This window comes from Pinibacter soli (assembly GCF_029961145.1).
GTDB lineage: Bacteria > Bacteroidota > Bacteroidia > Chitinophagales > Chitinophagaceae > Pinibacter > Pinibacter soli.
Genome location: NZ_JASBRG010000004.1, coordinates 1 through 57,671, shown reverse-complemented (window position 1 = coordinate 57,671; position 57,671 = coordinate 1). Strand labels below are relative to the sequence as shown.

Annotated in this window: 50 protein-coding genes (1 of these 50 running past the window's edge); 28 read left to right on the top strand and 22 right to left on the bottom strand. The window is 40.5% G+C overall.

All coding sequences use genetic code 11. The annotated features are described in order from the left end of the window. From QJ048_RS07125 to QJ048_RS07080, 10 genes are all read left to right on the top strand, one after another. On the top strand, positions 1-2,326 hold the 3' portion of the coding sequence (locus QJ048_RS07125; protein ID WP_282333654.1) for a SusC/RagA family TonB-linked outer membrane protein. It extends 668 nt beyond the left edge of the window; 2,326 of the gene's 2,994 nt are visible here — the last part of the coding sequence; its start codon lies off the left edge, out of view; its stop codon occupies positions 2,324-2,326. 21 nt (positions 2,327-2,347) lie between these two features. Continuing rightward, on the top strand, positions 2,348-3,928 hold the full coding sequence (locus tag QJ048_RS07120; protein ID WP_282333653.1) for a RagB/SusD family nutrient uptake outer membrane protein: 1,581 nt from the start codon (positions 2,348-2,350) through the stop codon (positions 3,926-3,928). A 122-nt stretch (positions 3,929-4,050) separates the two neighbouring features. Then, positions 4,051-5,229 carry a SusE domain-containing protein gene (locus QJ048_RS07115; protein WP_282333652.1) on the top strand — a complete coding sequence of 393 codons (1,179 nt, stop codon included), beginning with the start codon at positions 4,051-4,053 and terminating at the stop codon, positions 5,227-5,229. 204 nt (positions 5,230-5,433) lie between these two features. Further along, positions 5,434-7,296, top strand: a complete 1,863-nt coding sequence (locus QJ048_RS07110; RefSeq protein WP_282333651.1) for a glycoside hydrolase family 13 protein — start codon at positions 5,434-5,436, stop codon at positions 7,294-7,296. A gap of 108 nt (positions 7,297-7,404) precedes the next feature. Continuing rightward, positions 7,405-8,088 (top strand): beta-phosphoglucomutase, encoded by a 684-nt coding sequence (gene pgmB / locus QJ048_RS07105; RefSeq protein WP_282333650.1) that lies wholly within the window; start codon positions 7,405-7,407, stop codon positions 8,086-8,088. A gap of 123 nt (positions 8,089-8,211) precedes the next feature. Further along, positions 8,212-10,545 carry a glycoside hydrolase family 65 protein gene (locus QJ048_RS07100; RefSeq protein WP_282333649.1) on the top strand — a complete coding sequence of 778 codons (2,334 nt, stop codon included), beginning with the start codon at positions 8,212-8,214 and terminating at the stop codon, positions 10,543-10,545. A gap of 105 nt (positions 10,546-10,650) precedes the next feature. Next, positions 10,651-12,444 carry an alpha-amylase family protein gene (locus QJ048_RS07095; RefSeq protein ID WP_282333648.1) on the top strand — a complete coding sequence of 598 codons (1,794 nt, stop codon included), beginning with the start codon at positions 10,651-10,653 and terminating at the stop codon, positions 12,442-12,444. A gap of 126 nt (positions 12,445-12,570) precedes the next feature. Next, positions 12,571-13,947 (top strand): MFS transporter, encoded by a 1,377-nt coding sequence (locus QJ048_RS07090; protein WP_282333647.1) that lies wholly within the window; start codon positions 12,571-12,573, stop codon positions 13,945-13,947. 262 nt (positions 13,948-14,209) lie between these two features. Next, the gene (locus tag QJ048_RS07085; RefSeq protein WP_282333646.1) at positions 14,210-16,804 is read left to right on the top strand and encodes a DUF4961 domain-containing protein; all 2,595 of its coding nucleotides are present in this window, start codon (positions 14,210-14,212) and stop codon (positions 16,802-16,804) included. A 401-nt stretch (positions 16,805-17,205) separates the two neighbouring features. Then, on the top strand, positions 17,206-19,227 hold the full coding sequence (locus QJ048_RS07080) for a T9SS type A sorting domain-containing protein (RefSeq protein WP_282333645.1): 2,022 nt from the start codon (positions 17,206-17,208) through the stop codon (positions 19,225-19,227). Between the two features lie 78 nt (positions 19,228-19,305). Here QJ048_RS07080 and QJ048_RS07075 read toward each other — a convergent pair whose 3' ends face one another. Further along, on the bottom strand, positions 19,306-19,890 hold the full coding sequence (locus tag QJ048_RS07075; protein ID WP_282333644.1) for a DUF1287 domain-containing protein: 585 nt from the start codon (positions 19,888-19,890) through the stop codon (positions 19,306-19,308). Between the two features lie 31 nt (positions 19,891-19,921). After that, positions 19,922-20,686 (bottom strand): M15 family metallopeptidase, encoded by a 765-nt coding sequence (locus QJ048_RS07070; protein ID WP_282333643.1) that lies wholly within the window; start codon positions 20,684-20,686, stop codon positions 19,922-19,924. 117 nt (positions 20,687-20,803) lie between these two features. Here QJ048_RS07070 and QJ048_RS07065 point away from each other — a divergent pair, with 117 nt between their 5' ends. Continuing rightward, on the top strand, positions 20,804-21,355 hold the full coding sequence (locus QJ048_RS07065; RefSeq protein ID WP_282333642.1) for a hypothetical protein: 552 nt from the start codon (positions 20,804-20,806) through the stop codon (positions 21,353-21,355). Between the two features lie 106 nt (positions 21,356-21,461). On the opposite strand, the gene QJ048_RS07060 is transcribed toward QJ048_RS07065, so the two are convergent. From QJ048_RS07060 to QJ048_RS07040, 6 genes are all read right to left on the bottom strand, one after another. Then, positions 21,462-22,043 (bottom strand): HPP family protein, encoded by a 582-nt coding sequence (locus QJ048_RS07060; RefSeq protein ID WP_282333641.1) that lies wholly within the window; start codon positions 22,041-22,043, stop codon positions 21,462-21,464. Positions 22,044-22,166: 123 nt separating this feature from the next. Then, the gene (locus QJ048_RS23440) at positions 22,167-22,289 is read right to left on the bottom strand and encodes a serpin family protein (RefSeq protein ID WP_425607789.1); all 123 of its coding nucleotides are present in this window, start codon (positions 22,287-22,289) and stop codon (positions 22,167-22,169) included. Between the two features lie 17 nt (positions 22,290-22,306). Beyond that, positions 22,307-22,819, bottom strand: coding sequence for a DinB family protein (locus tag QJ048_RS07055; protein WP_282333640.1), 513 nt, complete (start codon positions 22,817-22,819; stop codon positions 22,307-22,309). A gap of 178 nt (positions 22,820-22,997) precedes the next feature. Further along, the gene (locus QJ048_RS07050) at positions 22,998-23,420 is read right to left on the bottom strand and encodes a VOC family protein (protein WP_282333639.1); all 423 of its coding nucleotides are present in this window, start codon (positions 23,418-23,420) and stop codon (positions 22,998-23,000) included. 195 nt (positions 23,421-23,615) lie between these two features. Further along, positions 23,616-24,080: an SRPBCC family protein gene (locus QJ048_RS07045; protein ID WP_282333638.1), complete on the bottom strand. Its 465-nt coding sequence runs from the start codon at positions 24,078-24,080 to the stop codon at positions 23,616-23,618. A gap of 56 nt (positions 24,081-24,136) precedes the next feature. Further along, complete coding sequence (locus tag QJ048_RS07040) at positions 24,137-24,604, bottom strand: SRPBCC family protein (protein ID WP_282333637.1); 468 nt, start codon at positions 24,602-24,604, stop codon at positions 24,137-24,139. Positions 24,605-25,029: 425 nt separating this feature from the next. Here QJ048_RS07040 and QJ048_RS07035 point away from each other — a divergent pair, with 425 nt between their 5' ends. The 6 genes from QJ048_RS07035 to QJ048_RS07010 all read left to right on the top strand — a co-directional run bounded on the left by QJ048_RS07035 (position 25,030) and on the right by QJ048_RS07010 (position 30,835). Then, entirely contained in the window at positions 25,030-26,010 is a 981-nt protein-coding gene (locus tag QJ048_RS07035) for a GlxA family transcriptional regulator (RefSeq protein ID WP_282333636.1), read from the top strand. A 191-nt stretch (positions 26,011-26,201) separates the two neighbouring features. Then, entirely contained in the window at positions 26,202-26,810 is a 609-nt protein-coding gene (locus tag QJ048_RS07030) for a DinB family protein (protein WP_282333635.1), read from the top strand. 164 nt (positions 26,811-26,974) lie between these two features. Further along, a complete protein-coding gene (locus QJ048_RS07025; RefSeq protein WP_282333634.1) occupies positions 26,975-28,126 on the top strand; it encodes an FAD-dependent monooxygenase in 1,152 nt (383 codons plus the stop codon). Between the two features lie 255 nt (positions 28,127-28,381). Continuing rightward, complete coding sequence (locus QJ048_RS07020; protein WP_282333633.1) at positions 28,382-29,053, top strand: ion channel; 672 nt, start codon at positions 28,382-28,384, stop codon at positions 29,051-29,053. A gap of 54 nt (positions 29,054-29,107) precedes the next feature. Next, the gene (cax, locus tag QJ048_RS07015; protein ID WP_282333632.1) at positions 29,108-30,196 is read left to right on the top strand and encodes a calcium/proton exchanger; all 1,089 of its coding nucleotides are present in this window, start codon (positions 29,108-29,110) and stop codon (positions 30,194-30,196) included. A gap of 48 nt (positions 30,197-30,244) precedes the next feature. Then, positions 30,245-30,835: a YdeI/OmpD-associated family protein gene (locus QJ048_RS07010; protein WP_282333631.1), complete on the top strand. Its 591-nt coding sequence runs from the start codon at positions 30,245-30,247 to the stop codon at positions 30,833-30,835. A gap of 43 nt (positions 30,836-30,878) precedes the next feature. Here the strand turns inward: QJ048_RS07010 and QJ048_RS07005 are convergent, their stop codons facing one another. From QJ048_RS07005 to QJ048_RS06995, 3 genes are all read right to left on the bottom strand, one after another. Further along, positions 30,879-31,835 carry a M23 family metallopeptidase gene (locus QJ048_RS07005; protein ID WP_282333630.1) on the bottom strand — a complete coding sequence of 319 codons (957 nt, stop codon included), beginning with the start codon at positions 31,833-31,835 and terminating at the stop codon, positions 30,879-30,881. 282 nt (positions 31,836-32,117) lie between these two features. Further along, on the bottom strand, positions 32,118-32,342 hold the full coding sequence (locus QJ048_RS07000; RefSeq protein ID WP_282333629.1) for a ferredoxin: 225 nt from the start codon (positions 32,340-32,342) through the stop codon (positions 32,118-32,120). 48 nt (positions 32,343-32,390) lie between these two features. Beyond that, positions 32,391-33,629: a peptidase U32 family protein gene (locus QJ048_RS06995; RefSeq protein ID WP_282333628.1), complete on the bottom strand. Its 1,239-nt coding sequence runs from the start codon at positions 33,627-33,629 to the stop codon at positions 32,391-32,393. Positions 33,630-33,938: 309 nt separating this feature from the next. Between QJ048_RS06995 and QJ048_RS06990 the strand changes: the two genes are divergently transcribed. Then, positions 33,939-35,123 (top strand): NAD(P)-dependent malic enzyme, encoded by a 1,185-nt coding sequence (locus QJ048_RS06990; protein WP_282333627.1) that lies wholly within the window; start codon positions 33,939-33,941, stop codon positions 35,121-35,123. Positions 35,124-35,162: 39 nt separating this feature from the next. Here QJ048_RS06990 and QJ048_RS06985 read toward each other — a convergent pair whose 3' ends face one another. Continuing rightward, positions 35,163-35,645 (bottom strand): hypothetical protein, encoded by a 483-nt coding sequence (locus QJ048_RS06985; RefSeq protein WP_282333626.1) that lies wholly within the window; start codon positions 35,643-35,645, stop codon positions 35,163-35,165. A 139-nt stretch (positions 35,646-35,784) separates the two neighbouring features. Between QJ048_RS06985 and QJ048_RS06980 the strand changes: the two genes are divergently transcribed. Next, entirely contained in the window at positions 35,785-36,093 is a 309-nt protein-coding gene (locus QJ048_RS06980; protein WP_282333625.1) for a ribosomal maturation YjgA family protein, read from the top strand. A gap of 103 nt (positions 36,094-36,196) precedes the next feature. Here QJ048_RS06980 and QJ048_RS06975 read toward each other — a convergent pair whose 3' ends face one another. After that, positions 36,197-37,366: a porin gene (locus QJ048_RS06975; protein ID WP_282333623.1), complete on the bottom strand. Its 1,170-nt coding sequence runs from the start codon at positions 37,364-37,366 to the stop codon at positions 36,197-36,199. Between the two features lie 240 nt (positions 37,367-37,606). On the opposite strand from QJ048_RS06975, the gene QJ048_RS06970 reads away from it, so the two are divergent. Further along, positions 37,607-37,987, top strand: coding sequence for a YciI family protein (locus tag QJ048_RS06970; RefSeq protein ID WP_282333622.1), 381 nt, complete (start codon positions 37,607-37,609; stop codon positions 37,985-37,987). A gap of 178 nt (positions 37,988-38,165) precedes the next feature. On the opposite strand, the gene QJ048_RS06965 is transcribed toward QJ048_RS06970, so the two are convergent. From QJ048_RS06965 to QJ048_RS06955, 3 genes are all read right to left on the bottom strand, one after another. Continuing rightward, on the bottom strand, positions 38,166-39,281 hold the full coding sequence (locus QJ048_RS06965) for a TFIIB-type zinc ribbon-containing protein (protein WP_282333621.1): 1,116 nt from the start codon (positions 39,279-39,281) through the stop codon (positions 38,166-38,168). 88 nt (positions 39,282-39,369) lie between these two features. Further along, positions 39,370-40,476: an SPFH domain-containing protein gene (locus tag QJ048_RS06960; protein ID WP_282333620.1), complete on the bottom strand. Its 1,107-nt coding sequence runs from the start codon at positions 40,474-40,476 to the stop codon at positions 39,370-39,372. Between the two features lie 706 nt (positions 40,477-41,182). After that, positions 41,183-41,956 carry a hypothetical protein gene (locus QJ048_RS06955; RefSeq protein ID WP_282333619.1) on the bottom strand — a complete coding sequence of 258 codons (774 nt, stop codon included), beginning with the start codon at positions 41,954-41,956 and terminating at the stop codon, positions 41,183-41,185. A 339-nt stretch (positions 41,957-42,295) separates the two neighbouring features. On the opposite strand from QJ048_RS06955, the gene QJ048_RS06950 reads away from it, so the two are divergent. Further along, positions 42,296-43,519 carry a transglutaminase-like domain-containing protein gene (locus QJ048_RS06950; protein ID WP_282333618.1) on the top strand — a complete coding sequence of 408 codons (1,224 nt, stop codon included), beginning with the start codon at positions 42,296-42,298 and terminating at the stop codon, positions 43,517-43,519. A 187-nt stretch (positions 43,520-43,706) separates the two neighbouring features. On the opposite strand, the gene QJ048_RS06945 is transcribed toward QJ048_RS06950, so the two are convergent. Continuing rightward, positions 43,707-44,021 carry a helix-turn-helix domain-containing protein gene (locus QJ048_RS06945; RefSeq protein WP_282333617.1) on the bottom strand — a complete coding sequence of 105 codons (315 nt, stop codon included), beginning with the start codon at positions 44,019-44,021 and terminating at the stop codon, positions 43,707-43,709. A gap of 644 nt (positions 44,022-44,665) precedes the next feature. Here QJ048_RS06945 and QJ048_RS06935 point away from each other — a divergent pair. After that, a complete protein-coding gene (locus QJ048_RS06935) occupies positions 44,666-44,980 on the top strand; it encodes an XRE family transcriptional regulator (protein ID WP_282333616.1) in 315 nt (104 codons plus the stop codon). A 120-nt stretch (positions 44,981-45,100) separates the two neighbouring features. Here the strand turns inward: QJ048_RS06935 and QJ048_RS06930 are convergent, their stop codons facing one another. From QJ048_RS06930 to dnaE, 5 genes are all read right to left on the bottom strand, one after another. Beyond that, positions 45,101-45,535, bottom strand: a complete 435-nt coding sequence (locus QJ048_RS06930; protein ID WP_282333615.1) for a hypothetical protein — start codon at positions 45,533-45,535, stop codon at positions 45,101-45,103. Between the two features lie 71 nt (positions 45,536-45,606). Then, on the bottom strand, positions 45,607-46,455 hold the full coding sequence (locus tag QJ048_RS06925; protein WP_282333614.1) for a DNA adenine methylase: 849 nt from the start codon (positions 46,453-46,455) through the stop codon (positions 45,607-45,609). 6 nt (positions 46,456-46,461) lie between these two features. Beyond that, entirely contained in the window at positions 46,462-47,832 is a 1,371-nt protein-coding gene (locus QJ048_RS06920) for a hypothetical protein (RefSeq protein ID WP_282333613.1), read from the bottom strand. Positions 47,833-48,114: 282 nt separating this feature from the next. Further along, a complete protein-coding gene (gene trxA, locus QJ048_RS06915; protein ID WP_217792050.1) occupies positions 48,115-48,432 on the bottom strand; it encodes a thioredoxin in 318 nt (105 codons plus the stop codon). A gap of 94 nt (positions 48,433-48,526) precedes the next feature. After that, positions 48,527-52,150 (bottom strand): DNA polymerase III subunit alpha, encoded by a 3,624-nt coding sequence (gene dnaE / locus QJ048_RS06910; protein WP_282333612.1) that lies wholly within the window; start codon positions 52,148-52,150, stop codon positions 48,527-48,529. A gap of 356 nt (positions 52,151-52,506) precedes the next feature. Between dnaE and QJ048_RS06905 the strand changes: the two genes are divergently transcribed. The 6 genes from QJ048_RS06905 (at position 52,507) to QJ048_RS06880 (ending at position 57,504) form a co-directional block, all read left to right on the top strand. Next, complete coding sequence (locus tag QJ048_RS06905) at positions 52,507-53,154, top strand: hypothetical protein (protein WP_282333611.1); 648 nt, start codon at positions 52,507-52,509, stop codon at positions 53,152-53,154. A 3-nt stretch (positions 53,155-53,157) separates the two neighbouring features. Further along, positions 53,158-53,811: a hypothetical protein gene (locus tag QJ048_RS06900; protein ID WP_282333610.1), complete on the top strand. Its 654-nt coding sequence runs from the start codon at positions 53,158-53,160 to the stop codon at positions 53,809-53,811. A 341-nt stretch (positions 53,812-54,152) separates the two neighbouring features. Next, positions 54,153-54,749: a hypothetical protein gene (locus tag QJ048_RS06895; protein WP_282333609.1), complete on the top strand. Its 597-nt coding sequence runs from the start codon at positions 54,153-54,155 to the stop codon at positions 54,747-54,749. Positions 54,750-54,920: 171 nt separating this feature from the next. Then, a complete protein-coding gene (locus QJ048_RS06890; RefSeq protein WP_282333608.1) occupies positions 54,921-55,763 on the top strand; it encodes an ion transporter in 843 nt (280 codons plus the stop codon). Between the two features lie 154 nt (positions 55,764-55,917). Beyond that, positions 55,918-56,718 carry a M90 family metallopeptidase gene (locus tag QJ048_RS06885; RefSeq protein WP_282333607.1) on the top strand — a complete coding sequence of 267 codons (801 nt, stop codon included), beginning with the start codon at positions 55,918-55,920 and terminating at the stop codon, positions 56,716-56,718. 111 nt (positions 56,719-56,829) lie between these two features. Continuing rightward, the gene (locus QJ048_RS06880) at positions 56,830-57,504 is read left to right on the top strand and encodes a C40 family peptidase (RefSeq protein WP_282333606.1); all 675 of its coding nucleotides are present in this window, start codon (positions 56,830-56,832) and stop codon (positions 57,502-57,504) included. Positions 57,505-57,671: the final 167 nt, after the last annotated feature.

The window sequence follows — 57,671 nt, the reverse complement described above, 5'->3', positions numbered from 1 at the left end:
CAACGTACTGAAAGATGCTTCTGCAACTGCTATCTACGGTAACAGAGCGTCGAATGGTGTAATCATCATTACTACCAAAAAAGGTAAAAAAGGTGGTCCGCTTCGTATCAACTTCAATACTGTAAACTCTGTTGCTGTAAAGGTTAAAAACCTGGATGTGTTAACTGCAGATCAGTTCACAAAAGTGGTTAAAGACCAGGCCGCGATTCAAAACAAACCTTACGCGGTAGATTCTTTGGGTAAAGCAAATACTAACTGGCAAAATGAAATATACCATCCTGCTTTCACCACGGATAACAATCTAAGCTTTAGCGGTGGTGTGAAAAATCTTCCCTACCGTTTGTCTTTGGGCTATCTTCATCAGGACGGTATTTTAAAAACAGGTCACCTCGAACGCGGAAGTGCCGCTCTTAATTTGAGCCCTACTTTTTTTGACAATCACCTTCGTGTAGACTTAAACCTGAAAGGCGTAATAAATGGAAACCGCTTTGCCAATACAGGCGCTGTAGGTGATGCTATCAGGATGGATCCAACTAAACCGGTAACCGTGGCAAACTCGCCTTACGGAGGATATTATGAATGGCAGGATGGTGGTGTACCTAACACTCAGTCAACAAGAAATCCTGTAGCTGATTTGTACTTAAAGAATGACAAGGCTACTGTTTATAGAAGCATCGGCAATTTACAATTGGATTATAAATTCCATTTTCTTCCGGATTTGCGTGCTAACTTGAATTTGGGATACGATATCTCAAATAGCGATGGTTTAGTGCGTGACGCTCCAAACTGGGCCGCTGTATACACAGCAGGCGGTAAATATCACGAGTATGAGCAACACACGCGTAACAAACTGTTGGATTTTTATCTGAACTATACTAAGGATCTTAAGAAGATCAAGAGCCGCATAGATGTAATGGCTGGTTATTCTTACCAGGACTTCCTTCGTGGTGCGCCGGGATTCTGGACAACCAGTATAACAAAAAATAACGCCGGTAATCCTCCAACGTATACTAAACCGGATTCAACACAACATACACTTGTTTCTTTTTATGGCAGGTTGAATTATACTTACAACAACAAGTATTTGCTAACTGCGACCATACGTCGTGATGGTTCTTCACGCTTTAGTCCTGACACTCGTTGGGGTAACTTCCCATCCATCGCACTGGCATGGAGAATCAGCGAAGAAGATTTTCTTAAATCTTCCAAAACCATCTCTAACCTGAAACTAAGATTAGGTTACGGTATAACAGGTCAGCAGGATATTACTGCTAGTGACTATCCTTACCTGTCTTCTTACAGTATCAGTACAGGTACAGCAAGGTACCTGTTAGGGGATAGCGCCTACTACACGTATCGCGGTGCTCCCTATGATAAGAATATAAAATGGGAAACAACAACTACATCAAACATCGGATTGGATTTCGGATTGTTTAAAGACAGGATCAGCGGTAGCCTTGACGTGTACTACAAAAAAACAAACAACCTGATTTCTGATATTCCGGTTGCAGCAGGTGCAAATCTTAGTAACCACGTATTAACCAACGTAGGTAACATTGAAAATAAAGGTGTTGAATTTGTAGTGAATGCAATACCTGTTACCAACAAAGATTTTCAATGGAACATGGGATTCAATTTTACATACAACGAAAGTAAAATCACAAAGCTTTCGACAGTTGATGATCCGTCTTCTCCAGGTGTAATTGTAGGTGGCATCTCCGGCGGTACCGGTAACAAAATTCAAATACATTCCGTTGGATACGCGCCGTTCACGTTCTGGGTATATAAACAAGTATATGATCAGACAGGTAAACCAATTGAAGGCGTATATGCCGATGTTAACCAAAAAGGCAGTGGTGATCTTTTCTATCACTACAAATCGCCTGCGCCAAAATACATGCTGGGATTCAATTCTCAGTTTAGCTATAAAGATTGGAACCTGAGCTTTGTGTTAAGATCTAACATTGGAAACTATGTTTACAACAACGTTAAATCAAATCGTGCTGCATATTCAGTAGTTATTGATGCAAATAAATATTTAGGAAACACAATACCGGATGTTCTTTTTACCGGGTTTAATAACACCCAGTTCTATTCTGACTATTATGTAGAAAACGCGTCCTTCCTGCGTATGGATAATCTGCAGGTTGGTTACAACTTTGGTAAAATAGGTAAGAATGTAAACCTCCGTTTGTCAGCAATTGCCCAAAATCTTTTTGTGATTACGAAGTATACAGGAATAGACCCTGAAATATACAGTGGCATTGACAATAATATTTATCCTAAAACGAGAATCTTTTCTCTTGGCGCAAGCGTTGATTTTTAATCCTGAAAATTTAGAAAAATCATGACAAACAAAAACATATATAAACTCATAATAGCAGGAGCAATTGCGTTTTCATCCTGCACAAAAGATCTGGATCGCAAGCCAATTGTAGACGTTACATCTGACGCGGTTTACAGTAGCCCGGCAACTATTAAAGAAGCACTTGCAAAACTGTATGCCAGTCTCTCATTAAGTGGGCAAGATGTTACAGCGGGTGTGCCTGTTGCCGATATTGATGCACAGGATGTGGGTTCAAATACATATTTAAGAAACTACTGGGAAGTAGAAGAGCTTACGACAGATGAAGCTGTGATAGCCTGGAACGATGGTGATTTGCAGAATTACAACACAAATAACTGGAACGCAAATAATACATACATCAAGCTTACCTATAACCGTATTTATTTTAACATCAGTCAGTGTAATGAATTCTTGCGTCAATTGCCAGATGCTAAAGTGAACGGTTTTCCTTCAGCTGATGCAGCAAATATCAAGGAATTCAAACAAGAGGCGCGTTTCCTCCGTGCATTGTTTTATTGGAACGCCATGGATCTGTTTGGAGATGTTCCGGTTACTACAGAAAAAGATGCCGTTGGTAACTTCTCGCCGAAACAAATGGCCAGAGCAGATCTGTTCAAATATGTAGAGTCTGAACTTTTAGCTATCCAGGATTCATTGCCAGCTGCAGGAAAAAATGAATACGGACGTGCAGATAAAGGTGCGGTGTGGATGCTTTTAGCAAAATTGTATCTGAATGCGAAAGTGTACACCGGAACAGATCGTAGTACAGATGCTGTTACTTACGCAAACAAAATAATTTCATCAGGAGCATATTCATTGGCTACTGCTTACAGGAATTTGTTTTTGACAGACAGCCGCACGACTTCTAAAGAAATCATTTTCCCTATCCGCGCAAATGGATTGACTTCACAATCATACGGTAATACGACTTTTATAATTCACGCTTCTACCGGCGGAAAAATGAACCCGCCAGACTATGGTGTAAATGGCTCATGGTCTGGTTTAAGAACAAGAAAGGAAATGGTTATCAAATTTCCTGACTTAGATTCAAGAGCAATGTTCTTTACAGAAGGACAAACGATAGATATCAACAACATTACCGATTTTTCAAACGGGTATGCAGTAACAAAGTATAAAAACCTTAGTTCAACAGGAGTTGTTGGTTCTGATAATACCGGCACTTTCGCAGACACTGACTTTCCGATGTTCCGTCTTGCTGATGTTTACTTAATCTATGCTGAAGCTGTATTAAGAGGCGGTGCCGGCGGAGACAGAGCTACTGCTTTGGGTTATATCAATGCTCTTAGGAAAAGAGCATACGGTGGCACTACAGGAAATATTACAGATGCAGCAATGACACTGGATCTGATATTAGACGAAAGAGTAAGAGAACTGTACTGGGAGGCTCACAGAAGAACGGACCTCGTTCGTTTTGGAAAATATACAGGCAGCAGCTATATATGGCAATGGAAAGGAGGTGTGCAGGCTGGAGCAAGCATTGATGGCAGGTATAACCTGTTTCCAATTCCAACCACTGATTTGACTGCTAATCCAACTTTAAAACCGACCCCTGGATACTAATTATAATAGCCAAACACAAAAACTAATTTATGAAATGAGCATGATAACAATTTTCGCCAGTATAGGACATGATTATTTTCATGCGAATTCCATCTGACCAAAATAAATTAAAAAATATACAGATGAAACTGATATATAAATTACTAAGTGTCGTTGTTGCTTCGCTTGTGTTGTTTGCCTCCTGTAAAAAGGATGAAAACAGAAGTATTTTAACGCTACCAAAAGGAGCAGCAACAAAGCTTACAGCCAGTACAACGACCCTTGTTTTAACTGAGGCTCATGCCAAGGATACTGTAATTACTTTTACCTGGCCCGCTGTAAATTATGGCTACAATGCGTTGGCCACATACACACTGGAATTTTCTTTGCCAGCCGATACATTTAAAAAAGCCAACAAAGTGCTTGTTGGAAGCAATATTTTGAAACAACAATTTTCGGGTGCTGATTTCAACCAGATTGCGATTCTGCTGGGCATGACTCCTGCAGCACAGGGTAAGATGTTGGCAAGAGTGAGAAGTGATTTGAAAACAGACAAAGACGCCAATTCTAATGTGCCGTCTTCTTATTCAGATACGATTACACTAAATGTAACTCCGTATTCAACAAAGCCAGTGCCGAAATATCCGGTACCGGACAGTCTCTACATAGTTGGAAGTGCTACTGATGGTGGCTGGAACAATCCTGTTCCCTTGCCTAATCAGCGGTTTACAAAACTGGACGATAACACATTTGGAATTATTGTTCACTTAACCGGCGGACAAGAGTATGTCTTCCTGCCTAAAAACGGGGATTGGGGCCACAAATACAATGTAACAAGTAACACCGATCCTAATTTAAAGAAAGGTGGACCATTTGTTCCGGATGGGGGCAACTTAAACATCCCTGGTCCTGTTGCAACAGGTAACTACAAAATAATAGTTGACTTCGTAGCAGGAACATACGCCGTTACTGCGTTTGATGTTAGTACAATTCCTGCAAATCTGTATATCATTGGAGATGCTACAGCGGGTGGATGGAATAATCCTGTTCCTGCAGCTACGCAACAGTTTACCAAAATTGGATTGTCAACGTTCCAGATCTCAATACCGCTTACTTCCGGCGGCGGTAAGGGATACTTGTTGATTCCGGTAAATGGTAGTTGGGATCACAAATATGCAGTTGACAATGGTAAGAATGCTGCCTACAAAGCAGGCGGACCTTTCACTACAGACTCAGGCGATAATATTCCTCCTCCTGATGAAAGCGGCACTTATAAAGTGACAGTAAGTTTTGTAAACAACACTTACTCTGTTACAAAGTAAACATGCCTGATTAATATTTCATAAGAAGCACCGGTTATCCTAACCTGGTTTTGCCGGTGCTTCTTATTAGAATTTAATTTTCTGAATTTTTAAATGCTATACTGAATGCGCTTCAAAAGTGCATGCTAAACACAGAACATTCTTAGTGTTCTTAAATGTTATCAGTTGAATTTTTACACTTCCTGTTGATACAACAATAAAGCAATGAACAGACAGATCGTTTTTATTACTTTCCTTACTTTTTTTGTTAGTCATTTAGCTGCCCAGTCAATCGCCCCTCTTGATCGTGTAGAACCTATGAATTGGTGGACCGGCATGCAAAATCCCAAATTGCAATTGCTCATTCATGGAAATAATATCGCTGCACGCGAAGTGCAGTTGAGTAATTATCCCGGCGTAACACTTGAGAAAATAAACAAAGTCGAAAATGCCAACTACCTCTTCATTGATCTTACGATAGCAGCGAACACACAGCCGGGAAGTTTTACCATAACTTTCTTATCCAAAAACAAGAAAGATAAAAAGCTTACTTACAATTACGAACTGAAAGCAAAACACACAGATGCAGTAAGAGCACAGGGTGTTACCAACAAGGATTTGATCTATTTAATTATGCCCGACCGTTTTGCCAACGGCGATAAGACAAATGATATTGTTAAGGGCATGCGCGAAACAACGATCAATCGCGACTCAATGTTTTACAGGCATGGCGGTGATATCCAGGGTGTAATTGATCATTTGGACTACATCAGGGACCTTGGTATCACAACCATTTGGATGACCCCGGAAATTGAAAACGATATGCCGCATGCTTCCTATCATGGATATGCTGCGACAGATTTTTACAAAATTGATCCCCGCTATGGCACCAACGATCTGTACAAAATATACGTTGATAAATGTCATGAGAAAGGACTGAAAGTAATTAAAGATGTTGTACCCAATCACTGCGGCAGTGAAAGCTGGTTCATGCTTGATATGCCAATGAAAGACTGGGTACATGTGTGGCCAAAATACACACAAACAACTTATAAAGATCAACCGGCAATGGACCCCCATAGAGCCGAGATGGACTGGAAGTTACAGGTGGATGGCTGGTTTGTTCCTTCCATGCCTGACATGAATGAAAGCAATCCCTACGTTGCAAACTACCTTACACAAAACTATATCTGGTGGATAGAATACGCTGGCGTTGATGGTTTCAGAATAGATACATACGCTTACAACGATCTGCAGTTTATGGCAAACTGGATGACAGCAGTAAAAAACGAGTATCCTAAGTTTACCATCTTTGGTGAAACGCTTGTGCACTCAATCGCTAGTCAGGCTTTCTACTGCGACGGAAATGTGATCAACCAGGGCTTTGACACAAAACTTCCAGGCATTACAGATATAGCGGTTAAAGACGGTATCTATGAATCTTTAAATGGAAAATTCGGATGGATGGAAGGCGTATCTAGCATTTACAATGTGCTTTCACAGGATTTTCTTTACAAAGATCCTACGCGTAACCTCGTGTTCATGGATAATCATGATATGAGCCGCTATTACTCGATGGTAAAAGAAGATCTTAATAAATACAAGGCAGGACTGGCGATGTTGTTTACTACACGCGGCATTCCTGAAATATATTATGGCACAGAGATATTGATGAAAAATTTCTCCGATCCTGATGGTAAAGTGCGTGAAGATTTTAAAGGTGGCTGGGCAGAAGACAAGATAAACAAATTCACTGCACAGGGAAGAGACGAAAAAGAAAACGATGCATTCAACTTCATTAAAAAACTGGCAAACTACAGAAAGACAAGCGAGGCATTGCAAACAGGAAAGCTAATGCAATACGTGCCTGAAAACGGCGTGTACGTTTACTTCCGTTACACAGATAACAAAACAGTGATGATCGTTTTCAACAGCAACGATAAAGAAGTTTCCCTTGCGACCAAACGCTTCGAAGAAAGAATAGGTAATCATAAAAGCGCAAGGAATGTAGTATCTGATGCAATGCTTTCGAATATCGAAATGCTAAATGTGCCTGCAATGACGACGTGGGTGATTGAGCTTAATTGAGAGTTGAAAATGCTTTGGATGATAAATTTCTGAACATCTTCAGTTATTCAGTTAATCAGTTATTCAGTTATTGAAGCTGCCTTTGCGTGAAACAAAAAACAAACACACATGAGTGAATCAGTAGCGAACGAAAAATACCCGATCTCAAATTTCAAATCCAAAAACATTACTGCATGCATCTTCGATCTCGATGGTGTGTTGGTGGATACAGCCGGTTATCATTACCAGGCGTGGAGGCTAATGGCGAATGATTTAGGATTTGATTTCACAGAATTGCAAAATGAAAAACTGAAAGGTGTAAGCAGGATCGATTCTTTGAAGTTGATATTGGGTTGGGGAAATGTTACAAAAAACGAAGAAGAGATGTTGGTGCTGGCGCAGAAAAAAAATGACGACTACCTCAAAATGATCGAGCAGATGACGCCTGAAAATTTATTGCCCGGTGCATTTGACTTGTTGAAATATCTAAAGGCAAACGGTTACAAAGTTGCATTGGGTTCAGCGAGTAAAAATGCAAAACTGATTCTTGACAAAACTGGCGTCTTGCCTTTATTCGATGCCATTGTTGATGGCAATATTGTAACAAGCTCAAAGCCTGATCCGCAAGTGTTTTTGAAAGCAGCAGAATTATTAAATGAGCAACCTGAAAACTGCGTAGTATTTGAAGATGCGGAGGCTGGTGTAGAAGCGGCACTCAGAGGCAAAATGCATGTGATAGGAGTGGGCGATAAAAATATTCTTGCAGACGCAGATGTCGTTGTACGATCTCTTGATGAAATAGAACTGGGTTAATAAATAAATTAAAAAGTAAAAAATAAAAAATCAAAAACTGTGATGCAGACAGTCTTGACCATCGGGTACTTCTTTTGACTTTTAACTTTTAACTTTTGACTTTTGACTTTTTAAAATTTTGGCATGAAAGACTATATAATAAAAGACGAGTGGAATATTATTGAAGAAGGCTTTGATCCGGCTTTAAATAAGATATCAGAAAGTTTATTTAGCCTGGGCAACGGTCGCATGGGACAGAGGGGGAATTTTGAAGAAACATATTCCGGTGAAACGCTGCAGGGAAATTATATAGCAGGCGTTTATTATCCCGATAAAACCCGTGTGGGCTGGTGGAAAAATGGCTACCCTGAATACTTTGCCAAGGTGCTCAACGCTGCAAACTGGATAGGCATAGATGTACAGGTAGATGGAGAAACACTGGATCTGCATACAAGCACGGTTAAAAATTTTAAACGTGTGTTGAATATGAAAGAAGGCTTTTTGCAAAGAAGCTTTGTGGCAACACTGGTAAGCGGAAAACAGATTGCTGTTGAGGCTACCCGTTTCTGCAGTATCAGCAACGACGAAGTAGGGTTGATCAAATATGCAGTAACACCTATCAACTTCAGTGGCACTATAACTTTCAAACCTTTTATTGATGGCGACATTGCCAACCAGGATTCCAACTACGACGAAAAATTCTGGGATGAGGTAAGCAGAGAAGTATTGGCGGACAGTGCATACATTACGTTGCGAACAAAGAAAACGGCATTCGAGGTTTGTACAGGTTCGAAGTTTGCCTTGGTACAAAATGGTAAATTGATAAATGTACAGGCGCAACAAATCAATAAAGAAAAATTCGTAGGTCATTCATTTGATATTGCTGTTATAGCAAACGAAGAAACTATATTGTATAAATATGCCGCAAATGTTTCTTCTCAGAATTATGCGAAAGATAAACTGGTGGCGCTTTGCAAAGAAGTTGTAGAAGAGGTGTTTGCTCAAGGCTTTGATAAAATGCTTGCACAGCAAAAAGAAGCCTGGGCGCACAAATGGAGCGAGAGTGACATCGTGATCGAAGGCGATGTAGCGGCACAACAAGCCATCAGGTTCAATATTTTTCAGTTGAATCAAACCTACACCGGAGAAGATGCACGATTGAACATCGGTCCGAAAGGCTTTACCGGAGAGAAATACGGCGGTTCCACTTATTGGGATACAGAAGCTTATTGTGTTCCGTTTTATTTATCAACCGCAGATGCGCAGGTCGCAAGGAATCTGTTGTTCTACCGGTACCAGCAATTGGGAAAGGCAATTGAAAACGCAGAGAAACTTGGCTTTATCAACGGAGCGGCTTTGTTTCCAATGGTAACGATCAATGGTGAAGAGTGCCACAATGAGTGGGAAATTACTTTCGAAGAAATTCATAGAAACGGCGCTATCGCCTATGCTATTTACAATTACACACGTTATACCGGAGATGCAACATATGTGAAAGAGTATGGGCTAGAAGTATTGATCGGCATTGCCCGTTTCTGGGCGCAGCGTGTAAACTGGAGCGCTGACAAACTGCAGTATGTAATACTGGGTGTAACCGGGCCAAACGAATACGAAAACAACATCAACAACAATTGGTACACAAACTATATTGCAAGTTGGTGTTTGCAATATGCACTTGAATCGATCGACGCAGTAAAAAGTGGGGACCCTGATTCTTTTGACAAGCTTGCTAAACGCTTGCAGTTTAACGAGTCGACAGAAAAAGAAAAATGGTCGCACATTGTTGATCACATGTATTATCCGGAAGACAAGCATCTGGGCATTTATCTGCAACAGGACGGATACATGGATAAGGAGCAAGTATTGGTGAGAGATCTTCCTGCATCACAACGGCCGATCAACCAAAAGTGGAGCTGGGACAGGATTTTGCGTTCATGCTTTATCAAGCAGGCAGATGTTTTACAAGGCATCTATTTCTTTGAAGATAAATTTGACCAGGAAGCCATTCGCCGCAACTTTGATTTCTATGAAGCGAGAACCGTGCATGAAAGTTCATTGTCACCTTGCGTGCATGCTATTCTCGCAGCAAAGTTGGGTTATGAAGAAAAGGCTTATGAAATGTACCTGCGAACATCCAGACTTGATCTTGATGATTATAACAACGACACAGAAGACGGCTTGCACATCACATCAATGGCGGGTACTTGGATGAGCGTGGTGCAAGGTTTTGCAGGAATGCGTGTGCATGATGGGCAGCTGCACTTTAATCCATTTATTCCCGGCAAATGGAAATCATTCAGCTTCAATATTAATTTCCGTGGTGCATTGTTAAGTGTTGAGATTAAAAAAGAGTATGTAAGAATAATAAACAGATCAGGTGTTGATGTATCGATTGTAATACTTAAAAATGGGTATGTGTTGAAAGGCAATGATATAGTAGAGATACATGTGAGGGAGGAAGAAGTCGTTAGACACTAAAGTCAGTGTTTACGGCACTAACAGCACTAGGTCGCACTAATAAGAAAGGAAAAGCAATCAGTGTAAATCAGCTTAATCAGCGTCATCAGCGTGCTCACTAAAAAGATGAAACAAACTTGCTCCATATTGTTGTTGTTAGCAATGCTCGCCGCATGTAATGCACCTGTTTCAAAAAATGAGAAACAGGCTGCATCAGGCGATAGCGTGCATAACAACAAACTCATTATTTATCAAATGCTCACCCGTTTGTTTGGTAATAAAAATACAACTAACAAATACTATGGTTCCGAAGAAGAAAATGGTGTGGGTAAGTTCGGTGATATAAATGACAAGGCGCTGGATTCATTGAAAACACTGGGTATTACACATGTTTGGTACACAGGAATAATTGAACATCCAAGCATGCAGGATTATTCTTCAGCCGGCATTGCGGTTGATGATCCTGATGTCGTAAAGGGTAGAGCCGGATCTCCTTATGCCATTAAAGATTACTATGATGTAGATCCTGATTTGGCAACTGACGTTAAAAACAGGATGCAGGAATTTGAAGCGCTGGTGATACGCACACATGATCATGGTTTAAAAGTGATCATTGACTTCGTGCCTAACCATGTGGCACGCACTTATCACTCGAACGCGAAACCATCTAATGTGGCCGATTTTGGAGCGAATGATGATGTTACGAAAACATTTTCTGCGCAAAATGATTTTTACTACATCACTGGTAAATCGTTTGTTGTGCCCAAAGGTGTAAATGCAGGTGGCAGCGATTTCAAGAGCCCTCTTAAAGACAATAAGTTTGCGGAAACACCTGCAAAGGCAACTGGTAACAACGTGTTTAGCGAAGCACCTTCAATCGATGACTGGTATGAAACTATTAAGCTGAACTATGGCGTTGATTATAAAAATGGCGAGACAAAACACTTAAGTCCACAACCTTCGGTATGGCTCAAAATGCGAGATATACTAGTGTTTTGGGCAAATAAACATGTTGACGGTTTTCGTTGCGACGTAGCGGAAATGGTGCCTGTTGAGTTTTGGGAGTGGGTTATTCCGCAAGTGAAAAAAGTAAATCCTCAAATCGTTTTCATTGCTGAAGCATACAATCCGAAAGTATTTCAACAGTATCTAACGCAAGGAAAGTTTGATTATTTGTACGACAAAGTTGGTTTGTATGATGCAGTGAAAAGGCTTATTAAGAATGATTCACTCGCAAACACTAACGATATTGTAAACCTCTCCAATGCTGACAGTGCGATTTCAAGCAATCTGCTTCGCTTCCTTGAAAATCATGATGAGGAAAGAATAGCCTCAAAAGGATTTGCGCAAAAAGGAGAGAATGGCATTCCGGGAATGATTGTGTCTGCAACACTTTCCGGCGGCCCCGTCATGATTTATTTCGGACAGGAAATGGGTGAACATGGTGATGGCAAAGAAGGCTTTGGCGGAGAAGATAACCGCACAACATTATTTGACTATTGGGGTGTTCCAGCGCATCAGGCATGGATGAACAACGGGGCATTTGACGGTAAAAGTTTATCAAAAGAGCAAAAAAAGTTGCGGGCATTTTACGCAACACTACTCAACTATGCCAAAAACAGCGATGCTATTAAGTACGGCAAGCTGTCAATGCTCCCCGAAGAAGGATTTGACAAAAAGTCGGTCGCTTACGTTCGCAATATTGGAGACCAAATTGTATTGGTGGTAGTGAATTTTAACCGTGATAAAACCATCAATCTATATATGCAGATGCCTGCCAATTTATTTGATAAAAAGAGTGATAGAAGAGTTGTTCTCAAAGAAATTTTTACACGACAAAGTATTGAAATAAATGACCTCTCAAAAGGAATTCCCGTGCAGGTTTCGCCAATGAATGGAGTTATATTTGAAGTAGAATAAAATCATTTAACGAAAAAGCGCCGTATGAAACGAAGCATAGTAATTTCTCACACTTTGAAATGTTTATGCGTAGTTCCATCCGACTAAAATAATCGCCGCGACAGCGGCAAACAAAAAAAGATGCGGATGAAAAATATAACAGAGAAACCGTTGCTAACAACCCGCCAGATATTCAACATGAGCGTTGGATTTTTGGGAATACAATTCGGGTTTGCCTTACAGAATGGAAATGCCTCACGCATTCTTCAAACCTTTGGCGCAGATGTCGAGCATCTTTCATTGTTTTGGCTCGCAGCGCCGGTTACAGGCATGATTGTTCAACCCATCATTGGTCACTACAGTGACAGAACATGGAACAGATTGGGAAGAAGAAGACCGTACTTTTTAGTAGGAGCAATTCTTACAGCGCTGGCATTGATATTAATGCCCAATTCTTCTGCGCTGGCGACATTCATGCCGGCAATCTTTGTAGGCGCGGGTTTGCTGATGATCATGGATGCATCTATCAACGTAGCCATGGAACCTTTCAGGGCGCTTGTGGCAGACAATTTGCCTGACAGCCAGCGCAGTGCAGGATTTTCCATTCAAACATTTCTTATAGGCATAGGAGCGATCGTTGGTTCCATACTGCCATATATTTTGGTACATTGGTTTAAGGTTCCTGCTACAGATGATCCAGGCGTAGTCCCTTTAAATCTTAAACTTTCGTTTTATATAGGAGCAGGTGTATTGATCAGTGCTATTCTTTGGACCATATTTACTACAAAAGAATATTCTCCTGAAGAACATGCAAGATTTTCTCCTGAAGAAGAAACGCATCATGCGAAAGGGTTGTCTGCGATCTTTACCGATTTCAAACTGATGCCAAAAACCATGAAGCAACTTGGGTTGGTACAATTCTTTTCATGGTTTGCATTGTTCTCTATGTGGGTCTATACAACGCCTGCTGTGGCCCAACATTTTTATAATGTGCAACCTGGCGATACATATTCTAAGGCATATGCTGATGCAGGTAACTGGGTGAATGTGATGTTTAGTGTGTACAATGGGGTTGCAGCAGGTTATGCATTGTTGTTGCCTCTTATTGCAAAAAGAACCAGTCGTACGAAGACTCATGCGTTTTCGTTGCTTATGGGTGGGCTTGGTTTGATATCTTTTTTAGTTATAAAAGATCCTAAATTTCTAATAGTGCCAATGATTGGAATCGGCCTTGCATGGGGAAGTATTCTAGCAATGCCGTATGCCATCTTAGCGGGTTCGCTGCCTGCAAAAAAGATCGGTGTTTATATGGGCATCTTCAATTTCTTTATCACGTTTCCACAAATTATAAATGGATTTTTTGGCGGCTGGCTCGTAAAACATATTTACGGTGGGCATGCTATTTATTCTATCATCATAGCTGGCGTGTCACTGGTGCTTGGCGCTATTTCTGTGTTGAATGTAAGAGACGAAAAGAAGAAAATGACAGTGGTGCCTGGTGTGGTGCCGATTGAGATTAATTAAGAATTAAGAATGCTATGGGTGAGAGTCGTAAGAAATGTGCGTTGTTAGATGTAAAAGTATATCGAACCTGATTCATTGCCGTTGGGCTTTAGCCAACCGAAGTCAGGAGTACACGACATTTGAAGAAAGATTTTGAACCCAGCGACATAGCTATTATGATCTTTAGTTGCGTCGCACACTTGTACAGTAGAATAAAGTTGGGCCCATGCACAAGAACGCAAAAATCATAACTCAAAACTAATAACTCACAACTCCCATTGTCATGAAGAAATTTTATCTGTTGCTGTTGGTGTTTGTCCTTGCGTATGCACCGGCGTGTAAAAAGTCGGATGCTGGTGGAGGAGGTAATCCGTCCGATACAACGCATCCATCAAATCCGGTAACGGAAACAGGTTTGCTTACGTGGACACCACCATTCCCGACAGATACAGGTTCCATCACTATTAAATTGGATGCTTCAAAAGGCAATGCCGGTTTAAAAGGTTATGGTGGAGATGTGTACATCTATACCGGCGTTGTTACTGATCAAAGCAATGGTGGTTGGAAATATGTTGCGAGCTCTTCATTCAATACAGCAGATCCAAAATCAAAAACGACACCTCTTGGCAATGATAAGTACCAGTTCACTTTAAGGCCGCGTAGTTTTTACAACGTACCTGCAGGTGAAAAGATATTAAAGCTTGCATTATTGTTTCGCAGTGCAGACGGCAGCCTGGTGGCCCGCAACACGGATGGTAGCGACATGTTCATAAACATCTATGATGTCAGCAAGTTGCAGGTAAGATTTACTTCTCCCGAATTCGCACCGAAATTTACACCGGAACCTGTATTACAAACGCAGATGACGGGTGATGAGATCAGCGTGTCTGCGGTATCTTCTCAGGCTTCCAGTTTAACCATTTCTCTGAACGGCGGCAGCTTCGCAACGGCCAGCAATAGCACTACCGTTAGCGGTAAAACAAAGCTTACAGTTGGCGGTACGCAAACAGTAAAAGTAACGGCCGTAGCAAACGGACAAACCGCTGAGGCAATCTATACGTTTGTAAGTGCCGGAACAGTTGAGATCGCTGCGCTGCCTTCAGGTGCAAAGGATGGCGTTACATTCATTAACAATGGCACCTCCGCAATTTTCAATATCTACGCACCAGATAAAAAATTTGCTTACGTGATCGGAGATTTCAATAACTGGCTGGCTGATCCCAAATACTTCATGAAAAAAACACCCGACGGCACACGCTGGTGGGTGCAAATCGATAACCTGGATGCAACCAAATATTATACATATCAATACCTCGTAGATGGCACGCTGAAAGTTGCTGACCCTTACTGCGAATTGATCCTTGATCCTGATAATGATAAATACATTGGTTCGGAAACATTTCCTAACATGCCGACTTATCCTACAGGAAAAGCAACTGGCATAGTAAGTGTAATGCAGGCAAATCCTCAACAATACAACTGGCAGGTTTCCAATTTTACAAAACCCAATAAAAAGGACCTTGTTATTTATGAGTTGCATGTGCGTGATTTTATTGGCGCACATAATTACCAGACACTGAAAGATACACTCACTTATCTAACAAGGCTGGGTGTAAATGCTGTAGAATTGATGCCTGTTACTGAGTTTGAAGGCAACACAAGCTGGGGTTATAATCCTGATTTTTATTTTGCGGCCGATAAATATTATGGTCCGAAAATGGCACTGCAAGCCTTCATTGATGAATGTCACAAAAGAGGGATTGCTGTGGTACTGGACATGGTGCTGAATCATTCATTTGGTCAATCACCAATGGTGCAATTGTATTTTGATGGCACTACACAAAAGCCTGCGTCAAACAGTCCGTGGTTCAATGTAAACCCAACGCATCCATACAATGTAGGCTACGACTTTAATCACGAAAGTGCGGCCACAAAATATTTTGTAAAAAATGTTTTGCAGTTCTGGATGCAACAATATAAAGTGGATGGCTTCAGGTTTGATCTTTCAAAAGGCTTTACGGAAAACATGACTAGTAATGACGCCGATTTCGCTAAGTATGATGCAACCCGCGTGGCCATTTGGAAAGAATACAACAATTTTATAAAAAACATCGACCCGAACTTTTATGTAATTCTTGAGCACTTTGCAGTTGATCTGGAGGAACAGGCCCTTTCCAGCGAAGGCATATTATTGTGGAACAATCTGAACTATAATTTTAACCAGGCAACAATGAGTTATACCACAGATTGGGATTTTTCACGCATCTTTTATGACAAGCATGGGTTTACTCAGCCTTATAATCTTGTTACTTACATGGAAAGTCATGATGAGGAAAGACTGCAGTATAAGAATGAGCAATATGGGAATTCTTCCGGCGCTTACAATGTTAAAGATCTCGCAACTGGCCTGAAGCGCCAGCAAATGGCAGCAGCGTTTTTGTTCTCATCACCCGGGCCAAAAATGATTTGGGAGTTCGGTGAAGTAGGTTACGATATTTCTATCAACCAGGGCGACAGAACAGGAGAGAAGCCGCCGCATTGGGAATACCAGGGCAATCCTGACAGGCAGGCGTTGTACAATGTGTTTGCAAAAATGATACGATTGAAAACAAAGAACGCTGTATTTGCAACGACTAATTTTCAGTACGATTTGAGCGGCGCGGTTAAAAATATTAAACTCAATGGCACTGATGCAAATGTTGTGGTGGTAGGAAATTTTGATGTGAATCCGCAGTCCGCAAATATCACTTTCCCTTCCGCCGGAACATGGTATGATTGTTTGAGCGGTGCTACCATTACCTTAGGCAGCACAAGCTATACTGCAGCCTTAACACCCGGCGAGTATCACGTATACAGTAACAAAGTGCTGAATCAATAAAATAATTGTCACTATCTGGTTAGCTATTACCGTTGATCGATGGATCAGGTAATAGCTTTTTTGTTGTGCCCCGTACACTGATAATACAGGTTAAACTGATCCATACAGGCTATTACCATCTGAGCTTTGCATATCGGGTTAGACTTTTTCTTCAGGTAATTGCGTGTTTGTTTTCTTGAAGCCGTCTCAAATAATAATTGCTTTTTTGAAAATATTTTGCTGCTAATTGTCAATATAAAGAACAAGAAAAAAACTTGTAAATTATTCTCTTCTTTTTATCAATTTTTGGTGCGACGTGTATACATTCGTATCGTATATATATGTCCGTTAGCTAATCGATTTTTAGACTTCCTTCTATTTGCCCACTTACTTCCTGCTTTTTTACTAACGAAATCTTAAATATGAAAAAGACAATTCTTTTCAATGTCCTTCTATTGACATGCCTGAATATTTTCGCACAAAAAAAATGGACAGGGCTGGGGAATGATGGTCTCTGGAGCAACCAGCTGAACTGGAGCGATCAGCAACTTCCAACAGATGCAGATTCTGTTGTTTTAGACAACACAAATCTTGCAGGAAGCTATATTGTTATGTTACCATCTTCTTTTGCCAGTGTTAAATACCTAACGATAAACCCTGCTACAGGAAATAAGATCGAACTTGATTTGCCAAATGAGAATATTTTGGCCACCGCATTTGAGGTTGTCGGACAAGGATATGGGTTGACCATAAATGAAGGAGGTGTTTTAAAAAATTCCAGTGGCGCCACAAGCGGTTATGGGCTTGTGATCAGCGATTCATTGCGGATCAATAACAGGGGCACTTATATTCACAATACCAAGCGTTCCAATGCCAATATTGTAAAGATGCTTTCCCGCGCACCCGGAACAGAGAAAGGTGTTTTTGTTTTCGATGTACCCGGCACGGCCGGATATACGCTTTCTGTGGCCGGCAGAACGTTTGGTACATTGTTACTTTCTGCAAACGATGCGGGGAAGGCTCGAACCTATTCAGCAACTTCCAGTAGTGTTGTTACAGTTCGGGGCGACTTGATACTTTCCCGAAATGTTTCCTACAGTATAAATTTTACAAAAGATATGGTGGTCGAAGGCGATCTTGTGCAGGAGGGAGGAACGTTTAATCTCGCTACTAAAGCAAATTACAATAGCGTGAAAATAAAAGGCGATGTGACGCAGAACGCCGGAGCGGTTATCACCCAAAGTTCCGGCGTGGCCACATTGGAGCTTTGCGGGGCAAATGCGCAACATCTTTCGATGATGGGGGAAATACAAAATGCCATCGCAATGAAGGTAAATAATGATAACGGCATTTTTCTTGACGCTCCTCTGAGATTGCCGTTTGAACTAAATATTTTAAAAGGAATTATTACAGCAACCAATGAAAGTCTGCTTAGCATTGAAAACACTGGCTATATTAACGTTAGCGACAGCTTAAAAAACTATGTCAATGGTTCGATAAAGAAAGAAGGTTTGTCTGCTGAAGATTTCGTTTTTCCTGTTGGCGAAAATAGTGGACAACCGGTAAAAGTAATTGGCGCAACAGGAGATATAACAGTTTCCTATAAAAATAACGCAACCGCAAATGTAGGTGCCGAAAAATTAGCGCCAGTCAGGTTGCTTGCAACAACCGGTTACTGGACAATTGCAGGAAATGGCGCCACAAATGCAGGTGTAAAGTTTCGTTACGATAATCAAATTCCGGATGCGGAAAATAAAGACATTTTAATGGCAGCATTTGAGAACGGCCAGTGGGTGAGCAAGAGCACGCAGCCCGGTGTTTCTGTAAATGGATTGTTTATGAGTGATCCCATTAGTCTTACATCTGAACCTAAAGTCCTGACTTTTGGAACGCTTAATGTTATAACTTCTTTACCGGTGAAAATTATCAGCAGAAGTATACAACATGAAGACGACCGCATTGCCATATCGTGGAGGGTAAGTGAAGATGAAGTGCCTGAGCGGTTTGAGATCGAAGGTTCTGCTGATGGTATAAGTTTTACGAAAGTGCAGGATATCGCGTGCTTACCAAATGTGTATGTCTACAGTTGCCGGGTTCAATACGATTCGCGACTTAAATATTTTAGAATAAAAGCAATTGAGAGCGATAGTAAAGTGACTATAGACAAAACTATGGTTGTGGCCGATGAAATCGATGCTGCAACGGTTGTTGTGTGTTCGTCCCCAAATAGTATAACGACAAGGCTCCAGGCTCCGCAAAGCGGAAACATTCAGCTTGCAATTTATTCTATGTCAGGCGCTGTTGTGGAAAAGCAAAATTATCTATTGCAGAAAGGAGAGAACAGGATTTCAATTGATACCAATAAATTTTCTGCAGGAACATATTTACTAACAATAGACGGATTGCATTTCCCGCACAAGGTGAAAACATTTATTAAGCCATAACAGATTCATGGTGGAGGAGCAGAGAGGGTGATGCCCATAACTTCATGACTGTTGACTTTGCTCCTCTCTTGGATCATTTTACTTTCCTGTATAATGATAGTGTCCGATAATTTTAAAGGAAAATAAACAGTCAGAAATTTCTTGTCCGTTACCAATATTATGTACAATGAGATAGCGTTTATTGTCCGTCGATTTGCGATCGATCACAATTCCGATATGTGTTAAGCCATTCCCCAGATCCCATGTAACGACATCTCCGGGCGTGTATTCAACGGGATTGGTTGTTGTCGTTTTGGTTTCGCCAAAACGGGAAAAGAAGGTCATTTGATTGGGTACACGGCGATGATCGATATTGCTGTCGGGAGTTTTTCTTCCCCATTTTTGTGGGTATTTGGAAAAGTTTTTTGTCATGTCCTCGTGGATCAGTTTTTGCAAATCAATGCCCAGCATGCGATAAGCACGTATCACAACATCTGTGCAAACTCCTTTACTTGCAGGTACATCACCATTCGGGTAAGGAATTTTATAATAAGTGGGGTCGTAAGTAACACTATTTTTTGTGAGTGCAATTGCGGCATTTGATAGCTTTGTCTCAAAATCGTTTTGAGCATAAGCAGCGCTTATAATCGCGAGTGAACAAAAAACAAGTAATAACTTTTTCATAAAGGGCTTTATCATTTTCAATTTTCAACTTTCAATTTTCAATTAACTCCGGCCTGTATTCAAAATGCATCGTGTCATAATGATACCATTTGCCGCCCCAGATGAAACCGTGTCGCTCAAAAATATCAATGATTAATTGCGGGATCCTATTTTTGTACCCAAGGTTTGCGTCTTCGTTTGTGCATTTGCATGCCCACTGCCAGTAGTCGGAAAATTTGGTATTAATATCCACCGTCATACCAAAACTATGCATGCTCAAACGCTCCGAACCATTGATCTTTCGCCAGTTAAAAGTGCCACCGATATTCGTTACGTACTCTTTTAACTCCGGGTGTTCATCCAGCTCTGCAGAAATGAGATGCAATTGTTTATCGATTCCATTAATTTTTGTCACTTTTATTTTTTGATGCACAAGTTTTGGGCACCAAACCATTTCGACAAGATTCTTTTTCACTTCTGCTTCAGTGCTTCCATACATTTTTTTGAAAAAGGCTTCATTTCTCATCCGGCCAGGATCGTTATTCTTTGTGATAGCAGAAGGGATGTTGCCCTTTTTATATTCATATTTGAATTGATCCTCTATATCAGGATTGTTCAATAGTTGAACATACGATTTGTTTGCAATGCCGTCATCATACAACATTTTAGAGTTATCGTTAAAAATGATGTAATTGTTTTCATAGCCTCTCACAAAGTCAGGATATGCGCTCATCAGTTTTTGAACATTGTGTGGCACTTGCCATGAACTGGCTTGCCATAATCCAATTTTAAAAAACAACAATAGAATAGGAAGCATACATGCATTTTTACAAAGATGCGGAGAAACATATTATCAGGTTGAAGTCCTTTAAGAGTTTTCTCTTATTATTTAATCAGTGTGTCGGGAATATCTTTGCAAATATTATTTGACGGCATGGGCAAAAAGATTCTCAGAGAATTTTCGATGGTTGATTATTTTTTAAGTATCCTATACAGAGCTGTATTGATAGGTGTTATGATTCTTTCGTTTTTGCACTACGGGGAAAATCCGGCGGCTTTTTGGGTGATTGTTTTTTTGTGTTTTCTGCCATTAATTCTCATTGGCAGCGATGAAATAATAGTGTATGAAAATAAGGTGGTGCAAAAAAAGAACTCGTTAGCTTCTTTGCTCAAAATACGAGAGCGGGTTTATTATATCGACGATATGAGCTTCGCTACGTTAAGCGTTCCAAAGGAATCTACCACCGGTGAAATCGCAGGAGCGGTTGTTATGACACTGCTTTTGCCCATGAATCGTGTGACCACTAAAGGCCGAAATCCGATTATATTCAGACTTGTTAACGGAGAAACGGTATACTTTTTAACCGGTATATCTCCTGCGGGAATGCAGCGGATTGCAGATACGGTAAATGAACTGATCTATCAAAAGGAAAATGGTTCAGGCCGTTGGGGAAATGTGGATGAGTACCTGAGCGATATAAACTAGAGAGAATAATTGAATAATTGAATAACTGAATAACTGAAGGTTTATGTGCATCAAGCTTTTTCCGTTTCAATTATCCAATGATTCAATCATTCGGTTATTCAATCGCTCACCTGTATTTTCTTTCCCACAACTTATACCAATGTTTATTTTTGGGATATTTCCTGTGGCTGGTTAGATTATTAAAAATCATCGCCACAGCAAACAGGATCAATACGCCTGTTAGAACCGGACTTAACACATACAAATAACCGAGGCTGTGAATTTTATCAGAACCAATGTTGGCAATAAGGGCCGTCGCGCCTCCCGGCGGATGAAGCGTTTTAGTGATCTGCATTAAAATGATCGCAAAAGAAACCGACAACCCTGCCGACAACCAAAGAGAATCCGGAAGTAATTTATGAAAAGTAACGCCTACCAGTGCTGAAACCAAGTGCCCTCCGATTAAATTTCGCGGCTGTGAAAACGGGCTGTTGATGATGCCATAGATCAATACTGCGGAAGCGCCAAACGATCCTATCAGAAAGACATTATCGTTAAGTGTGAAGTATTTGCTGTGGATCAATCCAATCAATCCGATTGCAGTAAATGAGCCCAGAAAGGTCCATAAATGTTCTTTGTAATCAACCAGGGTCTCTTTGTAAACAATAAATCTTGCGAGCCTGTAATGTTTTTTTAATTTCTTCTTCATTGTTGCTAGTGGGGCACAAAAATAATAAAGCCGTGATTTTTATGATCAAAATCATACTTCTTCTTTTAAAACAAAGGCACAGCTCGAAAACTGTGCCTTTGAGTTTTTATAAAAACAGATTTATCAATGTTTTGAAGGATCATTAACCGCGCCGGAAAACAATATACTGCCTGTTTGTTTTTCTACGATAAGATAAACGAAAGGGTGGTTCAGCTTAAATTCTCTGGAAGTGGTACCTGATGTCACCAACTTACAACTTTCGTTTATTTCGGTGGTGCAAATGTCTGCTCATCTGCCGATGGGCCATAGATCGAAGGTACAGCAATATCGTTCAAACGCATATATACAGTGAGTTGCCCGCGGTGATGCACCCAATGGTTAAGCGTGGTACTAATGTCTACGATTTTCGGCGCTGTGTACAACACGTTTCCATTTGCTTTTAATGAAAAATTAGTTGAGGACAGCGCTTCATCATTCGTGCCCTGCAAAGCGTTTCTTGCCGCTTCCATATTTCTTTCGAAAAAATTTACTACTTCATCTGTCGTTTTGGGAGATTCATGTTTGAAAGTTGCGAAATCTATTTCGCTGTCCACGATCATATGTTTGATCCATAAAGGAATTTCTGCAACCAGCAATGCAAGGTATCCCAGCTGCATTGATTTAGGATGTGGTTTGAATTCGAACAAGGATTCAGGAATTCTTTCAAGGCATGCACGTGTCGCTTTGTACTCACTGTTGAGTTCCTGCAAAAAGCCGTCTGTTCTTATCTTGCTCATAGCTTTTTTCTTACAAAATAGAAAAAGGGTGAGAGAAATAAAAAGGCTTTTTTGTTAACGATAGTTCGTTGAAAATTGAAAAGATTATGTATTTAAAAATCAGTAGAGACGAGTTGAACGCATCTCCTTCACATTTCGCACGCGTTTATAGGAGACGTATTCAATACGTCTCTACAGTTTAAGCATTCAACAATGTAGCGATATCAAATTTTGACATTTTCATAAACGCCTCAACAACCCGCGGAGATTTTTCAGGATCGGCCATTAGTTTGTGTAACACAGTTGGCACAATTTGCCACGATACTCCATATTTATCATCCAGCCAGCCGCACCGGTCATATCTTCCTTCCTTGCCCAGACTTTCCCAGTAGTAATCTATTTCTTCCTGGGTGTCGCATTCGATTACAAATGAAGTAGCCGGAGTGAATTTGTATTGCGGACCTCCATTAATTGCCATGAATTTATTGCCGTTCAACTCAAACATACTCACAAAAGTATTTTCAGAAATGATTTTGGAGTCTTTGAAAATTGAGCAATAATAGTTTGCCGCTTCAGATGCCTTGCCGTCGAACCAAAGACATGGATACATTTTGTTTGTCATTGTGTGTTGTTTATTGACGCCAAAAGTAGATTGAATAATCGACAGTGTGTATAGTTTATGCGCTCTAATATTTAACACTAAGGCACTAAGAACACTAAGTTTCACTAAGGCATTCTCTTAGTAAAACTTAGTGTTCTTAGTGTCTTGGTGGTGGAAGAAATCTAAAACAGTTTTGAAGATTCAGTTATTCAATTACTAATCTGCATTCAAGGCGCCTTCTTTTGGATTAGGTTCGCCTTTGCCTGCGGTGATGAGATCATGCAAACTCTCCCGTACATAATGCGTCCATGCTTTCTGGCAGATATCATAGCATTCGCAGGCAGGCATCAATCCCTCGTGAGTGAATGTAAGCTGCGTTTGATTGCCTTTTGCTGCGATATCAAAGATGACCCTGGAATCCGTTAATTCACTTGTATCTTTTGTGAATTTGAAATAGTTTTTTAGCATGTGCCAAACCACTCTTTTGTTGGGAACTACTTCTTCAAGCTTTATTTTGGCGATATGTGCATCTTCGAATTGGTAGTCGAAAACATCGTTCTGTTTTTCGGTGCCGCCATTAATATTTTCTGACCACCAACCGCGAACATTGTTCACTGCATTGAAAACTTTGTTCGGCGCTTGGTCCACCAGTATGGTGGTGGTAAAATCTTTTGGTGTCATGGTGTTTATTTATGTGTTTAAAACGTTTGTGAGATTAGGTGAAAGTTGTCTTAAAGCTAATCCTGTTGCTGGGTTTCCTCCACCATTTTTTCAGGCTCGCCCTTTCCGGTGGTGATCAGTTTGTAAAGGCTTGAGATATACTGGTTCCATCCATTGGAGCAATCTTTATAGCATTCAATAGTTGGAGTGAGGCCAACGTGCGTGAACTCTAAGTGTGTTTTATCACCATGCTGTGAAATTTCAAAAACGACCTGCGTGTTTGTCCATTCCTGCTTGTTTTGAAGAAAGCTAAGGTTGCTGTCAGTTATCAGCCAAACCACTTTTTTGTCAGGAATAACCTCGATCAGTTTTTGTTTGGAATAATGAACGTCTACAAAAAACTGAACGGAAAACTCATCATTCAGTTTTGTAGAGTCGCCCTTTATTTTTTCTATCCACCATTTTGTAACGCTGGTTACAGCATTGAAAACTTCGCGCGGAGATTGATCGACATCGAATGCGATGCTGAAATTTTTACTGTTCATATAGTGTTGATTTTTGCGTGAATGTTGTTTGGTCAGTTCTCCATCAAATAATTCAGGAAGGGTAGCGTTGGGGGAGTTTTCTCGATGAACCAAGCGACAGATTATCTATTAAGCTTTGCTTGCGTCGTCCCGATTCAATATCTCATCGGGATTCCGATACGAAGTGAAATCGGAACTTGTACCTTTAGTTCTTTATTCAGCGTCTGTGCCGCATTGCTCAATATTATTCTAAATGCACAAGTGTGCGACGCAACGGAAGCTCAATAGTATTCCCTCAGCCCGGCCCATAAAAAAAGCATTTGATGAAGAAACTGTTTCCGGGATCAAAGCTATTGTCTAAATAAGAAATTAGCAGGGTGTGAAATAGACTTTCTGAGGGGTTGATTTGGACAGTGGTTTTGTCTACATTTATGGAAAGATTTTTTATGAAGAATATTACAATAGTTGTTCCGGACTGTGAACTCAACCTAAACAGTGTAGCCGGTGCGTGGGAAATTCTAAGCAGGGCAAATGACTATTGGCAAAAAATTGGCAACCGGCCAAAGCTTGATATCCTTATTGCGGGCTTTGTTAAGGAATCTGTAATAAGCAAGGGCTATTTCACCGTTCATCCCACCGACATAAGAACGATTAAAAAAACTGATCTGCTGATCATTCCATCCATATTTGGCGACTATAAAGAGACGATCAAAAAGAATGAGGCATTGATTGATTGGATAGGTGAGCAATATAAGAATGGCGCGGAAATTGCGAGTATGTGTTCGGGTGCATTCCTCCTTGCGGCAACGGGTTTGCTGGAAGGAAAGACCTGTTCGACACACTGGAACTCCACGGAGGCTTTCAGGGAAATGTATCCCAACGTGAAGGTTTTGCAGGATAAGATCATCACTGATGAAAATGGCATTTACACAAATGGAGGTGGTTATTCATTTTTGAATCTTATGTTGTACCTCGTGGAAAAATTGTTTGACAGATCGGTAGCAATCTTTTGCTCCAAGATTTTTCAGATAGACATAGAAAGAACAACACAATCGCAGTTCTCTATCTTTCATATACAAAAGGGGCATGGTGATGAAGTGATCACCGAAGCGCAAAAATATATTGAAGAGAATATTGATGAAAAAATTTCATTTGAAAAACTGGCATCGCAGCTCGCCATCAGCCGTCGCAATTTTGACAGAAGATTTATTAAAGCCACCGGAAATACACCTGTAGAGTATCTGCAACGTGTGAAAGTTGAAGCTGCTAAAAAAGAATTGGAGAAAGGCCGTAAATCAATTTACGAGATCATGAATGACGTGGGGTATAATGATGACAAGGCCTTCAGGGAAGTCTTCAAGAAAGTGACCGGACTGTCTCCGCTGGATTATAAAAGTAAGTATAGCAAGGAGAGAGTTGCGGTTTGAGAGAAATTACTGAATAACTGAGTAACTGAATGACTGAATAACGACGGATAATCGAATAACTGAATTATTTGAGATCGAAGAACAGTCACGCTATTTGACGTTCAACCATTCAGTTGTTCAGTTAATCAGTTACTAGTTCCTCAAATATGTTTCTACCTTTACATCGCTTAACATTAAAAAAGCTAAACACCATGAAATCATTATTCTTACTGTTATTCTTTCCCGTTTTGTTCGGTAGTTTTACAACGTACAACAAAAAGGGGCTTACCGATGCTGAAAGAAAGTTTGCTGTTGATCTTCTCAACAAAACTAAAAACGATCTTCTCGCCAGTGTACAAGGTTTGTCCGACGCACAATTGAATTTTAAGCCTGCGCCAGATCGCTGGTCTGTATTGGAGTGTGTACAGCATATCACGCTCTCTTCAAAAGGCATATTCGAAGGTCAGCAAAAGATGGCAAAAGCGCCAAACGACAGCGCTTTTAAAACAAGTTTTACTGATGAACAGTTTGTTGCAATGATCGAAGACAGAAGCCACAAAGCGCAGGCTCCCGAGCCTTTCAAACCCGTGAATTCTCCTTACAAAACACTGGCGGAAACTTTGGCGCAGTTTAATACTGACAGAGACAATCTCATCAAATATGTACAAGGTACAGACGAGGATTTGAGGAACCATGTATCCAAACTGCCTTTTGGTAAAGCAGATGCGTATCAAATGATATTGCTGATCGGTGCACACACTAACAGGCACACGCAACAATTGAATGAAGTAAAAGCAGATCCTGGTTTTCCGAAACAATAAAGGAAACGGAAATTAGAAAATAAGAAATAAGAATTACGAATTAAAGGTGCAGTCTTCATAATTGGATGCTGCACTTTTCATTTAGAAAGGCTTTTGCATTAATGCAAAAGTTGCACCTGAAGAATTCTTAATTCCTAATTCTTAATTGAGGTTTATCTTGCATCATGATCCAAACCAACGAAACATTCGCCATCATAGGCGGCGGTATTGCCGGGCTTACTGCTGGCATAGCGCTTTCACAGAAAGGGATAAAGACTACCATCTTCGAGGCTGCGCCGGAAGTGAAGCCTGTGGGAGCGGGAATTGTACTCGCAGCAAATGCAATGCTGGCATATCGCAAGCTGGGTATAGATACAGATATCATTCCTTTGGGAAAACAATTGTCAGGATTCGATATTCTTTCCTCCGGTGGCAAATTGATCACCAGAACTGACACAACGTTTTTGTCAGTAGATGGAGCGCCGGATAATTTTACCATACACCGCGCCGTATTGCATAATGTTTTGTTGTCAAAAATTCCTGCGACTCCTATACATACGAATAAAAGACTCAGGTCTTTCGAGCAAATGGAAAATGAAATTGTATTGCATTTTGAAGATGGAACCACCCATGCGACGACTTATCTCATCGCCGCAGACGGCATTCATTCTCCGGTACGAAAACTGTTACTTCCTGAATCAACGCCAAGATATGCCGGCTATACCTGTTGGAGGGCTGTTGTAAATACCGCCCGGTTCAACGAAGCGGGGAGTTCGGAAACATGGGGCGCAAAAGGACGGTTTGGCATAGCGCCCCTTGCCGACGATAAGGTGTATTGGTTCGCCTGTATCAACGCTCAGCAGAATGATGTAACAATGCGTGGCTTTAAAGTCGCTGATCTGCAAAAAGAATTCGTATCATACCACCAGGACATACAAACATTGCTTGCTCAAACTCCCGATGAAGCGTTGATCTGGAGTGATATTATTGACCTCAGGCCATTACAGCATTTTGCATTTGGCAACATTTTGCTTATTGGCGACGCTGCGCACGCCACAACGCCCAATATGGGACAAGGCGCCTGCCAGGGCATAGAGGACGCCATTGTGCTGGCCGACGAACTGGCGAAACATAAAACGGCACCGGAAGCTTTTCTTGGCTTCGAAAAAAGGCGCCTGGCACGCACCCGCAATATTACAAACACTTCCTGGGTGTTGGGGAGAATGGCCCAAATGGAAAATGCATTGCTCTGCCGCCTCAGGAACACTTTCATGCGCTCGCTGCCTGAGAAATTTAAACAAACACAAGTACGAAAGGTGCTGAAAGTGGACTTTTGAGAGAGCAGGCAGATGACGCAGATTAAACTGATGTACATTGATTTGATTTGAAACAGAATGAACAGAATAAACTGAATAGACTGAATAAACTGGAGGTGTATGTGCAACATACTCTTCGGTCTCTGGCCTTCAATAATTCTATTATTCAGTAATTCCCCCTCAGTCCATTCAGTTTATTCAGTCATTCGAACAATTTCCCGCCGTCCTTTGTTTCATTTCGGATGAGCTTATTCGTCATAAGTAACCCGCTCCGATATGAACGCAGTTGGCAAAAAAATTCAGTCACTCTGGGCCCAGGAAGCAAGCCTTACCGTTTTGCTTTGTATTCTATTTATACACATTTTCATCGTTATTCCATTTGGGCAGGGCACTACCTTTGGCAGACTGATCTTCTTTGCTTTCTACATTTGTTTACTTGTAACCGGCATATTGATATTTTTCGAGAATTTCATCCTGAAATTAATTGTCTCCGCCCTGGTTGTCCTCATTATTCTCGGCGCAATATTCCGTTCTCCATCGCTGGATGTGATTAACAACTTACTTACCGTTTTGTATTGCATGCTGCTTAGCTGGGTAGTACTGCTTCGCACGTTCCACGACGGCCCCGTAACCGTGCACCGGGTATTTGGTGCGGTAGTGGTTTATCTCCTCCTCAGTTTCATATTTGCTTTATTGTATCAAACGATTTACCTGATTGAGGGAGGCGCTGCCTTTAAAGGATTGGCCTCATCGGATAGAAAGGAATTCATGTATTTCAGTCTTACAACATTGACCACTGCTGGTTATGGTGATATTAATCCGGCATTGCCTTTTAGCAGATCGCTGGCAAACATGGAAGCACTGATAGGGCAGTTGTATCCCGCAGTGTTGATAGCGCGGCTTGTGTCGATGGAATTTGAATCGTCAAAAGAAAGAAAACAAAAATAAATAAATCAATCAATCTGATTCCAACTAACCATTCAATAACAACTCCCCAACTTTATGAACCAGTTTGTAAAAGACATCAAATCAAAACCCATTTTTTGGATGGGCATTGCCGTACCAATTGTATTGATATTGCATTGGACTCATAGTGGATCGGACACATTAATGTTCCTTCTGTCGCTGATTGCAATCATCCCGCTGGCAGCCTTTCTATCGCACGCCACTGAAGGCATTGCCGCCAAAACCGGCGATACCATCGGTGGTTTGCTTAACGCAACATTGGGCAATCTTACAGAAATGGTGATCTTCATTGCAGCGCTGAATCAGGGTTTGATAGATCTTGTAAAAGCTTCTATTGCCGGCGCTGTGGTTACCAACTCGTTGTTCATGCTGGGAATGTCTTTTTTACAAGGCGGGCTAAAATATAGAGTTCAAAACTTTAACAGGCTGAATGCATTCATTCAATCATCATTGTTGTTTGTTGTTTGCATCGCTTTAATGGTGCCTACCGTTGTAGCGAAAGTTTCTGAGGGTGAAAAAACGGTGCCATTGGAAAAGATCAGCCTTGGTATTGCGATTTTATTAATGGTCGTTTATTTGCTGAGTTTATTTTTTTCATTAAAAACCCATTCGAATTTTTTCAAGTCGGAAGAAGTAGAAGGTGGACATGGCGAAGAACATGTGTGGCCCGTAAAGACAGCTGTAATTGTGCTTATAATATCAGCGACTTGTATTGCCATAGTGAGTGAGATTTTTGTGGAAGGTGTGCAAGATGCTTCCGAAAAAATGGGATTGTCACAGGGGTTCGTAGGATTCATCATTATACCGATAGTAGGTGCAGCAGCCGAAATGATGTCAGCATTTTCTGCCGCCAAGAAAAACAAGCTGGATATCAGCGTAGGTATTGCTATGGGCAGCTCTGCGCAGATCGCTCTTTTCGTAACACCGCTTATGGTGATGCTCAGTTACTTTATTGCGCCTGCTCACATGGATCTCAGCTTTAAAGGCGGATTGATCTTTATGCTTTTGTTTGGAACATTAACGGTGGCGCTCACGTCCAATCACGGAAAGTCCACGTGGTACCTCGGGGTGCTCCTGCTGTCCGTGTACGCGATCTTTGGCGTAACGCTCTATTTTCTGGATTAGAAAACATGGCTGCATGCTTATTCTTACCTTTAGCAAAACAAAGCGTTCATGAAGAATGAAGGACCAGTATTCTTTGAAAAGAAATCCGATTTTAGAAAATGGCTGCAGAAAAATCATAAAAAGGAAACAGAATTGTTGGTTGGATTTTATAAAGTCGGCAGCGGAAAAACCAGTATAACCTGGTCAGATGCTGTTGATGAGGCTCTTTGTTTTGGCTGGATAGATGCCGTGCGAAAATCAATCGATGAAGAGAGCTACCAAATCCGGTTTACGCAACGTAAACCTAATAGTATTTGGAGTGCCGTTAACATCACAAAAGTTGAAGAGCTGACAAGGCAGGGCCTGATGCAACCCGCCGGATTGGAAAGCTTTTCCAAAAGAACAGAAAGTAAATCAAGAGTGTATCCACACGAAAATGAGGAAATAGAGCTAGATGCTGAGTTTAAAAAGCAGTTCAGTGCAAACGAAAAAGCGTGGAAATATTTTCAATCGCTGGCGCCTTCTTACAGGAAGCTATCTATAAGTTGGGTGATGACCGCAAAACAGAACGGCACCCAATTAAAACGACTGCAACAATTGATTTCCGACTGTGCAGCCGGAACGAACAGGTGGAAAGATAATAAATACAACAAGAAATAGTAGATAGATAGGACCAAGCTGAAATATTGGCTACACCACGTTTCTACAAGATAGTAGTGTGATCCATGTTTTGTACTTTGATCAACCTGTTTTTATATAGATTTAAATTTTTGTATCTAATGCAAATGCCTTTTCCACGCCAATAATTATCGGAATCACTCTCGATTAATTGCATGTGTAAGTGGGGCCTTTCTGTCCAACCTGAATTTCCAACCAATCCAAGCAAATCATTTTTATTGACAATATCGCCTGGCTTAACCTTTATACTGTCTTTTTTTAAATGGCCTACCAACAAATAATGGTTATTTTTTTTTATTACAACAGTATTACCAGTATTATAGGGGTAATTTCCAGAAAATGTATCGTTATCAGGAATGCTTTTTTCGACTTTTACGACAATACCCTCCATAGGGCTATAAAGATTCTCACCAAAAATGGGATATTCATTATTAGTTTTTGGAAGAAAATGGGTTTTGGTAATTTTCACTATATCTGTAGCATAGAGCATTGAATTGTTTGTTTTGTTCTTCTTATGTATCGGCGAATAGTAATGATAATTCATCAGGCGACTAATTTTAGAATTTCCGCCATCTGTAATTAAATAGTCTCCGGATCTAAAAGGAAACGATATTTCCACAAATACTTTGTCTTTTTTTAAGGTTACAAAAAGTATTTTTATCAATTCAAAAAGTAGATAGGCTTGAATAGCAGCAAGGCTAATGATCAAGTAAGGATTAGTATGGTTATTCCAGCCTTTTTGATATTTCCAAAAAAATATTGTGATGATGGCAACTTGTGATGTTAAACAAAACAATTTTCTGAATTTAATTCCAAAGAACTCCCAATATCCTGCGAGGTATAAGATAATCAATACTGTTTGAGTTATTGAAAGAGAAAGGAAGCGGTCATTGGTTAACATTACAGAGAATAAAATTAAGACCAAGAGTAAAACAATATGCGATGTTATTAACTTAATCGCAATTTTAGACCTTTCATTCATTTGTGGGGGATTGTCTTTTGGAACAGCCCAAAACTAATTCCATTTTTTATTGAATCAAATAAATGTCTTAGAAAAGCTCGCTATATACAAAGCTCAACAACAGTTGCAAGGAAAATATTTAAAGGATCGTTGGCGCATTATCGAACCAATCTAAGGCTTTGCCTACAATTAGTGCTTTACAACTTAAATGTTTTGTTTTGATCTTCTGCTTGAATAGGACTCAGATGCCTCGTTGCTCGGGATGATGGAACATGCTTTTAGCTTTTAACACCTAACGTAATGCTAGGTATTCACTTCAATCACTTTCACCGGGCATGCGTCTGCGGCCCGTTTGTTTGCTTCGATATCGGCTTCGCTTATGCGAAGGTTCCAACGGCCGCTTTTTTCAACGGAGTTAAGCAATACACTTTTACCATCCTTCTTTGACATGCGCCAAAATTCCGGAGCGTGTTCAGTGCAGTAATTGCAACCAATGCATTTGTTCCTTCTATATACTACGATGGGCATGATTTAATAATTTTCAACTTCCAATTCTCAACTCACTAAATATTCGCACTAAACTATTTTATATAATTTATCCGAGGTTCTGATTGGCTTGTCAACTGGAAATGCGCATCTGTCGCCCTTTACAGCGATGTCTTTTGCGCCATCATCATTCACGTGCAATGAAGTGATAATACTTTCGTACACACCCGTAGTTGGCCCTGTTATGAGAATGCGGTCGCCGACATTCAATTGATAGGTTTCAATTTCAAACTCTGCAATCTGTGTTTTGGAGAAATAATGTTTGCCTTTGCCGAGATAGATCTTTTGCGTGGTTGCTTGTGATCCGGCAGCATTGCTCCATTCGCCCATTTTTTTGCCAAGAAAATAACCTCCCCAAAAATCACGGTTGTACACTTCTTTGAGGCGTTCGTTCCATTGGTTGATCTTTTCCTCGTCAAATGTTTTTTGTGCTATAGCATCAATTGCTTCGCGGTAGCATGCGGTTACGGTGCTTACATATTCAGGGCTGCGGCCGCGGCCTTCGATCTTTAATACATCAACGCCGGCAAGTAAAAGCTGATCAAGAAAATCAATTGTTTTGAGATCCTTTGACGACATGATATATTCGTTGTCTATTTCCAGCTCCACATCATCTTCAATGTCTGTTACCTTGTAGCGATGGCGGCAGTTTTGAATACAGGCGCCACGGTTTGCAGAAGCGTTATGGCTGTGCAGACTCAAATAACATTTTCCTGAAACGGCCATGCATAAAGCACCATGTGCAAAGACCTCTATTTTTATTGGGTTGCCGGAAACTCCGCAAATATTTTGCCTTTGAATTTCTTTACAAATTGTTTCCACTTGCTTCAAACTCAATTCTCTTGCCAACACAATTACATCCGCAAAAGGAGCGAAGAATTTGACCGTTTCTATATTGGAAACATTTGCCTGTGTGGAAATGTGAACGGGCATTCCAATAGATGCTGCCTGAGCGATTACTGCATGATCCGCAGCAATAACAGCATCGATGCCCGCTGCCTTGGCTCTGTTGATAATGTTTTTAATCAACGAAAGATCATGATCGTAAATAATTGTATTGAGAGTGAGATAAGCTTTTACATTCTTTGCATGACATTGAAACGCTATGCTCTGCAGGTCGTCCAAAGTAAAATTCATCGTGGCTCTTGCCCTCATGTTGAGTTGGTCGATTCCAAAATAGACAGCATTAGCGCCACTTTGTATGGCGGCTGTCAAGGATTCAAAATTACCCGCGGGGGCCAGTAACTCAACTGTTTTAGTTTGCTGCATTGCTCACACTTTAAAAAAAGAAGTGCAAGTTGCAGTCATTTATGATAAAAATGGGTGACGAAAATCAGGTTCGAAGAATTTGGTTTTGAGTAATGGGTGATAAGTAAGAAACCAGTTAACAGGTAATCAGTTTTCAACTATTATGACCTTTGGGAATTAACAAATCAATAAACGAAGAATAAAAGGCTGATTTACTTCATGTTCTGCCTACAACCACTCAGGTACCTTTGCATTTTACTTTATAAAGTGCAGCCGCTTGTCGTATTTCTGCGACTTATGTACAATCATTAAACACAAAAAACCGTTTCTATGTTTAAGAAAAGAGCTCTTCAAATGCACGAACAGTGGGCAGGTAAGATTGAAGTTGTTTGCAATGCCAGGATCACAAACCGCGAGGAGTTGAGCATTGCCTATACTCCCGGTGTTGCGGAGCCTTGTCTGGCAATATCAAAAGATGTGGATCTCTCATATAAATATACAAGACGTAACAATCTCGTGGCCGTTATTACAGATGGCACTGCCGTTCTGGGTCTTGGCGACATCGGTCCGGAAGCTGGAATGCCGGTAATGGAAGGAAAGTGTGCCTTGTTCAAAACATTTGCAAACGTAGACGCGTTCCCTTTGTGCCTTCGCACAAAAAGTGTTGATGAAATTGTAAATACTGTTAAACTCCTGGAAGGCAATTTTGCGGGTATTAACCTGGAAGATATTTCTGCTCCCCGCTGCTTTGAAATAGAAAGACGGTTGCGTGCGGAGTGCGACATCCCTGTGTTTCACGATGATCAGCATGGTACTGCGATCGTTACACTTGCGGCGATGTTGAACGCACTGAAAATTGTTGACAAAGATATTCACGATATAAATGTGGTAATCAATGGTTGCGGCGCTGCCGGCATTGCTGTAGCGAAACTTTTGATGAGCATGGGGCTTGAAAAAGTAATTCTGTGCGACAGATCAGGGGCGGTATATGAAGGCAGGGAAAATCTGAATCGCGAAAAAATGGAAATTGCCCGCACTTCAAATCTCGAAAGAAAGAGTGGGAAACTTTCGGAGGTGATCGAAGGCGCAGATGTGTTTATTGGCGTATCTGCTCCAAACTCATTAACCGAAGCAGATGTACAATCAATGGCAAAAGATGCTATCATTTTTGCAATGGCAAATCCAATTCCTGAAATCATGCCTGACGTTGCATTAAGGGCAGGAGCGAAGATTGTGGGAACGGGCCGGTCAGATTTTGCCAACCAGATCAACAATGTGCTTGCATTTCCCGGTATTTTCAGAGGAGCGCTTGATGTACGTGCAAGCGATATTAACGATGAAATGAAAATTGCTGCGGCGAAAGCCATTGCGGAAATTATAACAGATGACGAATTAAATCCTGAATACATCATTCCCGATGTGTTTGATAAAAGAGTGGCTGTTGAAGTGGCAAGGGCAGTGGCGGAGGTAGCAATGGAAACGGGAGTGGCAAGAATTGAAAGTGTGTGTGTTTAATTATAGAACGCCTGTACCCGGGGAGATCTTGGGGCAGGCTTATTTTTTTTCTGGATTGAATATGGCATTGATCCATTGCAGGCTGTCCGGCATGGTCCTGTTGTAGTGTTTGAAACCGCCTTCCGATAAAAGAATCTCGTTCTTTGAAGGCCATTTCGGAACGTATGCGATTTCGATATTCTTGTTAAATAGTTTTTCCTCAATCAGCCCCTCCAGCTTTCTGCTTTTGGAGGAATGAATCACTATCTGCGAAGTGTAAGTCTTACCGCCTACATCAAAGGTCGCATAAACGATATATCCTTCGCTGTATTTACCGGGACTCCACATGTAATGATTAACTCTCCCCAACGTAAAGGCATGTTCTCTTTTTAGCAGATTGTCGCAGTAAACTCCAAATACTGTTGTGATCAAGATGATTGAAAACATAGCGATGCCAACTCTTTTTATGAAGTTGGTTTTTTGGAGAACTTCTGTGAACTTTTTATTGGAAAAAGCTTGTATTTCTGTTGAAAAATCTTCCATTGTTTAAGGCTCATATTTGCACCAGGGTTGCCGGCAAAACTGTAAACTACAAAGTGTTTGTTCCAAATCATCTTTTATTGATACAGAGTTTTCAAATTCCTGTCGATATTTGCTGCGATTCATTTACATAGCCAATAAAATGATAGGTAAACTTTTCAAATTTAACTGGATTTATTTCGCTCTCACGATTGCGTTGTTTGCCACGGAAGTGTTCATTGCGAAATATGTTCATGATACGATCATAAGACCTTACGGCGGAGATTTTCTCGTTGTTATATTGATCTACTGCTTTGTAAAATCTTTTGTGGATACACCGTTCCTTAAAACGGCGATTGCTGTTCTGTTGTTTTCTTTCCTGATTGAAACGTTACAATATCTTCATTTTGTAGATAGAATTGGACTAAGCAACAACAAGCTGGCAAGGCTTGTTATCGGCGTGTCATTTTGAGTGGATAGATATCCTTTCTTATATCTTAGGAATTTTGCTGGTGCTGGTTTTAGAAAACCTTCTTCGATTGAGAACGCATAACTCATGATTTATAGCTAAAAACTCAAAACCTCAATTGCAACTGCAAATACATCAGGCTCTGGCTATAACAAGTCGTCAGCGGCACATTGTGTTTGAATACTTCAATGTTGGAGCCTACTTGCAATGTTGCGTACATATCATCTGCAAAAACAAAAGAAACGTTTGGCGTAATGACTTGATACGGATTGTCTCCCAATATAGAATTTTCGTTCAGGTACTCGTACCGTGATGAAAATTCAAGTGCCCTTAAGCGGGCATTATTGTAGTTATAACGCACCAGTGGAAAAACGTAGATGCCCCACATTTTGCAATTGGAGAGTTGCGGCTTAAGAGTAGTTGCGGCGTTGAATAAATTGAAATTGGTGCCCGACTTACCTTCAGCGGTTAGCAGCAGTTCCCATTTCTTGTTTTCGCAGAGATCAATTTTGCCTGTTACATCACCGCCCCATGCGAAGCCGGTACCTGCACCAAAACTACCAGACGCGGCGTTGGCACCCAACGTAAAATGTTCAGATAAAGTGGTTTCTAATCTTCCGTACACATTTTTTGTATTGTCGTTGTCACTGGGTTGGTTGCGATTGTTGCCGTTATAAATACCGGCATAGTATTTAACGAACTTCTTGTCATCGCCTGATATATTTCCGAATACAGATACACCCAACTGAAACCCCTGCCAGCCGTTGGCTGCAAACAATGAATATTGATTGGAGTAATCCAGCGTTCTGACTAACTCTGCAGGTATCAGATCTTCAATGCCAAAGAAAGGCCTGAACTGTCCTGCCTGGATATTGAAATGCTTATTCGCCGAATATTTTACAAAAGCATTCTCCACCACTTTATTTGCCGTGTTTCCGCTAAACTCAGCAAAGTTAAACATGAAGTTAGTAGAGAACCGGTCGTTCACCGCAGCCTTCACCATGAAGCGGGCCCTGCGTAGGGAAAATGTATTGGTGACGCCTTTCGTAACGGCCGGATCGAAATGCTTGCCTGTAACGTCCACATTGTGAGTAAGGGAAGCCATGTAGCGTACCTGAAGCAAAGCGTTGAAAGTGATGGCTCGCTTGATGGCTGAATAGTTTGAACAGGTATCTTTCTTTTCCTGTCCATGCAATGGCTGATTGAAAAAAATAACTATAAAGGCTACAGGAAACAATACCTTGAGACCCTGTTTAAGAACAGCGTATTGATTCATAAATATCAGTGATTTGGTGGGTGGCACTTTTTAAAAAAGAATGGATCTTGTTGTGATCAATTGGTCATAAATACGGCGCAAGATGCGAATATCTGCACAGGAGAGAAATGATGAAAGTCGCGTTAGTAAATGATTTTGTTCATTTAATTGTGCTTCCGATAATTTAAAGACTCAAAACTCATAATTTAAAACAGCGTAATTTTGATTGAGATTATTTGGTTAAAAACCAAACCAAAAATTATGGCACAAGAATTCATGCTTTACATTCGAAATGCCGGAGATGCCAAAGCCGCGCTGTCAGCCGACGAACATTTAGCATTCATCAAACAATGCGAAGCGTATATTGGATTGCTAAAAGCAAAAGGTAAATTGATTGCTGCACAACCTATCGTAAGAGAAGGTTTTCTTATTGCCAAACGTGACCGCACCTGGGTATCCAAACCCATCGACCCAACAAAAGAAGTGCAGGTTGGCTATTACCACATTACAGCAAATGACATCGACGAAGCGGTGGAAATAGCAAAGCAAAACCCGGAATTTGCATTTGTTCCTTCCGCAACGATAGAAGTAAGGCCAATTAAAACGAAGGAAATGGAGACGGATTTTGTGTATCCGAAGTAGTGGGCACACAGATGACACTGATTAGACTGATCTACACTGATTTTTTCGAACAGCGGCGAGAAAAAAAATCATTGCGCATTCGATTTTGCGACCATTCAGTTACTCAGTTATTCAGTTATTAAAAAAGGTCAGTGTAAATCAGACTAATCTGTGTCATCCGTGTGCAAAAAAAGGTGTTTTATCGCTGTCGCGCCATTACATAAATTGCAATGCCAAGCGCAATAATAGCCAATACAAGCATCACGATTTTGAGTGCGCTGTATGGTCTTTCCCCCACCACTTCACCAGTGCAGGCGTTTACAGTAAAATGATAAAGTTTATTTTTGTAATTGTAGGCGCACATCCATACAGGCAATAACACATACTTCAGCATAGTGTTATAATACTGTGTATCATAGTCTGAAATTTGCTGTTCATCTCCGCCAATATCTCTGCGAATCGTATCTTCAATGGTGCCGACCATTTGTTGTTTAGCTACGTCAAATCCGCTTTGTGCTGTTACCTGGTACAGCTCTGCACGGAAACCGCTTAAATAACGTTCATCGTAAGCTACCAATTCAGACAATTCCCATGGTTCCAGTTTATCCGCTATTTTTTGCGGCAAAGATGTGCTGGCCGATATTAAGAGGTCGCTGAAGGGACAATCCACTTCGCCACTTGCGGGGTACCATGCGGTATGTCTTACCTGGCGTGTTCTTGTTTCCGATTTGCCATTGACTGTTTCCGTATATGTTTCTGTGGTGTAGTAGTATTCGCCTCTTCTGCCGGTGTACTCCGTTTCTGTATCTGTATCATACACCCAATAAGGTATGTAAATGCCGCGCAGTGCCCCGGCTGTTCTTTGCTCCACCACACGCTGCAGATCTGATGGGGCAAACCATAATTTTTTCATCCATGCGCCAAAATTCTTTTTAGCCTGCTGGTCGTTTACAAAAAACGGCAGCACATAATGTGGCTTCACAACTTCTTGCTGCTGCTGATTGATCGTTAGCAACGGGCTGCCACAGAACGTGCAATTCCCTGCCACGGTTTTGTCATCCAAAGTAGTGACGGCGCCGCAGCTATTACATTTCGTAACCGTTATAACATTTGTAACAACGCTTGCATTATCGTTGATAAAAGTGTTGTAGTCGTAGGCATGTACGGGCTGATGTGTATCCGGAATTTCATTCACTGTTTCACAGAAATCACATTTCAGGGAATGAGTTCCAGGTGCAAAATGCATTACAGCGCCACAGTTCTCGCACTTGAAAGTATTGCCATGTATTTCAGCAGTATTGTTCTCTTCCAACATAGTGTCCGGTATTTGGGGGTGGGTGGTTCAAAACGCTATCGGTCACTATTTTTTGATAGAGATCGATAGCTCTGTGGGAACATTTTTATTACATGGGTAAAGGAGGCGGCGCACTATTTATTATTGCGGCTAACTCCGGGAGGGTATTTGCAGCGGCCCATCCGTTCATGCCTTTTTTCCATACAAGTGTTTGCGCCTGCAATGTATTGTTAGACGCCAACTGTGTTAGCTGCTGTTGATTAAACGGGCCGGCCTGTTTGCCATCAATCGCGACGAAAAATTCTGCTTCCGTTTGTAAAGGGGGAGGCGTATTGCTGCCATTCGCTGCCTGGTTGTTTTGAAACATACCCGCGATTTGTCCTGCAATACCTAAACCGATGCCAGCACCAACACCGGCGCCAACTGTTCCACCGCCACCAGGATTTTCAGCAGATTTTTCCAAAGAATTCGCCACCTGGAATTGCGTGTATGCATTTAAGTTACCAACAATGCCGATGCTGCTTCTTTTATCCAGCGCGGCTTCTACCTCAGGTGGAAGAGAAACATTTTCAATTAAAAATTTTGTCAGCTCCAATCCCAGTTCTTCAAACTCTGATTTTATTTTTCCGGTGATAATTCCTGATACTTCCTCGTATTGTGAAGCAATATCCAATACTGGAATTTTAGCTTCAGCAATAGCTTCCATGCCTCGCGACACGGCAAGATTGCGCAATTGTGTAGAAATGTTCTCAGCACTAAAATCCGGATTTGTTGCGGACACTTCTTTCAAGAAAACACCCGCATCTTTCACCCTGAAAGCAAAGCTGCCAAATGCCCTTAAACGAACGGGGCCAAACTCTGCATCACGCATCATCACGGGGTTCATTGTTCCCCATTTCTGGTTAATGAATTGCCTCATGCTTACAAAATAGACATCTGCTTTAAACGGGCTGTTAAAGCCATAGACCCAACCTTTCAAAGTGGATAGAATAGGCATGTTTTGCGTTGTTAGTGAATACATACCGGGCGGAAAAATATCGGCCACTTTTCCTTCGTTCATAAACACTGCTACCTGCGATTCTCTCACAGTAAGCTTTGAATTCATTTTTATTTCATTCTGATAGCGGGGAAATTTCCACACGATCGAGTCCTGGGTGCTATCCACCCATTCGATTATATCTACAAATTCGTTCCTGAGTTTATCGAAAAGTCCCATAGGAAGTTTTTTTTGTTAAGATAAGAGGTTGTTTGTTCGATGCAATATATTAAACTGTGGTTATTCAGTTGCGGGATTTAGCTTTTTTTTGATGAAAGGAGATTTCTTTTGAAATTGCACGTAAAGTTCTTTAAGCTTGTCAGGCAATTCCTGTTTGCATAATTTGAAAAATATACAAGTGTAGAGTCGTAATTGAAAAGCCGTAGAAAGCGTTTTTTATTATCCACATTGAAAGACCTGCTAGCCGAAGTGAGAGTTGATTACTCATTTGGGCAAAATCCGTTTCACTACAAGTAGAATGATGAAAAAAAGAATGCTCAGGCAAAACCCGATAAAAGCAAGGAGAACATTGAGGCCCTCTTCCGAGGTTTTAATAAAGCTGCCTAAACAATAAAAAGCGATAACATAAAGAACTGCACTTACAATAAGATCAACGCTCCATTTGGATTTAGATATGAACGATGATATTAAACAGCTTACATTAGAAAGCACGATAAAGAAACTAAATAAGGTGAGTATAACTTTAAAGTCGACAGTTACAAATAGATTTTTCCAGTAAACCACCAACGAGATTATCGCAGAAAGGAAGAAAGCGCTAAGATTATAAATCAAAAATTTCCGGTTCATTTTATTAAGTTAATAATCTCCGGTTACTGACGCAAGTTTGTTGGTCACCTTAGTACATCTGGGCGCATCTTATGAAGATCTAAATTTTGACAACAGTCATCTTATTGCTAGGTGTATCAAAGGAGCGTTGAAAATAATGAAAGACAGCATTTGCGTCGAACTTGTCTTCGCCGCGCCAGTATTCAACAAATTGCCAATCGCTCTTAAAGCTTGTGGACCTCTTGTAGCTGCCGGGTTGTAGGATGTGGCAACAACCAAGAATTTCCAGCAGATTGCTTCTTTCTTCTTTTGATGATTTGTAAACATCTTTTAATCTGTCCCGAAGCTTACTTGGCGTTTCACCCACAGCCGATTGATTGATGGCTTCGAGAATGCTGCAAAATATCGCTATGTCTTCGTCGCTTGGTTTATCGATGGAGAGCTTTGAAAAAAGAGTGAGGTCAAGGTAATTGTAGATGGCATGGCTATGTCTTACGCCGCCCCATTTCAATCGCTCGGAATTCATCACGTTTAAATCTTCGTCGACATATTTTTCCCGCAGAAGCCAACCATCAACGGTTTCTGTTTGGATGATTTTTGATGCGTTGACCCAACTGGCGAATGCAGAACGCAATTCAAGTCGCTTGTTTGTTAAGCTGCTTAAAAAAGCATTGGCAACATCTTCCTTTGAAATTGTACGTAAAAGTTCTTTAAGCTTGTCAAGCAACTCCTGCTTGCTAATGGACAACTTGTCAAACATAACGCCCATAGATTTTGCATAAGCAAAATCAGCAGGATCGGTTTGGTAGCTGCCTTTCCAGCCCTGGGAGGACCAATAGGTTTTGAATAAAATGTCTTTTGCTTTTTTGTCCATAGAATAATTGTTTAAGCCGGAGCGAACTCAAATATATTCGAAATGAAAAACAGGTTGGAGTTAAATAATAATTATCAGCTGTTGGCGCTATGATGAGTGTAAGCAGTTTTAACGCCGCGGTTGGTGTGAACACAGCCAGATGCCGTGGTTCGTGTCCCCACGAACCATAACAAGGCGCCATTGTGGTTCGTGGGGACACGAACCACGGCATTCTTTGAGAAAAACTATGAGCCGTATCCTGTACCATTTTAGACTGTTTTAGCCATCCGGATTGTCAAATTCAATTCCTATGTTTGCCTCATCAAACTCCGGGGAACTTCCCGGTTAAAATAAAAAAGTATGAAGTTTTTTAGGTTGCTTTTATCGCTTGCCTTGCCATTATTTGTTTTGTACAACGCGGCCGCACAGGATAGGCTGAGTAAAACAGAACGTACGCTTTTGGATCAGGCATTGAACAATGCCGGTAAAAACAAAACGGAACTGTCAAAAGCGCTGAAAGCCGCTCCTGCAAAAGAATTGCGTGCCATGGCATTTTTAATAACCTATATGCCGCAGACCGATAGAGAAACGTTGACTGCCAATTTTTTGCTTGACAATGTGAGTCAGGCTTATAAGGCACGTGAAAATTTTGCCTGGTGCAAATCCTTGCCCGATTCCGTTTTCTTTAACGAAGTGCTTCCATACGCTGTGTTGGATGAACACCGCGATAACTGGCGACAGGATTTTTACAACCGCTTTACTCCGCTGGTAACAAATTGTACTGATATCTATGCGGCCATTGATTCAGTAAACAGAAAAATTGCTAAGCTGTTAAAGACAGATTATAATACCAAACGAAAAAAAGTTAACCAAAGCCCTTATGAATCCATTGAACAGGGAATGGCTACCTGTACTGGGTTGTCGATTCTTTTGGTGGATGCGTTCAGGGCAGTTGGCATTCCGTCGAGGCTGGCAGGCATTCCGAACTGGACCACCAAAAAAGGAAACCATAATTGGGTGGAAGTTTTAATTGATGGCAAATGGTATTTTACAGAATACTATCCCGACGCATTGAATAAAAGCTGGTTTGTTGCCGATGCCGGAAAAGCCGATCCCGCACGGCCCGAGTACAGCATTTATGCCAGTTCATTTAAACCCACACAAACATATTTTCCTCTTATATGGGATAGTACGCAGAGAAATATTCACGGATATAATGTTACCAAAAGATATATTGATATTTACAACGAACAACTTCGCCAGCAACAACTTCCCGGAGATGAAATGATTTTAAATGTGGTGCTGTTTAAAGATGAATCATGCACACCTGACGGCAACAACAGGATTCATTCCAGGATTACACTTCTTAAGGATGGCAAACAAACTGACTTTGGTTTTTCGCCTTCACCTACAGACGACATGAACAAGTTTCTTGTATTCAAGGTAAAAAAGAACAGCAGATACACGTTGGAATTCGCAGCGCTGGACAAAACAATTTCCACAGAAATACAAACAACAGCAGACGGCGAAATGACGCAAAGATTGTATGTGGAGAAGCAACAGGTTGCGGAAAAGAAGTTGTAGAGAATTAATCAACCAAAGGCTTAGAGCGCCGCTGTTGGTGTGAAGCGTGGCATTGTAACAGGCTCGCCAACAGCCATTGGGTACTGCAACCATTTGTTGGTGCGCTTTCGTACGTTATTATCGCTGCAATGTCAGCAATAGCGACTGCGAAACACTTGCGATTGCAAAATAACTACTAAATAGAGTTTTACCTTGCCAAATTAAATTTTGCATTGGGTAGCTCAATTTGAAGTTTCACTTTTGCTTTCAATGCAGCAAAAACTTTCATCAATGTGTCGATGGTCACATTGCTCGCGTTACTTTCGAGCCTTGAAATTTGGGCTTTTTGAACCCCAACTAATTGTCCAAGTTGTTCTTGTGTTAATTTGCGTTCCTGCCGGCTTTCTTTAATTGCTTTTCCAATTAAATCCATTTGAAGTTCATATTCAAACTTGTCCCTTGATGGAGTTCCTCTTTTGCCAACGATTTTGTCTGTGACTTCATCTAGTGTGTATGTTTTCATTTCTTAGTTTTTATTTTGTCCCGAAAATATTTTTTTCGCTGCATTTCCGTTTTTGAGATTTCATTCTCTGGCACTTTACTCTGTTTCTTGATAAATCCATGTGTCGATATAACAAGTGTATTGACATATCTGTTTTATCCCAAAATGCCAGCAGTCTATATTGAAGTCCTTGATATAATGTCCTAAACTCCCAAATATCATCTGTTAATTTTTTGACAGATCTGGGTCGTTTTTTTGTTGAGCTTTTCTGATGTTGTAAAGTATCTTACTGGAATGTTTTATATCAAGCGACTTTAAAAACTCATAGGCTTCCGCCAAAAAAACAATTTCAAAATTATTGTCCATTTAATTTGACTTGTCGAAGGTAATAAAAGTTTCCTTTTAATGAAACTTTTGTTTTGTTATAGATAGTCTCGAAATCACACCAAGCTATGATTCAATAACAGTAAGTTGTTTCCAGAAAGGACTTTTCTTTTTGCGTAAAATGTTCTTTTTTACGCAAAAAATTATCGTGCTACAGTAGCTACCCGATTTTATTATATTTGTGTTTGTACTTAAACAATTATTTAGGAAAAACCATTCACCACGGAAGAAACGTTAAACGCTTTAGAGAATTTAAACGAGTTAAACAGGAAGCTTTAGCTATGGAACTTGGTGAAGACTGGACACAACGCAGAATCTCTTTGCTCGAACAAAAAGAAGAAATTGACGATGCATTGCTGGAGCAAATCGCAAAGATTCTTAGCGTGCCGGTGGAGTTGTTTAAGGAGTTTGACGAAGACGCTGGAATAAATGTTATCTCAAATACATTCACCAGCAATGACAGTTCAACTATCAATACTGTAAACTATTTTCCCACCTTTAATGCGATTGATAAAATAGTTGAGTTGTATGAGGCTTTAGTAAAAAGTGAGAGGGAGAAGTTGGAGATGTTGAAGGAGTTGTTGGAGAAGAGGTAGGTTATATCTCTGTTGATGAATAATACAAATATCCTAAAAGATAATTTGAAGTAGTCAATAAGTCGAACCAAGTATATCGCAACTAAAAAGGTTGTAGTATGCTTGGTTCGACTTATTTAACTATTTGATTTGCTTCCAATGACTTGATTCTTTTATGATTTTTTGTTGAATATCATTTTGAGCAGTATCAATTTCGCTTATGGCTTTTTCCAGTTTAGCTTTCAGTTCCTGTTCGGATGTTGTATCTTGTCCAATCCAAAATTGATTATGATGACCTGCATTTTCAATAAAAATTACAATTCCGCTATTTGAAGAAGGCAGTTTGTGCGGCGCTATAAGTTCCGAGTAAGCTTGCCATAGAAACGATGCAATGCCTAGTATTGCACTAACTTTGCCAATTGCTTTCCAATCTAGTGACGCCGAATATATTCCGCCGCTTTGGGGTTGCAAACGATAATATTCAATCGAATTATCTTTTTCTTGTAAATATTTGAGAAACTGTTCGTTTGTTAATCCGCTAAAGTTTGCGATAGCGCCAGACAAAATTACTTTCATTGGAATCTTTTTGGTTTAAATATTTATTAGATAAGAAAAAGTGCAGCAATTTATTGGTTTCTTATTTTGCATTAAAATATAGGATTGAAACTTGGTATATATAGATCATTATGATGCACCATAACCTCTGTTCCACTTGTGGCATTTACTGCGCTATAATTCAAGGTGTATTCAAATTTTTTATTTCTCTTATAAATTTTATTTATTTCCGGTGCGTTATCATAGGAAACAATCCATTTGTGTTCCGTGATTCCATTAACCATTTCTGAAACTAGAACATGATCTTCGTGCTTGTAATGATTTACATATAAATCCTTACCCTTGACATAATACGGCGGGTCGAAATATATGAGAGTCTTTTCAGGAAGATAGTTTGAAATTGTTGTAATTAACTCTATCGCGTCCAAATTGAAGAGTTCTATCCGCTCTTTGTAAGCCGCTATTCGTCTTATTCTTCGGATTAATTCTTCTTTGTTAAACCGTGCATCAATTTTGTAATTGCCATCTTGAGCATTTCCGCCAATAACCCCTGCTTTGATTATACCAGAGCGATTCGTTCTATTCAAAAAGAAAGTCGAAAATCCCAATTCCAATAGATTAGTTGAATCTTTTTGTTTTTGTATTTCTTTTTGTCGCTTCCAAACCTTAGTAGTAATGTTGGTCTTCAATATTAAGTCGCAAAATTCTTCAGTGTTATTTAATACGGAATACCAAAAGGCAAAAACAGAGCGATCTATATCGTTAATAATGATGTTTGAGGCATATTCATCAAACAATAACGAAAGCGCTACAGATGCCCCGCCAGCATATGGTTCAACATAGTAGCCGTCTACAAGTAAGTTTTTTTCAAAAATTAATTTGATAAAATTCGAAATCTTTCCTTTGCCTCCCGGATATCTTAAGGGTGAATAAAATTCCATTTAAATCTAATTAGAAATTTCCCAAATTTTTTCTACGAATACTTGAATGTTGTCCCATGTTACTTTGAGATCTTTTGCGATGGGACTAATATGTCGATTGTGTATGTAAGCATTAAAAGTGTCGATTGAAAAAATGCTGTGATTATTCTGAATTGCAACATTAATTGCTTTCAATTTGTCATCTTCAATTAAATGGCTGTCTTCAAAATATTTGATTGATTTTTCTACTTTTTCTTTAAGGGGAGTCATTTTTTTTATGCCCTGAAACACCTTGCCTTTTTTTGTTGCGATCAAATGATCAACGCTCAATTCAATAAATACTCTAAATAAGACTGCTGTGGCGTTAACAAACTCATCGACTTCCAAATTTTTAAGCTCTCTATAGATGGAGTTTAAGCGGTTGTCGTTTATCGTCATTACACAATCACGTGGAATTAGTGTTTTTCTGTCATAAGGTAAGGGTGCGCTTTTTTTGTTTTTTGCTTTTGATTTTTCATCTTCAGCAACTTTGGGTGCAGATTTCGAAATAAGATGCCATGGTCCGTCCGTTGATTTTTTTGTTTTTGATGGAATATCTTGTTTTGTAAAGCTTTCTAAATAAGTCTTACGGTCTTTCTTTTTATCAATATTATATACAGTATAATCGTTGAAAAGAAAATCATCGGCAATTTTGCCAAGTCCTTTCATAACTTCTTTTTCTTCTAATTCGGAGTATAAAACTTTGTCTTGTAACTTTATGCCCAGCAGATCTCTAACGTCTGGATCACCCAGAAGTCTTTCTAAGTTTGAAATCGTAAGATTTGGCAACGCCTCTTTTATTTTTTTGGGTGTGAATTCTGAACGATGCATTAGTTCTATTGCCTGCAGTGCTAGAGGAGTTGTTCCTTTGACTTTTTTGTCAAAGCGAGCTCTTTGCTGTGCATCCCAAGAAACCACGCCAATTCCCTCATTCTCGCCAGTATGCTCAAGTTCAATCCACTTTAAGGCACTATCGGAGTCTGGAAATATGACACATTCTACATTTTTTATTGGATTTTTCTGAAAAGCTTCGCTTAGTTTTTTTATACTTTTTATAAAAGATGCATGTTTGCCATCAACAATATTTGTATTACTTAGTATTTTCAGAATGGTGATTCTGCGATTTCCTTCTAACACAGTAAATTGCCCAGACGGTTTTTCAGAAGGAATTACACAAATCTTTTTTGCTGGATTGAGTCCAAAATCTATTATGTCTTTTGCCAGCTTAAGTAATTTGGGTGCTTGATCTTCTATCATTGTAGAGATTGCATCTCTTTGGTTAGTGGTAGTTTCGAATCTAGGATTGTCAATACTTACGGCTAGGTTGGTTATTGGAATTGTTTTGTGAGTTACATTCATATGACTTTGCTTTTAGGTGTTATCATTCAATGGGGGTTGTTTATTAATTTAGATCGAAAAACTGTTAGGGGTTAAGTTTCGATGATAGGCACTAAAAGATATTCTAAATCGGTATTATTTCAAAAATATGCGAAAGTTTTATCAAAGCAAAAATGTTATAAAAAAAAATAAAGTTGGATATACGATAAATCGATTATTTGCCAACTATAGTATAAAGTCTGTATATAAAAAAAGCCGTTAGAACATCTAACGGCTTCGTATATATTAAACCTCTTGGTCTTCTTAAATATGAGCTTCGATTTTTTTAACGAAGTTGGCTTTAGGTTGTGCACCTACCAATTTGTCAACCACTTTACCACCTTTTACGAAAAGGATCGCAGGGATAGAAGTGATGCCATAGTTTACAGAGATCTGAGGGTTTTGGTCAACGTTTACTTTACCAATGTTTACCTTTCCATCATATTCTTTAGACAATTCGTCGATAACTGGTCCGATTGCGCGGCAAGGTCCACACCATTCTGCCCAAAAATCTATTACTGATAATTTATCTGAAGACAATACTTCCTGCTCGAAGTTTGCATCTGTGAATGTTGCTGCCATAGTATACTTTAATTTTATTTTAAGTAATGTTTAAACTAGTCTGCAAAAATAACTCCATTCGATCAATCTAGCTATTCTGACATATCCACACCTGTTAATTGGTCACAACCTGCACACCCAGTTCGGGTAGCTGTTGCAGCCATCCGGCCAATTCGTCATTCATCTGGAAGGCTCCATCCATAGTGTAAAGTCCTATTTTCAAACGACTTTTGGGCTCCACTATGTTGAAACGGATGCTCGATCTGCCGGGATATTTTTTAACATTTTTTTCCAGGAAATCGATCATTTCCCTGCTCAAATGCCGCGCTTCTACATCCAGAACCAGTTGTTTTGTCAGGTTCGGTTTAATGCTTTCCAAGAGAACGATGCTGTCTATCTTAAACTCAAAACCTTTATAGCCCTGCTTGAATTGTCCGGTGAGGAAAAGGTTCTTTCCTTTCTCCAAAAAGTTCTTAAAACGCACATAATCATTGCTCCACAACATGAACTCGCATTTGCCGCTGTAATCCTCTATCGCCAGCACGCCAAACTCACGACCGGTTTTGGTAACGCGGTGTTGCGCATCCACCACCAATCCCGCCAGCCTGAACACACGGCTGGTATTTGGCGTAGCCAAGTCCTTCACTTCTATAAAATCGGAGAGTTGGGTGATGCCGTAGTTGCGCATTTCAAACTTAAAGTTGTCCAGCGGGTGACCACTCAGGAAGATGCCCGTTACTTCTTTTTCATAATCAAGCATTTCCGTAAGTCCCCATGGTTCGCAAACGGCCAGCTTAGGCGTAGGCACGTCCAGCGCAGTTCCCAGGTCGCCAAAGAGCGTATTCGTGGTATTGGCAGTTTGCAATTGCATGGCATTACCAAACCTGATAACCCGCTCAAGGCCGCTCATATTGTCGTCACCCACATGAAAATATTGTGCACGGTGCAGATCGGTAAAGCAATCAAAAGTGCCGGAGTAGGCAAGGCTCTCCAGCGATTTTTTGTTCACCGTTCTTTGGTTTACACGTTTGATCAAATCAAATATGGACGAAAAAGGGCCATTCTTTTTTCTTTCTTCCAAAAGGCTTTCGATTGCTGCTTCGCCCACACCTTTCAAACCACCGAGACCAAAACGAACCTCGCCTTTGGCGTTTACGGCGAAACCTTTTTTCGATTCGTTTACATCCGGTCCCAATACTTTTAATCCCATGCGTTTACACTCCTCCATAAAGAAGGTGATCTTCTCAATGGCTCCCGCGTGGTTCAGTACGGCGGCCATATATTCGCTTGGATAATGCGCTTTCAGATAAGCCGTTTGATAGGCCACAAACGCATAACAGGTAGAGTGCGATTTGTTGAACGCGTATTGCGCGAACGCCTCCCAGTCGGTCCAGATCTTTTCGAGCTTTTGTGCATCGTGACCTTTCTCTTTCGCCTTTTCAACGAACTGAGGTTTCAGTTTGTCAAGCGTTTTACGATCCTTTTTACCCATCGCCTTGCGAAGCACATCAGCGTCACCTTTGGTAAAGCCCGCCAGTTTCTGACTCAGCAACATCACCTGCTCCTGATAGACAGTGATACCGTAGGTTTCCTGCAGGTATTCTTCCATGTCCGGCAAGTCATAAGTGATAGCCTCACGTCCGTGCTTACGGTCGATAAAGTTCGGGATGTAAGCGATAGGACCCGGGCGGTACAAGGCGTTCATGGCGATCAAGTCGCCGAACTGATCCGGCTTAAGGTCGCGGAGATATTTCTGCATCCCGGGACTTTCAAACTGGAACGTACCAATGGTATCGCCGCGTTGGTAAAGCTCATAAGTTGGCATATCATCCAGCGGAACATCGTCTATTACAATGTCTACACCGTGGTTCTGCTTGATCAGATCCAACGCCGTTTTTATAATACTAAGGGTTTTCAAACCCAAAAAGTCCATCTTGATTACACCGGCATCTTCAATGATCTTTCCTTCAAATTGTGTTACCCACAAATCAGAATCTTTCGCTGCGCAAACGGGAAGGATGTTTGTGAGATCCTCCGGCGCAATGATGATACCCGCTGCGTGTATACCAGTGTTACGCACAGAACCTTCGAGCCTTTCTGCTTCCTTCAATACCTGCGCACGCAAATCGGTTCCGTTGTAAATGGCACGGAGTTGTTTTACGTTTTCGACATCCTCGGGGCTTAAGCCTTCTTTTTCTTCGAGCGATTTCGGGCCCTCTTTTGCAGTGATAGGCGCAGTAAGTACGCGGCCAAGATCGGTGCCGGGTTTATCTGGAACGAGCTTTGCCAATGCATTCGATTCCGGCAATGGAAGGTCAAGCGCACGGGCAACGTCCTTGATACTCATTTTCGCCGCCATCGTACCATAAGTAACGATTTGCGCTACCTGGTTCTGGCCGTATTTTTTCACCACGTAATCGATAACCCTCTGGCGACCATCATCATCAAAGTCCGTATCGATATCGGGCATCGACTTACGATCCGGGTTAAGGAAACGCTCAAACAGCAGGTTGTACTTGATCGGGTCAATGTTCGTGATGCCGATACAATAGGCTACGGCGCTTCCCGCCGCAGAACCACGACCCGGTCCAATGAATACGCCCATATCGCGACCAGCTTTAATAAAGTCACTCACGATAAGGAAGTAACCGGCGAATCCCATTGTTTTAATGGTGAACAATTCGAAGTCGATACGTTCCTGTATATCCGGCGTAATATCGTTGTAGCGCATTTTTGCGCCTTCATAAGTAATGTGTTTTAAAAACTCCCACTGGTTCAGGTTTGAATCATTGTGTACCTGGAACTCTTTTGGAATAGGGAAGGCGGGAAGCAGGATGTCCTTTTTCAGCTTCAATACATCCACACGATCCACGATCATGTTGGTATTATCGATCGCTTCCGGGATGTCCTGGAACAGCTCGATCATTTCCTTTTGTGTTTTAAAATAAAACTTGTCATTGGGAAATTTGAATCGTCTGTTCTTTACCTGCGCATCATCGTTTACAAAGTCATCAAAACCGGGTGTGCTTTGCTTTTCGCCGGTGTTGATACAAAGTAGAATGTCGTGGGCGTTGTAATCTTCGCGGTCCACGTAATGGCTATCGTTGGTAGCAATTACGGGCACATTGTATTTTTTAGAGAACTTGATCAGCGTTTGGTTGATCAGTTCCTGTTCTTTCATGTCGTGTCGCTGTAGCTCGATGAAATAATCTTCACCAAAAATATCCAGCCACCATTTGAATTCCTTTTCCGCTTCCTCTTCGCTTTTTCTCAGGATCATTTGCGGAACGTAGGCACCAATGCAACAAGTCGTTGCGATCAATCCTTCGTGGTGCTGCATGATCAGTTCCTTGTCAATACGAGGATATTTGGAGTACATTCCTTCAATGTAACCCTTGGAGGTTAGCTTAACGAGGTTTTGGTAACCCACCGTATTTTTTGCCAGCAATACCTGGTGATAGCGATCATCTTTCTGCTCTTTGGAAAATTGTTTCTGGTGACGATCCTTTACCACATAAAATTCGCAACCTACAATTGGTTTTACTTTTAGTGAGCCATCTGCATTTTTATGTTTGCCCGCTTCGTTTACAAAATCGAATGCGCCAAACATATTACCATGGTCTGTAATAGCAATAGCAGGCATGCCGTCATCAGCCGCTTTTTTGAACAAAGAAGAAATCGGCGAAGCCCCATCCAATAAGGAAAACTGTGTATGTGTATGTAAGTGAGAAAATTTCATGGTAAAGGCAAAAATACGGATAAGAAGCTAAGCAGAAATGAGTAGTTGTTCACCTCTGTGCAAATTTTTAGGGAGCACACAGATGACGCTGATTGGACTGATTTACACTGATTTTTATTGGCACACGGATGACACGGATTGGACGGATTTACACGGATTTTTTTGGTCGTCAGCATTTTTTCTTTGATGGGGCTTTTGTTGCGTCGCACACTTGGGCGGTAGGAATTCTTATCAGCCCAGCTAATCTGTGTAAATCAGTCTAATCAGTGTCATCTGTGTGCTAATGCATTTTAACAGTCAACCTGGTTGTTTCGATAAAACTATTTGCCTATTATAGCGAATCAAATCTTAACCCAATGACCCGGATAGTGTTTATCCTTGCTTTATGTTTATCATGTTTATGCGCACATGCACAGTTTAGCCGGGATGTTGCTTACAATCAGATACTAAAACTTCAAAGTGAAGGAATTGATACAATAGTTACATATGCCGGAGTTGTACCGATGTATGGCTGGATCGAACAATCAAATCAACTCGGGAAAATAGTAGTTCAGCAGTATACATTTGTTTTCTACCAGGCAAAAGGCAAAGGGTATGTGATAAGGTTTATGACTTATACAGATTACGTTGGTATTCCCGGACGGCAGGCCATTTCCAAGCCAATGTTGGTCGATGCGGAATTGATGTTGAAATGGGCCGCAGATAATTTTTACAAAATAAGAGAGCAACCAATTTGTTCGCACATTATTACGGAAAAACCAGACAGCATAAATACGGTATATGATATTTATTATCCTTCACATACAGAAGGTATTAACCTTAGGGTGATAATTGGAAAAGAGCAGGTAGGACAAGACTTTGTTTTTGAAGATTGTCAGCACAATTATACTGATAGTGGCCCCGAAAATTTGAATTACTCTTACAACGTTCGGACTTATACTTACAGGTTGTATTCGATACTTAAAGCAATCACTCAATCAGTTCAAAACGATCTTAAGTACTAACCCATGCGAAAACTATTCATTCTGTTGCTGTGCCTGATTTCATTTTCAGTAAAAAGCCAAAGCCTTGAGGACATGGTTTCGAATGAAATAATATCACTTCATAAAAAGGGAGTAGATACAATCGTACAATTTACTGACGGCTGTTGTGCTCCTGCAGTAAATGTATACAAAATACCAGGCTTGGGCGAGGTTATGGTTGCAGGGAGAAGTTACCTTTTTTATAAACTTCATGGTGTGGGTATGGTGACAAAATGTATTTACTACAGCGATAACAAAGGCGAAAAAATAAATGTGGCTACTTTAAATCCTTTAAAAATAGAGTGTGATTCGTTGTTGTCTTTTGCCTCTGCCAGTTTTCAAAAATTCAGGCAGGAAAAAATATATCCCTTCATTTATGAATGGAAACACGATGGCGATTCTTCTTATGTTTGGTTGCATGGCTTCGATAGAACTTATTACTACGTTGGAATAGAAACTAATAACGAAAGTGAAAGAAAAATTGTAGACCCGGATGATGTTGAAAAGTTGAGCCTTAACGGTGAAGCAGAAAACTTAAACTACAGATACAATTCAAACACTTCCATTTACAAAATCTATCTAACGGCACAAAGGTTAATAGAGCCTATAGAAAGAAAATTCATATATGGGCGAAAATAATCTGTGTAAATCCGTCCGATCCGTGTCATCCCCGTCCGAACGGCTTCAGCCGGGCGGGTGTGTGCCAACACGTGTGCCAACAATTTTACCAATTCTTTTAAACTCTTTTGTCTAAATTCAAGTCATAGACAGGCAGAAGAAAAGGCGGCTTTGTTTGTTATGATTTCGTCCAATAAAACGACTCACAAACAGAACAATTTTTAGATTATTTTTGTTAGGGAAAGCAATCCTGCTTTTCATTTTTTCCTTACATATATCTTTCTCGAAAAACCTCCCTTTAGCGAGCCAACAATGATTAAGTAAATCTGATCCGTAGAAATGACTTTTAAATGTTTTGCCCTATGCGATTATTTACAACGCTCATCATAGTTGCAGTTATATTTAATTGTTGTCATGCGAGAACGCAAAACGACAAGGGAGAGAATTTGGTTGTGCAAATACAACCTTTTGGAAATTTCCCGGAAGAAGATCTGCAGTATGTTTACAATGGCATAAAAAAACACTATCCATACGTTACACTCACCAAGGCTTTGCCTTTACCAAAAAAGGCATACTACGCCAAACGCAACCGCTACAAAGCAGATTCTCTGCTTACATTTCTTTCTTCCCGCACCGGTGAAGGCGAAGTGATCATCGGGCTTACTGAAAAAGACATCAGCACTACTAAAGACAAAGTGAAGGACTGGGGCATCATGGGGCTGGGCCTGTGTCCCGGAAAGGCCTGCGTTGCATCCACTTACCGGCTTTCTAAAACAAAAAGGCAGGAGCAATTATTTAAAGTGTGCATTCATGAACTCGGCCACACACAAGGTTTAAAACATTGCCCTGTGGTATACTGCTTCATGCACGACGCCGAGGGCCGCAACACCACCGATGAAGAGACTGATTTTTGCCCGGATTGTAAATCTGTCTTAAAGAGCAAGGGTTGGCGGTTTTAGGTGTGACAATAATTTCACCACTAAGGACACTAAGTTCCACTAAGAAGGAGTGTATAACTTCCCAGGTTCCTTAGTGTGGCTCAGTGTCCTTAGTGCCTTAGTGGTAAATAAAATCTTGCTTTACTCCGAAGCCATGTTTTACTTTTGAATTTTTACTTTTACCTTATCACTATGAAAGATTCAACACGGTGGCAGAATTGGAAATACAAAGTCTATAAAGTTATCTATCGTTCCGATAGTTTTTACGGAAAGCTGTTCGACGTGTGTTTGCTTGTTGCGATTACACTTAGCGTAATTGTAGTAATGCTGGACAGCGTGGCTAAAATTCATCAACGCTACGGAGATGAGCTTTACATTTTGGAGTGGTTCTTCACTATTCTTTTTACCATTGAATACATCCTGCGATTAATCTGCATTCGAAAACCGATGGCATATGTCACTAGTAAAATAGGCATCATTGACTTACTCGCGATACTTCCTACTTACGTTAGTTTTTTTGTAGCAGGATCGCAATATTTGTTGGTGGTAAGAGCACTAAGGTTGCTGCGCATTTTTCGGATATTCAAGCTCTGGCATTTTATGGATGAAGGACGTTTTCTCATCGGTGCAATTTATGCGAGTTTAAGAAAGATAAGTATTTTCATGTTGTTCATTGTCATCCTTACCATCATCATAGGCTCACTAATGTATTTGATAGAAGGCGGAGAGAACGGCTTTGTGAGTATACCGCAGAGTATTTACTGGGCCGTTGTGACCATTACTACTGTTGGGTACGGAGATATTTCCCCCGCAACACCTTTGGGTAAATTGCTTGCAGCAATGCTTATGTTATGCGGCTACGCTATTATTGCCGTGCCAACCGGAATTGTTACCACTCAAATGGCTATCCAAAATAAAAATAACGACAAAGCCGCTGGCAAAGGAGCAAATAAAATATCCTGCAATAAATGCGGCCTCGATGAACACGATGGAGATGCACGGTATTGCAAACGCTGCGGAGAGAAGATAATTTGAAAATTTGAAAATATGCTAATTTGGAAATTGGGTTGAAAGTCGAAGTCGCTGTGAAAAATAGCTAGTAGTTGATGCTCTGGCAAAAAAGAAGTGTATGTTCGCACTGGAACAACATTTTCAAATTAGCACATTTTCAAAATCTCAAATTGTCCCCATGGAGCCAATGCAAGCCATCTACATCATCGTCTTTGTTTTAGTACTCGTTATCTATTTGCTGCGGGAGAAAAAACGCAAGCCCGTTGCATTGCCCGGGAACTATGATGACATGATGGAAAAGCATGTGGCGTTTTACAGAAATTTGTCACAAGAGGATCAGGCGAAATTTATAGATAAGGTAAAAGACTTTCTTTCTTATGTGCGCATACATGGCGTGAACACAGAAGTTACAGAATTAGATAAAATGTTGGTTGCTGCAAGTGCAGTTATTCCCATTTTCGGTTTTGATGAATGGCGCTATCACAATGTGAAAGATGTTTTATTATATCCCGGTTCATTTAACAACGAAAATTTTTCTACACAAGATGGTGAGCTGCGAACGCTGGGAATGGTAGGTGATGGAGCGATGCAGCAAGTCGTTGTGTTTTCGCTTCCTTCACTACGCGAAGGTTTCAGAAGAGAAAAGGATAAAGAAAATACCGGTATTCACGAATTTGTTCATTTGCTTGATAAAGAGGACGGCGCAGTTGACGGAGTGCCTGAAATTTTAATCACCAAACAATATACTATTCCCTGGTTAAAATTTATGTCGCAGGAAATAGGCAAGATGAAAAACAAGCGCTCTGACATCAATATTTACGGTGCCACCAATAAAGCAGAGTTTTTCGCTGTTGCTTCAGAATATTTTTTCCAACAACCACATTTGTTTAAAGAGAAACACCCGGAATTGTTTGAACTATTGGAAAAGATCTTTCATCAGGATATAGATGAAGATGGTGATGTGGGAGAGAAAAACTAGACATTCGAGTTTCTAGTTCGGCCTAAAATGGCCTGAAATAGTGGTTTTTACAGCTTTTACCCTTATTTTTGCGCCAGCTAACCTATTGATTTTTTTAAAATATATTATCCATTGAAGAATTGGTTCGTAATCATTATTGCGTCTTTGGGATTTGTTTCCTGTACCACATCGAAGCATGCAGCAGCAACTGGTAAAACCACGACCGGCAACAAATCTTCGTCTCCAGAGTTCATCAACTCTATAAGTGTAACGCCTGGTTCCAATACAAAAACAGGTAGTGTTAAAGCTGATAATTCCTCTAAATATGCCGCTGAGAGCAGTGCACTGAACAATCTTGGTTCCGTGAATATTGAGAAAATGGACAAGATATTGTTCAAGTATGCTATCATGCTTGACATTCCGGTTGAGTATATCGGTAATCAGTCCGGTTTGTTTGAGTTTATTGAAGACTGGTACGGAACGCCTTACAAATACGGTGGCAACGATAGAAAAGGAATTGATTGCTCTGGTTTTTCCAGCACATTGATGTCAAATGTTTTTGCTATCTCTGTTCCCCGTACTTCAAAAGATCAATATCAAAATTGTCAAAGGATTTCAAAGAGTGAGTTAAAAGAAGGCGATCTGGTTTTCTTCAACATACGCGGACGCGGCGTTTCGCATGTTGGTGTTTATTTGACCAACAATAAATTCGTTCATGCTTCTGTAAATGCAGGAGTAGTCATCAGCGATTTAGGCGAAGGCTATTATTCGACGAAGTTTATGGGCGGAGGAAGGCCGAAGAAATAATTAATAATTAAGAATTAATAATTAAGAATTAATAATTAAGAATTAATAATTAAGAATTAATAATGTATAGTCCTAAAATAAGTTGACAGATTTTTAAATTGTCCCGGTTGCCTCAGGTGACCGGGATTTTTGTTTGATATACCTGTTCGGGTGTTTGCATGTGTAAG

Coding starts and splice junctions, on each gene's coding strand:
- QJ048_RS07120 (WP_282333653.1), top strand. CDS start 2,348: ATGACAAACAAAAACATATATAAACTCATAATAGCAGGAGCAATTGCG.
- QJ048_RS06990 (WP_282333627.1), top strand. CDS start 33,939: ATGTTTAAGAAAAGAGCTCTTCAAATGCACGAACAGTGGGCAGGTAAG.
- trxA (WP_217792050.1), bottom strand. CDS start 48,432: ATGGCAGCAACATTCACAGATGCAAACTTCGAGCAGGAAGTATTGTCT.
- QJ048_RS06965 (WP_282333621.1), bottom strand. CDS start 39,281: ATGTTGGAAGAGAACAATACTGCTGAAATACATGGCAATACTTTCAAG.
- QJ048_RS06985 (WP_282333626.1), bottom strand. CDS start 35,645: ATGGAAGATTTTTCAACAGAAATACAAGCTTTTTCCAATAAAAAGTTC.
- QJ048_RS06930 (WP_282333615.1), bottom strand. CDS start 45,535: ATGAAAGTAATTTTGTCTGGCGCTATCGCAAACTTTAGCGGATTAACA.
- QJ048_RS07065 (WP_282333642.1), top strand. CDS start 20,804: ATGGGCAAAAAGATTCTCAGAGAATTTTCGATGGTTGATTATTTTTTA.
- QJ048_RS06925 (WP_282333614.1), bottom strand. CDS start 46,455: ATGGAATTTTATTCACCCTTAAGATATCCGGGAGGCAAAGGAAAGATT.
- cax (WP_282333632.1), top strand. CDS start 29,108: ATGAACCAGTTTGTAAAAGACATCAAATCAAAACCCATTTTTTGGATG.
- QJ048_RS06955 (WP_282333619.1), bottom strand. CDS start 41,956: ATGGACAAAAAAGCAAAAGACATTTTATTCAAAACCTATTGGTCCTCC.
- QJ048_RS07055 (WP_282333640.1), bottom strand. CDS start 22,819: ATGAGCAAGATAAGAACAGACGGCTTTTTGCAGGAACTCAACAGTGAG.
- QJ048_RS06945 (WP_282333617.1), bottom strand. CDS start 44,021: ATGAAAACATACACACTAGATGAAGTCACAGACAAAATCGTTGGCAAA.
- QJ048_RS07020 (WP_282333633.1), top strand. CDS start 28,382: ATGAACGCAGTTGGCAAAAAAATTCAGTCACTCTGGGCCCAGGAAGCA.
- QJ048_RS07005 (WP_282333630.1), bottom strand. CDS start 31,835: ATGAATGAAAGGTCTAAAATTGCGATTAAGTTAATAACATCGCATATT.
- QJ048_RS07040 (WP_282333637.1), bottom strand. CDS start 24,604: ATGAACAGTAAAAATTTCAGCATCGCATTCGATGTCGATCAATCTCCG.
- QJ048_RS07070 (WP_282333643.1), bottom strand. CDS start 20,686: ATGCTTCCTATTCTATTGTTGTTTTTTAAAATTGGATTATGGCAAGCC.
- QJ048_RS07110 (WP_282333651.1), top strand. CDS start 5,434: ATGAACAGACAGATCGTTTTTATTACTTTCCTTACTTTTTTTGTTAGT.
- QJ048_RS06980 (WP_282333625.1), top strand. CDS start 35,785: ATGATAGGTAAACTTTTCAAATTTAACTGGATTTATTTCGCTCTCACG.
- QJ048_RS06960 (WP_282333620.1), bottom strand. CDS start 40,476: ATGGGACTTTTCGATAAACTCAGGAACGAATTTGTAGATATAATCGAA.
- QJ048_RS06885 (WP_282333607.1), top strand. CDS start 55,918: ATGGAGCCAATGCAAGCCATCTACATCATCGTCTTTGTTTTAGTACTC.
- pgmB (WP_282333650.1), top strand. CDS start 7,405: ATGAGTGAATCAGTAGCGAACGAAAAATACCCGATCTCAAATTTCAAA.
- QJ048_RS07080 (WP_282333645.1), top strand. CDS start 17,206: ATGAAAAAGACAATTCTTTTCAATGTCCTTCTATTGACATGCCTGAAT.
- QJ048_RS06900 (WP_282333610.1), top strand. CDS start 53,158: ATGCGAAAACTATTCATTCTGTTGCTGTGCCTGATTTCATTTTCAGTA.
- QJ048_RS06890 (WP_282333608.1), top strand. CDS start 54,921: ATGAAAGATTCAACACGGTGGCAGAATTGGAAATACAAAGTCTATAAA.
- QJ048_RS07060 (WP_282333641.1), bottom strand. CDS start 22,043: ATGAAGAAGAAATTAAAAAAACATTACAGGCTCGCAAGATTTATTGTT.
- dnaE (WP_282333612.1), bottom strand. CDS start 52,150: ATGAAATTTTCTCACTTACATACACATACACAGTTTTCCTTATTGGAT.
- QJ048_RS07045 (WP_282333638.1), bottom strand. CDS start 24,080: ATGACACCAAAAGATTTTACCACCACCATACTGGTGGACCAAGCGCCG.
- QJ048_RS06895 (WP_282333609.1), top strand. CDS start 54,153: ATGCGATTATTTACAACGCTCATCATAGTTGCAGTTATATTTAATTGT.
- QJ048_RS07100 (WP_282333649.1), top strand. CDS start 8,212: ATGAAAGACTATATAATAAAAGACGAGTGGAATATTATTGAAGAAGGC.
- QJ048_RS06950 (WP_282333618.1), top strand. CDS start 42,296: ATGAAGTTTTTTAGGTTGCTTTTATCGCTTGCCTTGCCATTATTTGTT.
- QJ048_RS07035 (WP_282333636.1), top strand. CDS start 25,030: ATGAAGAATATTACAATAGTTGTTCCGGACTGTGAACTCAACCTAAAC.
- QJ048_RS07050 (WP_282333639.1), bottom strand. CDS start 23,420: ATGACAAACAAAATGTATCCATGTCTTTGGTTCGACGGCAAGGCATCT.
- QJ048_RS07115 (WP_282333652.1), top strand. CDS start 4,051: ATGAAACTGATATATAAATTACTAAGTGTCGTTGTTGCTTCGCTTGTG.
- QJ048_RS07000 (WP_282333629.1), bottom strand. CDS start 32,342: ATGCCCATCGTAGTATATAGAAGGAACAAATGCATTGGTTGCAATTAC.
- QJ048_RS06975 (WP_282333623.1), bottom strand. CDS start 37,366: ATGAATCAATACGCTGTTCTTAAACAGGGTCTCAAGGTATTGTTTCCT.
- QJ048_RS07095 (WP_282333648.1), top strand. CDS start 10,651: ATGAAACAAACTTGCTCCATATTGTTGTTGTTAGCAATGCTCGCCGCA.
- QJ048_RS07075 (WP_282333644.1), bottom strand. CDS start 19,890: ATGAAAAAGTTATTACTTGTTTTTTGTTCACTCGCGATTATAAGCGCT.
- QJ048_RS06935 (WP_282333616.1), top strand. CDS start 44,666: ATGGAACTTGGTGAAGACTGGACACAACGCAGAATCTCTTTGCTCGAA.
- QJ048_RS06995 (WP_282333628.1), bottom strand. CDS start 33,629: ATGCAGCAAACTAAAACAGTTGAGTTACTGGCCCCCGCGGGTAATTTT.
- QJ048_RS06920 (WP_282333613.1), bottom strand. CDS start 47,832: ATGAATGTAACTCACAAAACAATTCCAATAACCAACCTAGCCGTAAGT.
- QJ048_RS07010 (WP_282333631.1), top strand. CDS start 30,245: ATGAAGAATGAAGGACCAGTATTCTTTGAAAAGAAATCCGATTTTAGA.
- QJ048_RS07025 (WP_282333634.1), top strand. CDS start 26,975: ATGATCCAAACCAACGAAACATTCGCCATCATAGGCGGCGGTATTGCC.
- QJ048_RS07030 (WP_282333635.1), top strand. CDS start 26,202: ATGAAATCATTATTCTTACTGTTATTCTTTCCCGTTTTGTTCGGTAGT.
- QJ048_RS07085 (WP_282333646.1), top strand. CDS start 14,210: ATGAAGAAATTTTATCTGTTGCTGTTGGTGTTTGTCCTTGCGTATGCA.
- QJ048_RS06905 (WP_282333611.1), top strand. CDS start 52,507: ATGACCCGGATAGTGTTTATCCTTGCTTTATGTTTATCATGTTTATGC.
- QJ048_RS07090 (WP_282333647.1), top strand. CDS start 12,571: ATGAAAAATATAACAGAGAAACCGTTGCTAACAACCCGCCAGATATTC.
- QJ048_RS06970 (WP_282333622.1), top strand. CDS start 37,607: ATGGCACAAGAATTCATGCTTTACATTCGAAATGCCGGAGATGCCAAA.